Genomic DNA, 57,671 nt, shown 5'->3' with positions numbered 1-57,671 from the left:
AGCGGGCGCCGCATGGCCTGTGGGTCGAAGACCAGGCGATCGGAATCGCAGGAATAGCGCACGTCGCACCCCAGGGCAGCGCTGAACACTGCGGGGTCTGCGGGCGCGGGCCGTGTCAGCTCGACTCGGGTGACGAGGTTGTCGGGTGCCCCCGCGTCCTCCACGCCGTTCATTATCAATGCCAGATCACGCTCGACCAGGACGCGCCGGAGGTCAGCAGGCACCCGGCTGTGGTCGATGCGCACCCCGGACGGTTCCGGCAGGGTGCGGCAGAAGCCGTGAAAGTGCCTGCGATAGGCGGCGACGAACTCCAGCGCCGTCCGTGCGTCGGGGGCGCTGATCAGTCCTAGTCCCGCGATTCCGCAGGAGGACAGGTGGTAACGTCGCCCGAGCCGCAGGCCAAGCTCGGCGTCGGCGGGCAGTGAGTCGATCACGTTCCGGATGATCTGCAGTTCCTGCCATGACGGCAGTTCCGCGTCATCGTCGCCGACCAGTTGTCTCGGCTCCACCCCGGTCCCCCGTAAGCACAATGCGGCACTCATGCCGTGCTCGTCGGCGAAGGCCAGCAGAACCCGGGCGCTCGCCATACTGCGGAAGGTCTCTGTCGCCGCCACCGGCTCGCTCGTCACCTCGTTTCAGCCGGTGTGGCCGTAACTGTCAAACAGCTGGCCCGACATGTCATGGCAACCTTCCCCTTGTCGTTCGTACGCTCGCGTCACAGGGCACACCGCTGCCCTCGTCCTCTTAGGAGCCGCGAATGAAGATCCTGTTGAAAAGAACCGCAGCCATCTTGGCTGTGCTGTTCGTGACCGCCGTCGGTGTGTCCTCAGCGCCGGCCGCCGCCCACTCCGGACCCGCACTGCAAACCCCAGGCACGACGCTGCAACAAGCCCTGAGTTGCACCTCCGGGCTGAGCAAGGCCACCAAGACACCGATCCTGCTGGTGCACGGCACCTTCACCACCCCCTCCGAGACCTGGACCTGGGGCTATCAGCGGGCGCTTTCCGCCAAGGGCCACCCAGTGTGCACTGTCACCCTCCCGCAGCGCGCCACCATCGACATGCAGACCACAGTCGAATACGTCGTACACGCCATCCGAGAGATCAACGACGTCAGCGGACGTGAGGTCTCGATCATCGGGCACAGCCAGGGCGGGGTGCTGCCCACGTGGGCGCTGCGCTTCTGGCCGGACCTGCCCGACCGCGTGGACGACTTCGTGGCCCTGGCCGGCCCACAGAATGGAACCGGGTTCGCCGACGCTCTATGCGCGCCGTCACGGTGTCCGGACCTGATGCACCAAATGGTCACCGGCTCGAAGTGGATGACCGCGCTGCGCCGTCAATCCCTCGACAGCTCGGTCTCCTTCACCTCCATCGGCAGCAACTCGGACGAGGTTGTCTTTCCGGCTCCGATCGCGACGAACTTCCCCGGAGCCACCAACCTGCTGGTCCAGGACGTCTGTCCGGCACGCGTTGTGGGCCACATCGGCATGCTGTCCGACGCGGCAACCTTCGCCCTCGTCATAGATGCGCTGACCCATACCGGCCCAGCCAACGAAACCCGGGTCAGCCGCAGTGTGTGTCTCCATTCCGACTACCCAGGCATCGACTACGCCGGCCGGAGCAGCCTGCTGGCCACCGGCATCGCCGGGCTGACCGCGTTCGCGACGCTCCCGCACACCTCTCATGAGCCCGCCCTGCGCGACTATGCGGTGACTGGTTGACGCTTGCGGGCGGGGCGCCCTGGCGCCCCGCCCTTCAGCTCCTGTCCCTCTGAGCTGCAAGCGCGGCTGCTGGATGTCAGCCGACGATGGATTGTCAGCCGACGACGCGGTCGATCCAAGCGATCAACTCGCCGAACACCTCGTCGCGGTTGGTCTCGTTGAACAGCTCGTGGCGCGCCTCGGGGTACGTACGATATGTGACGTCGCGCAGCCCAGCGTCGCGGTAGCGCTGGACCAGCAGGTCGCTCAGGGCAAGGCCCGCGTTCACCGGATCGCGGTCACCGACCAGCACGTACAGCGGCAGATCCGCAGGCATGCCCACCGGCTCGGCGAGCCGGGGTGCTGCTGCGACCAGCGCACCCATCGACGCGTCCTGCAGCGCGAAGCCGCACAGGGGGTCCGCAATGTAGGCGTCCACCTGCGCCTCATCCCGGCTCAGCCAGTCGGCCGACGTACGCACGGGCTCGAACGACTTGTTGAGCGCCGCCATCATGTCGTCGCCGCTGCCGGCCAGCCCTGCGAAGAGCTGGTCCGGCGCGCTGGTGCCGCACAGGGCGATACCGTCCACCAGCTCCGCGTAGTCCAGCAGATACTGCTGCGACGCGAACGAGCCCATGCTGTGGCCGACCAGGACCAGCGGCAGACCCGGGTGCCGCTCGCGGGCCGTACGGGAGATGGCAGCCACGTCGGCCACCAGACGGTTCCAGCCGTCGTCGCCGAAGTCGCCAGGCGTGGTGTGGATACTCATGCCGTGGCCGCGGTGGTCCCCGGCGTAGACGGCGTAACCCGCCGCCACGAGTGCCTCGGCAAGCGGGGCGTAGCGGGCGGCGTGCTCACCCATACCGTGGGCGAGCTGGACGATGCCGCGCGGCGGCCCGTCCGGGGCCCACTCGTGGACGTGGATCCTGACATCGTCCTGGCTTGTGAAGACATACATGTTGCTGCTCCTAAAGGATAGATCGGAAGGTTGTCGGTTCAGCAGACCCGCTGTGCCAGCAGGTTTTCGACGCGGGCACGGACACCGGGGGTGTCGAGGCCGCGGACGGTCAGGGTGGTACGGCGGCGCAGGACATCGTCCGCCGTCTCCGCCCATTCGTGGTCACGGGCGTAGATGACCTGGGCCCAGATCTCGGGCCCATCGGGGTGGATGCGTTCGCCCAGCCCCGGGTCATCGTTTGCCAGCCGGGCGACGTCGAAGGCCAGCGAGCCGTAGTGGGTGGCGAGGTGACGGGCCGTCAGCGGGTCCATGCGGTGGCCCAGTTCGCGGTCGATCAGCAGCCGGTGCGCGACGGCGTTGGGGTTGGCGACGCCGGGCAAGGGGGTGCGGCGTACCAGGGATTTCATCGGTTCCATATCCTCCGCGAGGACAGCGCCGGAAGAGTTGGCGAGCTTGTTCATCACCTCCCGTCCGATGTGCCGGTAGGTGGTCCACTTGCCGCCCGCGACTGACAACATGCCTCCGCTGCCTTCGGTGACGACGGTCTCCCGCTTGGCCGTCTCCACACCGCCGGGACCGCTTGGGAGCACGCGCAGCCCGGCGAAAGCGTAGGTCATCAGCGATCGGTCGAGCTCGGCACCTCGCACCGAGAAGGCGGCCTCGTCGAGGATCTGGGTGACATCGGCTTCGGTGGCCGCCACGTCGGCCGGGTCGCCGTCGTAGGGCTCGTCGGTGGTGCCGAGCAGCAGTTGGTCCTCCCACGGCAGGGCGAAGGTAATGCGGTGCTTGTCAATTGGGGTGGCCATCGCGGCCTTCCAGGGCGACTTGCGCTTGAGCACCAGGTGCGCACCCTTGGACAGACGGATGGACGGAGCGGCTCCCGGGTTCTCCATCCGGCGCAGGTGATCGACCCACGGGCCAGCGGCGTTCAGGACCACCCGGGCGTTCACGCCGAACTCGGCGTGGTCCTGGCCGTCCCTGAGGTCCGCCCCCGTGACTCGGCCTCGGGTGGTGCGCAGTCCGGTGACCTCGGCGTGGTTGAGCACCACTGCGCCCGCTTCGACCGCCGCGCGCACCGTCATCACGGCCACCCGCGCGTCGTTCATCTGGTGGTCGTAGTAGACGGCGACGGCCTTAAGGTTCTCCGTACGCAGCGCTGGATTCACTGCCTGCGCCTTCGCCGGGGAGATCAGCTTGCCGATGCCGTCGCCGAAGGCGGACAGGGCCGAGTAGGCGAACACTCCCGCGCCGAGCTTCGCGGCGCCGACCGGTCCGCCCTTGTAGACCGGCAGATGGAAGGTGAGCGGGTTGACTAGGTGCGGGGCGACGTCGTTGGCCAGAATGCGGCGCTCGTGGTGGTTCTCGGCGACGAGCTTGACTGCGCCGGTCTGCAGATAGCGCAGACCGCCGTGCACGAGTTTCGAGGAGGCAGAGGACGTGGCGCCGGCGAAGTCGCCAGCGTCCACCATCGCCACCCGTAGCCCCGACTGCGCAGCGTGCCAGGCTACCGAGGTGCCCAGGATGCCGCCGCCGATCACCAGCAGGTCATAGGCGGCCCGCGACAGCAGCTCCCGGGTCTTGGCGCGCGAGGCATTGACGTTGGATGCGGGATATACGCCGAGTGATCCGATCGCGGCCGTGTGGGTAGTGCTCTGCGAGGTGGTCATCGCTCGTCTCCTGCTTCTCGGTGCTCGTCTTCCGCCCAGTCCAGGGTCCGTTGGACGGCCTTGAGCCAGTTCTTGTACTCGCGCTTGCGGGTGTCGTCGTCCATTTGGGGAGTCCACTCCGCGGCACGGCGCCAGTTGGCGCGCAGCGCGTCGGTGTTCGGCCAGAAGCCGACCGCGAGGCCGGCAGCGTAGGCTGCGCCCAGACAGGTTGTTTCGGCGACCAGCGGGCGCACCACGGGGGCGTCCAGGAAGTCCGAAAGGTTCTGCATCAGCAGGTTGTTGGAAGTCATGCCGCCGTCGACCCTGAGCGTGGCTAGCTCCACGCCCGAGTCCTTGGTCATCGCGTCGCAGATCTCACGCGTCTGCCAGGCGGTGGCCTCCAGCACGGCGCGGGCGATGTGCGCTTTGGTGACATAGCGGGTGAGGCCCGCGATCACACCCCGGGCATCGTCGCGCCAATAGGGTGCGAACAGGCCGGAGAAGGCTGGCACGAAGTACGCGCCGCCGTTGTCCTCGACGCTCAGCGCGAGGGACTCGATCTCCGCTGCGGTGGAGATCAGGCCCAACTGGTCACGCATCCACTGCACCAGCGAACCCGTGACTGCGATCGAGCCCTCCAGGGCGTAGACCGGGGCCTCGTCGCCGATCCGGTAGCCGACTGTGGTCAGTAGCCCATTGTATGAGTTGACGACCTTGTCACCTGTGTTCATCAGCAGAAAGGTGCCGGTGCCGTACGTGGACTTGGCCTCACCCTCGGCGTAGCAGGCCTGGCCAAACAACGCCGCCTGCTGGTCGCCGAGCGCCGAGGCGACCGGAACGCCCTGGAGGGAGCCGGTGGCGGCGTGACCGTAGACCTCGGCGGACGAACGGATCTCTGGCAGCACCGAACGCGGCACCCCGATGGAGTTCAACAGTTCGTCGTCCCAGTCCAGCGTGTGCAGGTTCATCAGTAGGGTGCGGGACGCGTTGGTCACGTCAGTGACGTGCACGCCTCCGTCTGGGCCGCCGGTCAGGTTCCAGATCACCCACGAGTCCATGGTGCCGAAGAGGATGTCGCCGGCCTCGGCGCGCTCACGCAGGCCATCGACGTTGTCCAGCAGCCAGCGGACCTTGGGACCGGCGAAGTATGAGGCCAGCGGCAGCCCGGTCTCGCGGCGGAAGCGGTCCTGGCCCACGTTTCGGCCCAGCTCGCGGCAGAGTTCGGCGGTGCGAGTATCTTGCCAGACCAAGGCGTTGTAGACCGGCTCGCCGGTGTTCTTGTCCCACAGGACTGTGGTCTCGCGTTGGTTGGTGATGCCGATGGCCTTCACGTCGGAGGACGTGATGGCCGCCATGGCGACGGCGCCGTCGACGACCTCCTGGACGTTGGCCCAGATCTCCGTGGCATTGTGCTCCACCCAGCCCGGCTCCGGGAAGATCTGCTCGTGTTCCTTCTGGTCGACCGCGATGATACGGCCGCCCTTGTCTGAGATGATGCAGCGGGAGGAGGTGGTGCCCTGGTCGATCGCGGCGATGAACGGGCCTGCGGTGTATGTGTCGATCACGGATGGCTTTCAGAATCAGGTGCGGTGGGGCGGACAGACGGCTAACGAGGCGGCACGAGCCCGGCCCATGGAGTTCACGGCCATCGCCGGACGCCCGCGTCCACCGACCACAGCATGGGTCCCTTGTTGCATTTCCATTGTGAGTGCTGAGACGGTCCACAGCATCTGTCACATGACCGGGTTGTCGTGGTCGCTTGGGATTCAACTCCCGAACACGGGTCAGGCTTCTTCGTCGCCCAGATCGATGTCGGCGAGCTGGCGGCGGTCGCTGACGCCCAGTTTCGGGAACAGGTTGTAGAGGTGGTAACCCACGGTGCGCGGCGAGATGTGCAGCTGCGCTGCGATCGCCCGGTTCGTCAGCCCGCGCGCGGCGCGCTTGGCGACCTGCAGTTCCTGCGCGGTGAGAGCCGCACGAGCACCAGCTTCCACTCTCTCCCCCGCTGCTCGCAGCTCACACTGCGCCCGGCCGGCGAACCCCCCGGCGCCCACGCTTGCCAGCACCTCGGCCGCCTCCCGCAGCGGGTCGCGGGCCTCGGCTGGGCGGCCTGTCCGGCGCAGCCACTCGCCGTACGACAGCAGCGCCCGGCCGCGGGCGTACAGGGAATGACCGGCGATGTCCGTCGCGGCCCGGAAGTGCCGCTCCACCGTGGCCGTGTCGGTCTGCTCAGCGGCGGCGCGCAGCGCCTCGCAGTGCTCGGCCGTGGTCAGTAGGTCCGGATCGATCGAGCCGGCGGCGGCACGTGCCACCACCTCCCGCAGGTGAGCGGTGTCGTCCGTACGGTCGCAGCGTAGGGCGGCCTCCACCACGTCGGCGGCGAACTGCAGGGCCAGCCCCGGATGCGCGGGCTGCGGCCCTGCCAGCGGGCGCAACCGCGCCCATGACTCCTCCCAGCGGCCATCCGCGGCGGCCAGCAGGCCCAGGGCAAGCCGGGCCTGCGCCGCGGCCAGCCTGTTCTCGCTGCCGGCCAGCTCGTGCACCCGTTGCACCTCGCGCCGGCACTCCGCCGCCCGACCGCCGATGCCGTGAGTGACGGCGGTGTGAGCGGCGGCCTGTCCCACCAGCCAGTCCTGCCCGATCCGGGCCGCGACCTGCTCGGTCTCGACGAGCAGGGCCGCCGCGATGTCACCGCGGCCGGTGAGCGCCGCGGCGGGGGCCGTCGCGGCCAGCAGGAACGGCAGCGAGCCGACAGCCTGCCCCCGGCGCAGCCGGGCCCCTGCCCGTTCCAGGCAGCGCAGCGCGTCGGCATGGGAGCCAAAGAGCACCAGATTGGGCTGCAGCAGCGGCCCCAGCTCGTCCGTCGGGCGCTCGCCCGACGCCTTGGTGAAGTGGTTCAGCACCTCCGCATACGGGTGGTCTGCCGCCGCTGGGCCGACGGCCGCCGCCAAGGCCCGGATTCGATCGAGCCCGGCCAGGAACCATGTCGGAAGGTCGGCGGCCCACGCGGCGTACACCGTACGCAGCAGATCGCCGAGCGGGACGACGACCGCATCCTGGTGGGCGTCCTGGGAGGCCGCCTCGTCCGGAGCCTGGACAGACGCGGACAGCAGATCTGCTGCCACGAGAAGGTGCTCGCAGGCGATACGCAGCTCGCCCCTGCCGAGCGCGATGAGACCGCGTAGTCTTGACACCCGAGCGCGCGCGACGGTATCGCGTTCATCCTGTGACCCGGCCCTGTCCAGCAGCACGGCGGCGCGGCCCGCGTGCCCGGCGCTCCACGCCGCCCCGGCTGCCAGCAGCAGACGCCGGTCGCGGTCCCGGATGTCTGGGCTGAGCTCAGCGGCTTCTTCCAACATCCGTGCTTTGGCCTTGGTACCCCCGCGTCGGACCGAACGCGCCGCCGATTGCTCCAGCAGCCGGGCGATGTGCTCGTCGGGTCCGGTGGCCGCCGCGGCGAGGTGTGCGGCGCGGCGGTCGGCCACGTCGCCGTGGACGAGCACGGCCGCAAGGGCGAGGTGGGCGCGACGGCGCCTATCGTAGGTGCTGCCGCGTAGCACCGCCGAACGCATCAGCGGCTTCCGAAATGCCACGGAGGTGCCCTTGACCACCACAAGTCCGGCGTCTTCCGCAGTAGCCAACGTGGCACGGCCGTGCCTTCCCATGGCCTGCGCGGCGGACAACAGGGTGCGCAGACCGACGGAGTCTTCAAGGGCCAAGAGGGTAACCAGGTCGCGACCTGCCGAGGTCAGCTGGTCGAGTTCGGCTTCGTAGGTGCTCTGCAGCCGAGCCCCCAGCGGCAAGGGATCCGGCAGCGGGTCGACCCCGGCACGCTGCCGCGTGGTCAGTTGCTTCGCTAGCTCGATGATCGCCAGCGGGCTGCCCCCCGCGACGGCCAGTACGCGATCGGCCGCCGTCGGCGACAGATCCGCGTGCCTCTGCTGGAGCAGGGCCCGTGCGGCGACGTCGTCCAACGGGTCCAGCGCAAGCTCCAATACATCGAGACCGCCTGGGAGCGTGCAGGCCGCACAGAGGATGGCGATTGGCTTGTCCCCGACCCGGCCCGCCGTAAACATGATTGCCTGCCGTGACGACCTGTCCAGCCGGTCGAGGTTGTCCACAACCACCAGCACAGGTTCATCGGCACTCACCCGGGTGAGGAGGTTCAGGAAGGCGATCCCCGTCACCAGCGGATCCGGGGGCCGGGACTCGGTGCCCCCTATCGACGAAAGAGCGGCGGCCTGCACTTCCGCCAGCCGCCCGACATGTCCCTCCATACCTCGCAGTAGGGTATGCAGGCCGGCGAACTCCAGATCGGTCTCCATAGCGGATCCGGCCAATCGCAGAACCCGCATCTTCGCTTCTGCGGAGACGCGCTCCAGGACAGCGGTCTTTCCCATCCCCGGCTCGCCGGTGACGAAAAGCGCCCCGCCGCCGCGCCCGGCACGGGCGGATGCCAAAATATCCGCGACGAGAGCGAACTCTTCCACGCGGCCCACCAGTGGCCACCCGGAATCGCGAGACTCACTCAATGATCACTCCAAACCCGGCCACATCGGACCACTGGGCTCGTCTGAGACATCATACACGGGCGGGCAGCGCGACTTTCGATGACTCGGCGGTCAAGTAGGTAGCGGTCATGGCTCGGTGACGACGGTGGGGAAAGGCGCCACGTACGCCTCGGAGCACCAGTTGACCGGACCCCTGGTGGCCGGGTTTGCTTTGCGCCGCGGTGCGGCCAGTGTGCGCCTTGGCCGCCACACGGTGCGCTGACGCGGCACTATGCACCCACGGCGCCTCGTTGTTCGGGATATGTATCCCTACCATATGCGCACGACAGCGGCCGCATTGAAGGGTGGGTGACGAGCGACTGGCTGCCCGTAGCGGATCGGATCGAGGAGAGCGCCTTGGTGCGGGAGGCCCAGGAGGTCATCGACTGGATCGTGGACTCACCGACGCGATGTGCGTGCATCTTGACGAACTCGTCGTGCGGATCGCGCCGGGCGCAGATTCTCGAGGATGTCCGCTACCAGCTCGCGGTCAACAGCCTGGTCACGGCGGACTCGATGGTCGGTAGGATCACCCACGGCACCTCACCCTGCCTGTGGTCGAGGTGCGTTGTTGACCCTGCTTCAACGTGTGACGGTCGCCGCATGGGTGACGAGCGGATTGTGACGTGCTGGTTTCATCGCTCGCCCGTCAATCGCTGCCCGGCTCAGGCCCGGGCGGGGTCGACTGGACTGAAGTCGACCTTCTCCCGGACTCCGCAGTCGGGGCAGCACCAGTCGTCGGGAACGTCGCTCCAGGCCGTGCCCGCCGCAAAGCCCTCCAGGTCGTTGCCGGAGGCGACCTCGTAAAGGTAATCGCAGCCGGGGCACTTGGCAGCAAGGACCTCGACCGCGGAGGTAGTCGCAATGGTGACGTCCTCGGACGTTGTGCAAGCGTGCTCCTTGGCGCCCCATCTGGCCAGAACTCGCCCGCGTTTCCGCGGGGAGATGTTCGCCAGTGTCAGGTCTCCGTCGTAATGTGCGGCGACTCGCTTGTCCATGATGTGCCAGAACAGCGGAGGGATGAGCGCCACCACGATCATGCCGGTATAGCCGGTCGGGAGCACCGGCGACTCCGGGAAGTCCCGCAGGGTCTGATAGCGCCGGGTCGGGTTGGCGTGATGATCGCTGTGGCGCTGCAGGTGGTAGAGTAAGACGTTGGTGGCGATGTTGTTGCTGTTCCAACTGTGTGAGGGATTGACGCGCTCGTAGCGCTGCCGACCGCCAGCACCGACTTTCTGGCGCAGCATCCCGTAGTGCTCCATGTAGTTCACCGCCTCCAGGAGGGAGAACCCGACGACGGCCTGGAGCAGCAGGTAGGGAAGGATGACGGGCCCGAGCCACAGGGCAAGGCCGCCCCACAGTGCCACCGACATGAGCCACGCGTTGAGGACGTCGTTCCCCAGGCGGAACGGGTGCTGCTTCTTGCGGGCGTAGCGCTTCTTCTCCAGGTGCCACGACGAGGCCAGCGAGCCGGCGACGGTGCGCGGCCAGGATCCGTAGAAGGTCTCGCCCATCTGGGCGGAGGCGGGGTCGTCCGGGGTGGCGACGCGGACGTGGTGGCCGCGATTGTGCTCGATGTAGAAATGGCCGTAGAACGTCTGGGCCAGTGCAATCTTAGAGAGCCAGCGTTCGGCGCCCTCGCGCTTGTGGCCGAGCTCGTGGGCGGTGTTGATGGCGACGCCTCCGACGATGCCGACTGAGACGGCGATCGCGATCCGGTCGACGGTGGACAGGTCATGCGATGCCAGGTACCACAGAGCGCCGACGAAGCCTGCGTATTGCACCGGGAGATAGAGGAAGGTCACCCAGCGGTAGTACTTGTCGTTCTCCAGCGCCTCGATGACCTCATCGGGCGGGTTGGTGTCGTCGTATCCCGAAAACAGATCCAAGAGTGGGATGACGACGAAGAACATCACTGGTGTGAGCCAAAACCATAGACTCGAACCGGTCGCCTCCATCAGCAGGACGCCGATGATCGGTAACAAGGGCACGGCGATGCCGAGCACCCAAAGGTAGCGCTTCTTGTCCTTCCACTTCGCGTGGGTGCGGTTGGACACCGCTGCTGCATTCATGACGGGCCTCCTCGGATTGTCCCAGGCCGCTGGTACAGCCCGGTGCCACGAGATTCGCAAGTGCGGCCCCCGTCCCGCTCGTGGCCTGGTTCAAGATCTATGCCGCCTTTTGTGTGCAGGGCCAGTCTGTTCGTCCATTCGCGATGCGACGCCTCCGAGACTGTGCCTAGGTCCAAGAGGCGACGCCGGATTGACACTCCGCCCCAAGCCGCGAGCAGTGGTGTGATGCGAGGGTGAGGCGGTCAGCAGAACGTCGTGAAAGGAACCTGACATGAGGATCGTGGTCGACCGGGACAGGTGCGAGGGGGCTTGGCATGTGTGAGGCGATGGCTACTTCGAGCTCGATGACGACGACACTATGGTGGTGCTCGAGGAGAACCCGCCCGAGAGTGAGCGCAGCGAGGTGCATGCGGCCGTGCAGGCTTGTCCGGTGCGTGCCCTGACGATCCAGGGCTGATCCGTGATCAGGGATGAATCGCTGCTCGTCGTCGGCGGTGGCCTTGCTGGACTGCGCGCCGTCGAGTCCGCTCGAGCGGCAGGGTGGGGAGGCCGAATCGGCTTGCCGGGACGGAGACGATCAAGCCGTACGACCGGCCCCATTGTCCGAGGACCATCTGGATGCCGCTGTCATCGCCAGGAAGGTCGTCCCGTTCCGCACCAGCCGTCAACTCGTCGACGATCTCGGCGTGGACGTGCTGCTCGGCTCCGCGGCGGTGAGCCTGGACACCGCCGAGCGGGTGGTGGGGTTCGAGCATGGGGGTGGGGTCGCGTACGACCGGCTCGTCATCGCCACGGGCCGCGGCGCCGATCGAGTTGCCCGGTCAGGCGGACATCGACGGTGCGTTCGGGCTGCGGACTGTTCAGGATGCGGATCGCATCCGGGAGGGTCTCGGCAGGGCGACTCATGTGATTGTCATCGGTACAGGTTCTATCGGCTCCGAAGTTGCTTCTGCCGCCGGCAAGCGTGGGATGGGCACGACGATTCTCGACAGCGAGTTGCTGCCGATGAAGCAGTCGGTCGGCCTGGCGGTGGTTTCGGAGTTGCTCGAGTTGCATCGCCATGCCGGCACCGCAGTGCGGCTCGGAGTGACGGTGTCCGGTTTCGAGGGCCATGACGGCCAGGTTTCAGCGGTCCTCCTCGAGGATGCCACCCGTGTCGAGGCCGACCTGGTTGTCGTCGGCATCGGGGCCCGCCCGGCGACCAGTTGGTTGGAGAACACCGGGATCCGGCTCCACGACCACGACCGAGGCCTCGTCTGCGGCGCAGACCTTCAGACCAGCGTGCCGGGCATCTGGGCCGCGGGCGACGTCGTCCACGCGCCCGATGCGGCACTCAACAGCACACTGGCCCGTACTGAGCACTGGACGAGCGCCGCCGAGAGCGGTGCGCAGGCTGGACGCAACGCAACCAGCGACGGCGCCGGGGAGCCGTTCCGGTCGCTCCCAAACCTCTGGTCGGACTGGTACGTCCACCGCATCCAGTTCGTGGGCAGCCATCGCGCCGACGCTGTCAGTGTCGCCGGCGAACCGGGACCGGGTGTCTTCGTTCTCTACCGTCGCGGCCGACAGGTTGTGGGCGCGCTGAGCATCGATCGCGGTGGCGACATCATGAAACTGTGCCGCCGCATCCTATATGGCGGTGACTGGGATGAGGCGATGGACTCGCACGCACGCGTTACGTCGAGCGCCCATCTGCACAGGTGTGAACGGGCCGTCGAAGCGGCCGGCTACTCAGCCTAGGTGCCGGGGGCGTGGAAGAGCTCCCAGTGCTGGATTGCCAGCCGAACCTCGTCACCGGTCTTGGTTATTGGCCGGTCCAGCAGTTCCTCGGCCCGACCGAGCCGATACCGGACGGTGTTGCGGTGTACGCAGAGCTGTTCGGCTGCCTCCTCCGCGTTCCCTCCGAGCGACAGGAATGCGAGAACGGTCTCGCGAATCCGCACGGTCGGCTCGTCCGGTGCCGCCAGTGGTCCCAACACACGGTCGACGAAGCGGTCGACCTCGGGACTGCAGCCAAGCAGGGAAAGGAGCTCCACCTGCTCGTAGCGCAAGACTGGTGTGGATGTGTCACCCCTTGCGGCGATCTGCAGGGTGCGTCGGGCATCTTCGTGGCTGCTGACGAAGCCTTCCCCGCCCGGTGCTGGTGCGCCGGCGTACAAGACGGCCCTGATGCTCGCCAGGTCGGGGATGAAGTCGTCGAGACGGTCCATCTCCGGCTGGTCACGTGTGCCGATCCAGGCCCACAGGTGGCGGCCCCCAGGGCGCACCACAAGAGGACTGCTGCCGCCGAGTCGGCGGGCGGCGTCGTGGGCAAGCCGGTCGAGCTCATCGATCGCGTCGGCGTTAGCGGCCTTGAGGATCAAGGCGGTGTGTTGCACCGACATCGGATAGCCGCCCAGAGCGGCCAAGGTGCGGCGAGGGTCAGTGGATTCTCGTGCCAAGAGGGCCTTTACGACCTCATACCGCTGTGTGGCTACGCCGTTGGTGTGACGGGAACTCTCGATGTGAAAGATCTCGGCGGACTCTGTTATCGACGCGTCGATCCACGAGCTCGCGCGTCCCCAGAAGAAAATCAGCAGCGCAGCATGGTCGATCTGGTAGCTAGGCAGTGCGTTGACGACGCCGGTTACGTAGCGCCACGACTCCTGCTGAGCGGCTCGGTAGATCTTGATCAGCAGTTCCAGTGGCAACTGGCGGTCAGCGACCTCACGAGCCATCCGACGGCCCGCTCCTGGCAGCTGGACACGGAACTCGGGTTGGACGAAGGCTGCCAGAAACGCAAGCCAGTGCTCTTTGACGGCATCATCCAGGATCGCGACGAAATCCGGCTCCAAGGCAAGTTCGGGCAGGTCACGCCGGATCGCGCTGCTCGTCCGGGTGACCCACTCGGCGACCATCTCTGGGCGCAGTTCATCGGAGACGAACTCGGGCAGCCAGGAGGCGAGCTCGGTGGGAAGTACATCGATAGTCAACTGAGATCCCTCCCGAACGGATAGACGCGCTGGCCTGCCAGGGTACTCCAGTCTGTGACCGTGCCCACATCGTGATCGCGCCAGGTTCACAGCCGCCGACAGGCCCGGCCGGGGCGCGATGCCGTTTGTCTGGGCGCACAATCCGCACCACGACTTTTGGGCCCAACCACTAGAGCCCGACGTTCGTCGGTTGATGAACTACGGCCGCCCGTTCGTGTGACGGGTAGCACATTTCGAACGAAGACAGGAGAACCCGGTGAACGCATCGCGCCCGGAACAGCCCTACGACGTAGTGGTGGTCGGCTCTGGCTTCGGTGGTTCGGTCGCCGCCCTACGACTGGTCGAGAAGGGTTATCGGGTACTGGTGCTGGAGGCTGGTCGCCGATTCCGAGACAAGGACTTCGCGGCGACGTCCTGGGACGCCCGGAAGTTCCTCTTCGCGCCACGAGTTGGCTGTTTCGGAATCCAGCGGATCCGTCTCCTTCGCGACGTGATTGTTCTGGCCGGCGCGGGGGTGGGCGGTGGCTCCCTGGTATATGCGAACACCCTCTACGAGCCTCGTTCAGATGCGTTCTACCGTGACCCTCAGTGGTCCCACATCACCGACTGGCGCGAGGAGTTGGCGCCGTACTACGACCAGGCGAAGCGGATGCTGGGCGTCCGCCCCAACCCGACCACGACCAGGTCCGACGAGATCATGGGCGAGGTCGCAGCCGAGCTTGGCGTGGCCGATTCCTACGGCCCTGCGCCGGTCGGGGTCTTCTTCGGTCGCGGTGACACGTTGGAGCCGGGCGTAACGGTCGCCGACCCGTACTTCGGCGGGGTCGGCCCCGACCGCACCGGTTGTCTGGAGTGCGGCGAGTGCATGACCGGATGTCGGCACAACGCGAAGAACACGCTGCTGAAGAACTACCTCCATCTCGCCGAGCGGGGTGGTGCCGAGGTGCGGGAGCTCACCACCGTCGACAGCATCACCCCGTACGACTGCGGCTACCGCATCGCGGTTCACGAGTCGGGCGGCTCGCGCCGCCGCACCGCGCACACGATCACGGCCGACCAGGTCATCATCGCTGCCGGCACCTGGGGTACGCAGGAGTTGCTGCACACCATGAAGCAGCGCGGGCTCCTACCCGGCCTCTCGGACCGGCTCGGTGAGCTGACCCGCACGAACTCCGAAGCGCTGTGCACCGCGAGCATGCGGCCCGGAGCCCGGATCGACGGCGACCTCAACCGCGGCGTCGCCATCACCAGCTCGATCCACCCCAACGACCACACCCACATCGAGCCGGTGCGCTACGGCGCCGGCTCCGGGTTCATGGGGTTGCTCACCACCGTCATGACCGACGGCGGCGGCCGGGTGCCCAGGGCGCTGAAGTGGATCGGCCAGATCCTGCGCCACCCCGTCCAGTTCCTCGGTCACTACCTGGGGATCCGCACCTGGGCGGAGCGTACGGTCATCGCCTTGGTCATGCAGACCAGCGACAACTCGATCACCGTCTTCGGCAAGAAGCGGCGCTTCGGTCGCGGGGCGCTGCGGCTGTCCTCGAAGCAGGGCCACGGCGAGCCGAACCCGACCTGGATCCCGGTCGCCAACCAGGCGATCCGCAGCATCAGCGAGAAGATCGACGGCCGGCCGTTCTCGAGCATCGGCGAGATCTTCAACATCCCGATGACGGCCCACTTCCTTGGTGGCTGCGTCATCGGGGACAGCGCGGAGAGCGGCGTCGTCGACCCCTACCACCGCGTCCACGGCCACCCTGGGCTGCACATCACCGACGGCTCGACGATCTCCGCCAACCTCGGCGTGAACCCGAGCCTGACCATCACCGCGCAGGCCGAGCGCGCCATGTCCTTGTGGCCGAACAAGGGCGAGACCGACCTGCGCCCGCCGCTCGGTGCCGCATACGAGCGGATCGCGCCGGTCGGCCCGAAGCAGCCGATGGTGCCGGCCGAGGCGCCGGCCGCGTTGCGGCTTCCGGTGGTCGAGATCAACGGTCGGGCCGCTTCATGACGGCCACCCAGACAGACCGGATGGAGCCGTCCGGTCCCCGCGGCATGACGCCCGAGCGTCAGCGGATCGCCGCCGAGGCGCTCCAGTCGAACGCCCTCTTCAAGGCGCTGGCGTCCTTCGGCGACTTCTACGCTTTCGTCGTCTCGGTCTTCCGCAAGGGGTTCACGCACAGCTTCCAGTTCCGCGAGTTCGTCTCCCAGGCCTGGTTCATCACGACCGTCTCGTTCTGGCCCGCGCTCCTGGTCGCGATCCCGTTCTGCGTCGTCATCATCTTCCAGGTCAACCAGCTCCTGATCGAGATCGGCGCGGTCGACCTCGCCGGGGCCGGGGCCGCCGTCGCCGTCGTCCGCGAGATCGGTCCGATCGTCAGCGTCCTGGTCGTCGCCGGTGCCGGGGCGACCGCGATCTGCGCGGACCTGGGCTCCCGCAAGATCCGCGAGGAGATCGACGCGATGACCACGCTCGGGATCGACCCGATCCACCGGCTCGTCGTGCCGCGCGTGGCCGCCTCGACCCTGGTGGGCATCGCCCTCAACGGACTGGTGACCGTCGTCGGCCTGGTCGGCGGCTACTTCTTCTCGGTGGTGCTGCAGGGCGCGACCCCAGGGCTCTACCTCAACGACCTCACCCTTCTCGTGGGCTTGTCAGACTTCATCGCAGCTGAGGCGAAAGCCGCGATCTTCGGACTGCTGGCCGGGTTGACTGCCTGCTACCTGGGCCTCAACGCCAAGGGCGGCCCCAAGGGCGTCGGGGAAGCGGTGAACCAGACAGTCGTGTTCGCGTTCATGCTTCTGTTCGCCGCCAACAGCGTGATCAGCACCCTGTTCCTCCAGTTCAAGTTGGGAGCCTGAGATGGCGGTCAACGCATCAGCACTCCGCGAGCTCGGCGAGCAGCTCGCCTTCCATGCACGCGCCTACTCCCACGTCCCTCATGCCTTCCACCGCTACCGCAAGGAAGTTGTCCGGCTCCTGGCCGAGGTCGCGATGGGAACCGGGGCCTTGGCACTGATCGGCGGGACCGTTCTCGTGATCGGGTTTCTCACCGCGGCGTCGGGCATCGAGGTCGGCCTGCAGGCGTACACCTCCTTCGACAACATCGGCGTCTCCGCGCTGTCGGGATTCTTCTCGGCGTACTTCAACACCCGCGAGGTGGCTCCGATCATCGCCGGGATCGCGCTCACCGCGACCGTCGGCGCGGGCTTCACCGCCCAGATCGGCGCGATGCGGGTCTCAGAAGAGATCGATGCGCTCGAGGTGATGGCGGTGCCGCCGGTGCCCTACCTGGTCACCACCCGGATCATGGCCGGGCTCATCGCGGTCATCCCGCTGTACGCCATCGCGGTGATGATGTGCTGGCTGGCGACCCGGCTCGTGGTGACCGTCGGCTACGACGAGGCACCGGGTACCTACCAGCACTACTTCGACACCTTCCTGATCCCCGGCGACCTGTTCCTGTCCATGTTGAAGGTCACGATCATGGCGCTGGTCGTGGTCTCGGTGTGCTGCTACCACGGATTCAAGGCCGCGGGCGGACCCGCCGGCGTCGGCCGTGCCGTCGGCCGCGCCGTGCGGTCGGCCCTCATCGCCATCATGTTCGTCGACCTGATCTTCGGCATCGCCATCTGGGGCGGTCCGTCGGTCCACATCGCGGGGTGATCGGGCATGGTTGATCGTCACGTCACGTACGGCCTCACCTTCATCGCGCTGATCCTCGCGCTGATCGTCGGCACCGTCGCCAGCTATAAGGGCGTCTTCCGCTCCACCGTCCCGCTCACCGTCTCCTCCGACCGGGCCGGTCTGACTTTGGCCCCGGGGGCAGCGGTCAAACTCCGAGGTGTGGTGATCGGCCGGGTCGGTTCGGTCGACCATGACGCCGGCGACGGGGTCTCGATCCAGCTCGAAATCGACCAGGACGAGCTCAATCAGATCTCCAGCGACACCACCGCCGAGATCGTCCCGCCGACAGCGTTCGGAGCAAAGTACATCCAGCTCAACCCCGGTGAGCCGGGCGCCGAGCGGATCCAGGCCGGGTCCACGATCGACGCCGACCGGGTCACGGTCGAGGTCGACGAGGCGTTCGAGAACCTCACTCAGGTACTGGACACTGCCAAGCCTGCCGAGGTCGCGGCCGCGCTCACCGCCGTCTCGCAGGCGGTCGACCAGCGCGGCGAGGACATCGGGCTCCTGATCACCCAGACCAACGGCTACCTCACCTCGTTCAACCCCTATCTGAGCACCCTCACCAGCGACATCAGGTCGGGCGCGAGCGTCGCTCAGACCTACGACACCGCGCGGCCCGACCTGGTGGCCCTGGCCGACAAGGCTGCGGTGACCAGCAGGACCCTGACCACCCAGCAGAAGTCGCTGCACGCCTTCGAGGTCAGCCTGTACTCCTTCGACAACAGCGCGAGCCAGCTGCTGGACAGCTCGGGTAGGCGGCTGACCACCACGTTGAAGCTGACCGCCCCGGTCGCTGACGTAGTCGAGCGCTACTCGCCGGAGCTCCCGTGCACGATCCTCGGCCTCGCCTCGGCCAACAAGCTCGCCGAGGCCGCCGTCGGCGGCACACATCCGGGAATCACCACGATCACCCGCATCGTCCCGGGTCGCGATCCATACACGTACGAGCGCAACCTGCCGAAGATCGGCGACACCAGGTCTCCCGAGTGCTACGGGCTTCCGTACGTCACCGAGGAGGAGGCACAGGCTGCGGTGCCGACCTTCGCAACCGGCGCCAACCCCTACGCGGGCAAGCAGCCCACGGTCCAGGAGAACACGCTCACCACGCTGCTCGGCCTGCTGGCCGGTGGCGCCAACGCCGCAGGAGGTAAACAGTGACCAGCAACAGTAAACTTCGGCGCCGGGAGCGTTCCGACCTGATCAAGTTCGGAATCTTCTTGGTGGTCGCGGCGCTGTTCACCTACTGGGTCGGTGTGGTGACGGCCGCGCATCGCCCCGGCGACCGGGTTACGTACGATGCCGTCTTCGCCAACGTGTCGGGTCTCCAAAAGGGCGACTCGGTCCGGATCGCCGGCGTGGACGTCGGCAAGGTCACGGCCCTGGCAGTCCAGCGCGACGCAACCGTGCGCGTCTCCTTTGACGTCCCGCGGGACCAGAAGCTCAACGCCTCGACCGAGGCCACGGTGCAGTACCGGAACCTCATCGGCGACCGGATCGTCCAACTCAGCCGGCCCGACCCGGACGCCAGACCGATCAAGGCCGGCGACACCATCCCAATATCCCAGACCAGGCCGGCCCTCGACCTCGACCTGCTGCTCAACGGGTTCAAGCCGCTCTTCGCGGGCCTTGCCCCGGCGCAGATCAACGCCTTCTCCGGTGACCTGATCAAGATCCTCCAAGGGCAGAGCTCCGCCATCTCCACGCTGGTGCAGCGGGCGGCCTCGCTCACCACGACGCTCGGGAACCGCCAGGAGCTGATCGGGGAGGTGATCCGCAACCTCAACACTGTCGTCGGCACCCTCGATGACAAGCGCGAGACCATCCAGGCGCTCATCGACCAGTTCAGCAAGCTTCTCGACGGTCTCGAGCAGCAGGACACCCAGATCCTCGATGCAGCGGCGCAGACCGACCGGTTCGCCCGTGACGCGGCGTCACTGGTCGAGGCGGGCAGGGAAGACCTGGCGGCCGACCTTACTCAGCTCACCAAGACGGCGAACGGCATCAACCAGGAGCAGGCCACTCTTCAGCAGGTCCTGCAGAAGCTGCCGAACCACTACGCGGCGATCCAGAACACCGCCTCGTACGGCAACTACTTCAACTTCTTCCTGTGTGGGGTCCGGATCCAGACCGAGGCCACCATCACGACTCCCTGGATCATGTCCGACACGCAGAGGTGCAAACGATGAGCGTCCGTACGCCCTCCCAGAACGCCGCCCGAGGCCTGATCGGCACCATGGCGATCGCCCTGGTGGTCACCGCCAGCCTCAACTACAACAAGCTCCCGCTCGTGGGCAACGGTGACATCATCCACGCCGCCTTCACCGAGGCCGGTGGCCTCAAAGGTGGAGATGCCGTGATGGTCTCCGGCGCCCAGGTGGGCAAGGTTCGTGACGTCCGTCTCGATGGCGACGAGGTCGTCGCCGACTTGGTCGTCACCGAAGGTGATGTCGACCTCGGCGGCAAGACCGAGGCACGCATCATCACGGTCACGCTCCTCGGCCGGGCCGCCGTCGAGCTCGTCCCCTCCGGCAGCGGGCGGCTGAGTGCCGGTGACACGATCCCGACCTCCCGGACGTCCTCGCCCTACAACCTCACCGCCACGCTGAACGAACTGACGACGACCACGGCGGACATCGACAAGGCACAGCTGGCCGGCGCGCTCGACCAGGCCAGCGCGGCTCTGAGCGGAACCCACGACGACGTCGGGCCCGCTCTGCGAGGTGTCACTGAGCTCACCGCCGCCGTCGAACAGAACGACGACCAACTTCGCGCCCTGCTCGCCCGCGCCTCACGGGTCTCGGGCGTCCTCGCCAGTCGCAACGAGCAGATCGAGACCCTACTTGTCTCCGGACAGTCGCTGCTCCAGCAGCTCAACGCTCGCCAGGCCGTCGTAGTGAGCCTGCTTAGCAGCGTGCAGGACCTCTCCACGCAGCTGCGTGGACTCGTCGACGACAACCGGGCCACCCTCGGCCCGGCACTGGACCAGCTCGATGCGGTGGTCACTCTGCTCAACCGGAACAAGGCGGCTCTCCAGGACGCCATCACCGGCCTACGCGGGTACGTCACCGGGTTCGGGGAGGCCATCTCGACCGGACCGTGGTTCGACGCGTACATCCAGAACCTCACCTCGCCAGGCACGCTGGTGCCGATCGTCTCGGGGGTCGTGAAATGACCAACTCCTCCAGTCTCCTGCTGCGCCGTGTCCTGATCGGGCTCGCGCTACTGCTCCTCGCCACGGGCGGCTACTACACGGTCAAGGACACCCGCTCGACGGTGCTGACCGCGGTCTTCAGCAACGCCGACGGGCTCTACGAGGGCGACGACGTCAAGGTCCTCGGCGTCGCCGTCGGCCGGGTCACCGAGGTCGATCCGCAAGACGACGGCGTACATGTGAGGATCGAGGTCGAGGGCGGGCAGCGGATTCCGGCCGAGGCCAACGCCGCGATCGTCTCCCCGAGCCTGGTCAGCGGACGGTTCGTCCAGCTCTCGCCGGCCTACACCGACGGCCCGGCGATGCCCGACGGTGGCCAGATCCAGCTGGACCGCACCGCGGTGCCGGTCTCGTTCGACGAGGTCAAGAAGCAGCTCACCGACCTCGCCACCGCGCTCGCTCCCGATGGCTCCGGCAAGCAGCCGCTCCGGACCGCCATCGAGACCCTGGACGCCAACCTCCGCAACGGCAACGCCGAGCAACTGAGCGAGGCAGTTGAGGGGCTCCGCAGCGCCACCGCGACCCTCTCGGACGGGCGCGCCGACATGTTCACGACCGTCTCCAACCTGAACAGCTTCACCAAGAACCTCGCTGTCAACGATGCCGCCGTGGCCGGGTTCACCGAGCAGCTCAGCGAGGTCTCCGCGGTGTTGGCCGCCAACCGGCGCGAGCTCACCAAGGCGATCGAGGAGCTCTCCGCGGCACTGGTGGCGACGGGTGAGCTCACCCACGACAACCGCGGCAGGATCAAGAACTCCGTACGCGACCTGAACCTGCTCAGCGCTGCCCTCGCGGACCGATCCAACCAGCTGGCGGCGATCCTGCACATGGCTCCGACGGCCTTGATCGATCTCTTCAACGTCATCGACAAGCAGGCAATCACCGGCCGGGCCTCACTGACCGGGCTCAACGACGCCGCCCAGCTCGTCTGCGGCGCCGTGCTCGGTGCCGGCGGCACGGCACAGCAGTGCCGTGATGCGCTCGCGCCGCTTGTCGACCTGATCAAGACCGCCCAGCAAGGCACGACCGGGCCAGGCGCGACGGGGCCAGGCACGGGGCAGCCAGAGATGGACCCACCGGCCGACCCGGGGCGACCGCCGACACCGCTCCCTGACCTGGGCTCGGGCCTCGACGGGGTACAACCCCTCTTGCCCGGCCTGCTCGGCACCGACCTCGGAGGCGACCGATGAAGACACAGATCCTGGCCACCATGGCCGCAATCGTGGTCGGCCTGACCGGCTGCACGAGCCTCCAGCCGAACGATCACACACTTCCCGGCCAGCCCGGCGTCGGCGGGGACGGCTACACCGTCACCGTCACCTTCGACGAGGTCGCGAACCTGGTGCCGAACTCCGCCGTGCAGATGGACAACGTCGTCATCGGCACCGTCGCCGGCATCAGCGTCTCGGACTGGCAGGCAAAGGTCCGGCTCCGGCTGATGAAATCTGCCCGCGTCCCGGCCGATGCCACCTTCGCGATCGGACAGAAGACCCTGCTCGGCGCCCAGTACATCGACGTCAGCGCGCCCGGGCCAGCCCCGACACCGAGCAGCGCCGACAGCATCGCGGCAGCGGCGGAGCGGACCGAGATACTGCAGCACGGCGCCCGGGTTCCGGTCACCCAGACCGGTACCTACCCGGCCACCGAGCAGGTCCTCGGCGCGGTGGCGCTACTGCTCAACAACGGCGGGTTGTCGCAGATCGAGACCATCACCTCCGAGCTGGCGACCGCGCTGGACGACCGGGTCCCCGACACCCGCAACCTGGTGCGACGGACCAACGAGCTGCTCGCGGTGCTCGACGATAACAAGAGTGAGATCGTGCAGGCGCTCGAGGCGCTCGACCGGCTCTCCGCCGGCCTCGCTAAGGACCGGACGGTCCTGGCGAACGCGATCGACGATATCGCTCCGGGGCTGCGTGCGCTCGAGGAGGAGCGGGAGAGCCTCGTCCGCGCTGTCACCCGGACCGGCGAGACCGGAGATCGGGCGACCAAGGTCATCCGGGCCAGCCGTACGGCTCTCCTCACGAACCTGGACGCCCTGCGGCCCATCCTGACCAGCCTCGGCAAGGTCGGCGACTCCATCCCCGAGGCGCTCAAGCTCGCTCTGACCATCCCGTTCCCCGCGATGACCACGACCAACGCGCTGCGTGGCGACTACGCCAACCTCTTCGCGACGCTCGACCTCCGCGGCTCGAGCCTCACCGAAACCTGGCTCACCGGATTCGGGCCGACCGGCCTGCCTCCCGTTGGCGCCGCCCCCACGTCGACACCCATCCCGAGCACGTCCGACGACAGCGGCTGCCTGATGGCGAACCTGGGGGGCTGCTGATGCTGCTGACGAGACTGGTGAAGCGGCAGTTGGGCGTCTTCGCCTGCCTGACGGCTCTCGCGCTCGGGCTGATGGTCTTCACCTATGCGAGAGTCCCGGCGATGCTCGGCATCGGGGTCTACCAGGTCACCGCCGAGTTCAAAGATGCCAGCGGGCTCTACGAGAGCGCCCTGGTCACCTATCGGGGCGTCAAGGTCGGGCAGGTGACCGACCTTGAGGTGACCCCGCGAGCAGCCGTCGCCACTCTTCGTCTCGATGATGGCACCAGGATCCCCGGCAACGTTGACGCTGAGCTCCACAGCACCTCCGCGGTGGGGGAGCAGTACGTCTCCCTGGTCTCGCCGTCGACCACCAAGGCGGCCTTGAGCGCCGGGGACGTGCTACCAACTTCACGCACCGTCGACATGCCCCAGATCGCGCCCGTCCTGGATGCCGTCAACCACCTGCTTGAGTCCGTGCCGCAGCGACAGACACGCAACGTACTGGATCAGGTCGACACCGGCCTCGGGTCGAGCAGCGAGGACGTCGGCCGGCTGATCGAGGAATCCAGCACGCTCTTGGACACAGCCCAGCAGGAGGTCACCTCGACGACCGAGCTGATCCGCGCCCTGGAGCCGGTGCTCGCCACCCAGCAGGAGATGGCGCCGCAGACCGTGTCGTCGATGTCGTCGCTCCGCGCGCTCACCAAGGAGCTCGCGGCGAACGACGCCGACCTGCGCTCGCTGCTCCGCGACGGGCGTACGGGTCTGGACAGCACCGCCGCGACAGTTGATGACCTCCAGACCACGCTGCCGATGCTCTTGGACAACTTGATGGTCAACGGCGAGGTGCTCAACACCTATCTTCCGCAGCTTCAGCAGACCCTGGTCGTGTACCCCGCCACGATCGGACGACTTCAACAGACGGTCAATCCGCGGGCGAAGGAGGGCGACGTGAAGCTGGACCTACGCGCAGGCGTCAACAATCCACCGTCATGCACGACGGGATACCTGTCCACCGACGATCGACGCAGCCCGTCCGAGGAGAACGTACGCAAGGTCGACTCGCTCGCTCACTGCCAGACCGCGCCCGACGACCCGTCCTCGGTGCGGGGCGCTCGTAACCAGCCGTGTCCGAACTCCAGTGCGCGGGGTCATCTGCCCTCCTCGTGCGGGCTGGAGTTCGGCAAGGGGCGCTGGCCCGAGGGCGACGATCCGAACGCGCCAAAGGCTCCGGCAGGTGAGCCGTCGTCGACGGGGACGACGGACGCATCTGAGGACAACTCCTGGAAGCAGTTGTTCCTCGAGCCGGTCGGGCTGTGGTGACGATGTCCAGACTCTCCACAAGGACCTTCGTTCTCCTGCTGGTGCTGGGCATCGGGCTGCTCGCGTTCGCCGGGCAGCGCGCTTGGTCCTGGCGCGAGGACGTAAGCGCGGAGCATCAGCGGGCAGAGGCCGTCTCGGCGGCTTCCACCGAGGTCACCCGACTGATCTCGGTCAGCGCAGAGGACTCGGAGGCGGCCTTCGAGTCCCTTCTCGACGGCGCGACCGCCTCCTTCCGCAGCGACCTGAAGCAGCAGGCAAGTGCGCTGCAGAAGGCGCTGAAGGCCAACAAGGTCGACGCCGAGGGCGAGGTCGTCTCGGCCGGTGTGGCGCGCTCGACCGACGAGCAGGCGACGGTGTACATCGCGGCGACCGGCACGGTGTCGAACTCGGGCACGAAGGCACCACAGCAACGTGGCTATCGGGTCAAGGTCGAGATGCGGAACGTCGAGGGCCGCTGGCTCGTCTCCGGACTGGAGTTCATCCCGTGACCATGGAGGAGATCGAGATGCCAACAGCCCTCTCAGAAGAGACCGAGGTGGACGAGCACGTGGACAAGTCGCGACCGCCCGAATCCGGTCGGCTCCGGCTCGACCTGGGGGGAAGACTGCTGCGCTGGGCGATCGTGCTGCTCGTGATCGTCGGACTGGCCGCGGCGATAACCTTCGCCGCGCTCGCCGGTCACGCCTCGGACCGCGCTCGGGACCGAACCGATGCGCTCGCCACGGCCAAGAGCCGGGTGCCCGTCCTGCTGAGCTACGACCACCGCACGCTCGAAGCAGACCTCGACCGGTCCAAGAACCAGACCACCGGCCGGTTTCGCACCGACTACACCAAGCTGCTCGAAGGCCCTGTCGCCAAGGCAGCGACCCAGAAACAGATCTCCACGAAGGCGACCCTCTCCGGGGCAGGCGTCGTCGAGGTCGCCGGGCCGCGGGTCACGGTCCTGGTCTTCATCACGCAGACCACGATCGCGCCTGGAGCCGAGCCCAGCGTCAGTGCATCGCGCGTCGAGGTGAAGATGCAAAGGGTCGGCAACGGCTGGAAGGTGGCTGGGCTCACGCCCCGCTGACCGGACGACAAACCGCGAGTGGAGGCATTGGTATGGGTGTAGACGTAAAGATCGAAGGGCTGACCAAGAGCTTTGGTAAGCAGCTCATCTGGAAGGATGTCACGCTGACGCTGCCTGCGGGCGAGATCAGCGTGATGCTCGGGCCGTCCGGCACAGGTAAGTCCGTGCTCCTCAAGACCTTGATCGGTCTGATCAAGCCCGACACGGGCTCTGTGGTCATCGAGGGCGTCGACATCGCCAGCTGTTCGGAGAGGGACCTCTACGAGGTTCGCAAGCTGTTCGGCGTGCTGTTCCAGGACGGCGCCATGTTCGGTTCGATGGACCTCTTCGACAACGTCGCGTTCCCGCTCCGTGAGCACACGAAGAAGAGCGAGTCGGAGATCCGCAACATCGTCATGGAGAAGATGGACCTGGTCGGTCTCATCGGCGCCGAGAACAAGCTTCCCGGTGAGATCTCCGGTGGTATGCGCAAGCGTGCCGGTCTGGCGCGTGCGCTGGTCCTCGACCCCGAGATCCTGCTGATCGACGAGCCCGACTCGGGCCTGGACCCGGTGCGTACGGCGTTCATCAACCAGCTCTTCATCGACCTGAACGCGCAGATCGACGCGACGTTCCTGATCGTGACCCACGACATCAACTCGACGCGTACGGTGCCGGACAACATCGGCCTGCTCTACCACAAGCACCTGGCCATGTACGGTCCCCGCGAGATGCTCCTCAGCTCCGAGGAGCCCGTCGTGCGGCAGTTCCTCAACGCTCAGACGATCGGCCCGATCGGTATGTCCGAGGAGAAGGACGCCGACGAGCTGGCTGCCGAGAAGGACATGGGTCTGCCGCCGCTGCCGCCGATCCCGATGCAGCTCGAGCCGTCCAACGGCATCCCGCGCAAGTACCAGCGTCCGCCGGGCGCCTGGTGCCGGGAGAACGGTGTCACCCCGCCGCCGGGGTCGTTCCAGCCCGACGAGACACAGGCCTTATCTGGCGCTCGTGTACTTCAGATGGAGTCGTCGCGACCGTCCGTAGCAGGGACGTCTGGCGAGTTGTTCACGTAGAAACGCTCGCCGCCGACGTTTCTAGCGGTTCTTGTCGCAGCGAGACCGGGTTGGACTGATCGCTCAGCTGTTGGCACAGTCGGCCATGGTTTCCGCTGCAGGCGGCATCTCATACTGCTGCTTCGCCCGAATCACATCGAGGCACGGCCACCATAGCCGCGATGGGCCACGACCATCCCGGTAGTCACATCGCTGCCTGAGACTGTCGGTCAGACCTCGGAACTCGCGTTCGCGGTTGGCGGAGCGAAACAGCAGGCGAAAGCATCGAGACCCTCGGCGGCTGCATCGAGCAGCGCGGGAATCGCATCGTCCTCGAAGTCATCGGTGCCCACGTGTTCGGCCAGCCGCTCACGCGCCCGATCCAGGATGGTCCGACACAGCTCTGCCTTGGAGTCGAAATGCCTGTAGAGCACGACGCGCGTGCCCCGTGCCTCATCGGCGACATCGCCCGGGCTTGTCTCGGCGAAACCTCGTGGCGCGCAGGGCCGCGTTGGACGCGGGACCGCTGTTGCCGGCGGGCACCTGAATTCGCAGAACCATCCCCGCCCGGTGTCGGCGCACCGCCGCTTTCGCCCCGCAAGTACTCGCACTTTTCACGCCAGCACCCGCTCGGTGGGCCAGCGCGCTCGCGCTGAGGCCGGATGCGTCGGGTTGCGTGGGTAGAACCGCGCGATGAACTCAACGTCTCCAGTGCTCATCGACTCCTATCCTCACCGCGGTACGCCGCTCACCGCGGAGGACGTCGAGCGGATCACTGCCGCGATCACCGCCACCCACGCTGCGACCACCCGAACCGTCTACGCCTCCGCCTGGCGCCGATGGGAACGCTGGTGCACGCACCGCGGCATCGCTCCGCTCGGCGAGGAGGGTCCCGGCGCCGGCCGTCGGGGCGCCGACCCGGTCGCGGTGTGCGCCTACCTCGCCGAGACAGCCGCTGACGGGCTCTCGGCCGCGACTGTCGACCTGGCTTGCTCCGCGATCGGCTACCACCACCGATGTCGCGACCTGACCGATCCCACCGCGACTGTAGCCGTTCGCCAGGTACGCCGCGGCCTGCACCGCATCCTTGGGACCGCGCCACGCCGCCCCGCCCATCCAGTCGGCCCCGAAGAGATCGGCCAGCTCCTCGCCGCCATCGACCGTGACAGCCCGGTTGGTGCGCGAGACGCCGCGGTCATCCTGCTCGGCTTCGCCGGCGCGCTGCGCCGCTCCGAGCTCGCGAACCTCACCCTCGCCGACCTCGAACCCAAGCCCGGTGGACTGTTGCTCCGCCTGCGTCGCTCGAAGACCGACCCCGATGCTCGCGGGCAGGTCGTCGGGATCGCACCGGGCCGCCACCGCGACACCGACCCGATCACGGCCCTCGACGCCTGGCTCGCCCATCGAGGACCCGGGCAGGGCCCGGTCTTCACCAGCTTCCGCAACGGCGCTCCGCCGCTCCAACCGATCTCCGGCAACGTCGTCACGAGTGTCGTCAGGCGCTATGCCGTCGCTGCCGGGCTGACCGGCCGCATCACGGCTCACTCACTGCGCGCAGGACACGCCACCACCGCAGCCATGGCCGGTGTCGGCATCGACCGGATCGCCGCCCAGACCCGCCACCGACGCATCGACATCCTCATCGACCGCTACATCCGACCCGCCCACGCACTCCACGCCACCTCCAGCAGCGCCCTCGGGCTGTAGCCCGTGCATGTTCGGGAGCCCGGCAATCACCGAACACCTCTCGGTAGGCCGGACCTTCTGGGGGCGGCGGGCCCGCGTGTGACACTGGATGAGAAGGGAGCCGGAGATGACCGCCGAAGAACATGGACCCCATTCGATCCCAGCAGACCAGAAGTGGTTCTGGATGCAGGCCTGGCAGAAGCGCGAGCAGGAGGTCGACGCCTACGTCGCAGCCGGCGAGTTGGACGTACATGACAACGCCGATGAGTTCCTTGCTCACCTCGGCGCGATCGACGCCCACCGCGTGGACGGGTCAGACTCCCGGCGCCGCGACGACCAACCCTGACGGACCCATCGTCGGGCCAGGGCATGCTGGATCAATGCCATACATGCGGGCGTCGAGAGTGAATGGAATCGATCCAGATGAAGCCAGCGACGCTGGCGGCACGGCGTGTGCGATCCGGTAGGGATTCGATTTCCTAAAACGTACGATATTGTCGTTTTTATGAAAACGTCGAGTCCGATGCTCCTGCCGCTGCTGCGCTCGCGGCTGCAGGGCGAGCTCCTGGCGTGGGTCTTGCTCCACCCTGACAATCCGTCGAGTCTGTCGGAGATCGCGGAAGCGGTGGGCACGACGGTCCCGACGGTCAAGCGTGAGGTGGATCGGCTGCAGGAGGCGGGTCTGGTGACCAGTAGCGTCCGGGGGCGCAACCGAGTGGTCACCCCCACCATGGATCATCCGCTCTATCGCCCTCTCGCCGAGGTCATGGCGCTCACGTTCGGCCCGGTGGGGCTCTTGCGGGAGGCATTGACGCCCGTGGACGGGATCGACGAGGCGTTCATCCATGGTTCCTGGGCTGCTCGATATCGGCAGCGACCAGGGGCCGTGCCAGACGACATCGACATGATCGTCATCGGCACCCCTGACCGCGACGAGTTGTACGCCGCGATCGAAGCCGTTGAGCGAACGCTGCGCCGCGAGGTGAACTACAGGGTGGTCTCGCCGCAGGTGTGGGACGCCGACGATGGTTCGTTCAAGACGACTGTCTCCTCCCGTCCGCAAGTCCACCTGATCGGAGGCAGCGATGACTGACCAGCCGGCCCACACGCCGGGCCATTGGCCACAAGGTGACGCCGAGATCGACACCATGCTCGAGCACGGAGACCTCGAGCGTGTCACGCCTTCAGCCGAGCATGCCAACCTGCTGATGAGCCACGCCGACGGGCATCTGGAAGCGGCCGAGCCGCTCATCGATGTCCACCCGACCTCGGCGTTCCCACTGATCTACGACGCCACCCGCAAGGCAATGACTGCAATTCTCGCCAAACAGGGACTCCGGCCGTACGCACGCTCCGAACTCGGCGCCCACAAGGCCGTGCAGCAGGCCATCCAGGCCCAGCTGGGCCGAGCCGCTGGTGTGGTGCGCCCGTTCGGGCCGATGCGGCTACGCCGCCACGACACCGAGTACCCGTCTCTGGATGATGTTCCGCTCACCAGCGGCGAAACGCGTCAAGCGTTCGACGATGCGACAAGCATCGTCGCCGCAATGAAGAAGCTTCTTCCCCGCCTCGGGCCGTTCTGAAGTCGACGACTGAACTCCGCGAATACTCCGCGAAAACCCCTTCGAGAGACCCCGAGATCGGGCGAGGCGACAAGGTATTGTGGGCTACAGATGCAAAGTCGATGATGGACGTTCGCCCAGGTCAAACGGTGGTTTCTCAGAAACGTGCCGAGAAACGCCGAGACATCCGGTGCCCGATGCAGGGCGCCAGGCACCAAGAGAAGGCCAGGGGTTCGAATCCCCTCAGCTCCACCACCAGAAACCCGGTTCTGACCAGCCACAACACGGCAGTCGGAATCGGGTTTCTTCGTTGTTACGACGAGGTCGGCAACACCACCCGGGTCACGACCCCGCGTGGTGCGCAGACTGCGAACGAGGACGACTTCGTCGCCCGCACGACCTATGATGAGCTAAACCGTCCGGTTCGTTCCTACCAGCCCTATGACCCGTCGGATGCGCGCTACAACGACGCGAACGTGTTCACCGAGACGACCTATGACGCTGCTGGTCGGGCGGTCAAGACCAGTCTGCCGCCCTCGGATGGTCAGACGGTCCGTAACGACACCACGGTCGACTACTTCGCCAACGGTTGGATCAAGTCCTCGACCGATGCGTGGGGGATCAAGACCCGCTACGAGTACGACGACCTCGGTGCTCAGACAGCCCGCACGCTGACCTCGGCCGACGGCTCCGCATCGCGGACGATGACGTGGGCCTACTACCCCGACGGGAAACTCAAGGCCAAGTCGGATGACGGTGTCCCGGTCGGTTCCCACTCGGTGGTCACCGACGACGACACCAACGGCCTGTACGCCGCGACCGGCACCTGGACCAAAACCTCCGCGACCGGCCAGCAGGGCACCAGCCACCGCACTCACACTGCGGCGACGGGCTCGACCGACAAGTTCACTTGGACCCTCGATGTCCCCGCCGACGGCACCTACACCCTCGCCGCCACCTGGCCCCAGGTCGCTGGCGCGGCCACGGATGCCAAGTTCACCCTGAACCACGGGGACGGTGCGGGCATGGACGTGAACTTCACAGCCAGCCAAGCCACTGGCGCGGCCGCGTGGAACACGCTGGGTCGGGTCACCCTCACCAAGGGAGAGAAGGTCACTGTCGCCCTGGCACCTTCGGCCGGTGGGACCGTGGTCGCCGACTCGGTCCGGCTGGTCCGTGACAACGCCGCCGACACCGACGCCGAGGACAAGGCGTTCGCCTATGCCTATGACCTCAACGGCAACCTGACCGACATCACCGACACCTCGCGCGGCACCGCGAAGAACGCCGATGCCTATGCGATGGCCTATGACGGGCTGAACCAGATCAAGTCGGTGCGCGAGGACCTCGCCGGCTCCCCTGCAGCGACCACGGCCTACACCTACAACAACCTGGGCAAGCCGCTCACGGTCACCCACCCGGACCAGGCCTCGGACTACGTCTACAACGACCCGAGGAACCTGCTCACCAAGGTCACCGTCGATGACCTGAACGACACCAAGGCCGCGAAGGTCACCAGCTACACCTACGACGTCCTGGGTCGTCAGGAAAGGATCACCAAGGGCAACGGGAACGTTATGACCAACGCGTTCCAGGCCGACGGAGCGCTCAAGAGCATGCGTGAGGAGACCTCTGCGGGTGCCCTGGTCGCCTCCCACGCCTACACCTACGACGCCAACGGCAACCAGCTCGAGGACGTCGCCTCCAAGCGAAACGCCGACGACGCGACCGCGACCCTGGACTCGACCACGAGATACGCCTACGACCCGGTCAACCGGCTGAAGGAGAAGGCCAAGACCGGTCACGGTGCCTCGACCGAGACCTATGTTCACGACGCGAACGCCAATGTGATCCAGCAGACCGTGGGCGGCACCTCGACGTCGTTCAATTACGACCGCAACCGGCTGCTGTCCTCCACGATCGATGGTCAGACCGCGTCCTACCGGTATGACCCGTTCGGTCGCCAGACCAGCGTCGTGGGCGGTGGGAAGACGATCTCCCGGACCACCTATGACGGGTTCGATCACATCAAGGTCGCCGAGCAGACCAACGAGGCCGGTGTCCTGGAGGCCACGCGCTACACCTACGACCCGCTGGACCGGACCGCATCGAAGACCACCTCAGGGACCGATGGAGAGACGACCGGCTACACCTACCTCGGCCTTTCTCCGGAGGTCCTGGGTGAAGAGGTTGCTGGAGAGTTGACCAAGTCCTACCAGTACTCCCCGTGGGGCCAGCGTCTCTCCCAAGTCACATACCAGGCCGACGCCGAGGCCGGTGTCGAAGCGGGCGAGACGGGCTACTACGGCTACAACGCCCACACCGACGTCGAGACGCTGACAGACGACACCGGCAAGACGGTCGCGACCTACGGCTATACGGCCTATGGCGAGAGCGACGCGGCAGAGTTCACAGGGATCGACAAGCCCGACGCGGCGAATCCGGAGAAGCCGTCCGATGAGCCGTTTAACGGCTCATCCCAATCGGGGGTGTAGGAGTTGGGGTCTGAAGCCGCCGGTCTCGAGCAGGCTTCGGGCGATGTAGTTGGTCAGGTTGCGGAACCCGAGTGCGGAGCCGCGCAGGTGTTCGAGCCGTCCGTTGAGCGCCTCGGTCGGCCCGTTGCTGGTGCCGGGTCGTTCGAAGTAGGCGAGCACGTCAGCGGCTCGCTTCTTCAGGGTCCGGCCCAGGGTGGTGAGCTCGGTGAGCACCTTGGGGACGCCGGCGCTGAGGTCGGTGATCAGCTTCTCCATGAGCTCGCGGCCACGTTGCCGGTCCTCGTGGCGATAGGCGGCGATCATGCGCTGGTAGACACCCCAGGTCGCCTCGACCTCGACGTGAGCGTCATCAACGAACAGCGCGCGTAGCCTCTCGCTCTGCTTGTCGGTGAGCAGGTCCGCGCCGGTGTGCAGCGTGCGCCGCGACTTGTAGAGCGGGTCGTCCCTGAACCCACGGTGCCCGTGGATCGCGAGTTGGACCCTGCGCCGGCACCTGTCGAGGGCGTCACCGGCCAGGCGCACGACGTGGAAGGGATCCATCACCGTGACCGCGTCCGGGATCTCCTCTGCAGCGGCGGTCTTGAACCCGGTGAAGCCGTCCATCGCGACCACCTCGACCGCGTCACGGAAGGCGTCGTCGCGGTCGGCGAGCCAGGTCTTGAACGCCGCCTTCGACCGGCCCTCGACCATGTCCAGCAGCCTTGCTGGGCCGGCGCCATCGCGGACCGGGGTGAGGTCGATGATCACGGTGACGTACTTGTCGCCACGCCTGGTGTGCCGCCAGACGTGCTCATCGACGCCAATGACCTTCACGCCCTCAAACCGCGTGGGGTCGTTGATCAGCAGCCGCTTGCCTTCAGCCAGGACCGCGTTGTTGGCGGTGTCCCACGCGACCCCGAGTCCCTCGGCGACACGGGCGACGGTGAGGTGTGCGACCACGATCCCTTCCAGCGCCCACCGCAGCCCGGTGCGCGAGAGCTTCGCGCGTGGCTCCGCCGCGGCGCTGGTGTCTTGGCGCCACACGTGTCCGCAGTCGGCACAGCGGTAGCGGCGCACTACAACTTCCAGCACGGTCGGTCGCCAGCCCAGCGGCTCGTGGGCCAACCGCCGGATCACGGTGTCACGAGCAGCGCCTTCGCTGCCGCACCGTCGGCACCACTGATCTGGTTCCACCACGCGGCACGCGAGGACCGCACGATCCGGTTCAAGTCGTTGTCCGGTCACGCTCAGACCGAGGCCGTCGAGTCGAGCGAAGGCGGTCAGGTCAGGGCGGCCGAAGCCGGCCGGCGGGGTAGCGTCGGACACGTCGAGGTCTTTCGGATGGATGGCGTAGGAACCTCCGTCGTCGGGAGACCTCGACGTCTATCTGCGGACCGACCCGCCCGGCCGACCTACACCGTCATCTGAGAAGACCCCTGAAACGTCTTCGACGACGGGACCGGCGAGGAGGAGGGCGCGGTGAGCTAAAGGAATAGAGCTTGCTCGGCTTCGACGCCGCCGCAAGCTCCGGTGAAACGGTCGGTACTGGTCGGTCGTCGTCGGTCACCACCGGATGGCGGCGTCCCCCCACGCTCGGCGTTTGCGCAGGTCAGCGGCTCGTTCGCCCAGTGAGCGCATCAAGCGATAGACGCAAAGCCGACGTGATTAGGTCGTCGGTTCGATTCCGACAGGCGGCTCCGGCGAACCGCCCCTGACCTGCGGAAACGCAGGGCAGGGGCGGTTCGGTTCTGGTGGTCGCGCGATGCGCTGGCCTCACGGCTCTGCCCGACACCGACGTCGCTCTCCTCTGCGACGGACCCCTCGCCGGCTGAGCGCTCGCGGCCGGCATCCTGTCCGTGTGCCGATAGGCCTCGCCCCGCTCGGCAACGCAGCGTGGCGTTGCGTCGCGATCTGGCGACGGCTCGGCGGGGCGCGATCGTCTCGTGCGTTGGCGGACTACGGGAGCTTGGACGCGAGGACGTCGGCCGCCAGGATCTCGGGTGCTGCGCCGAGGAGGTGCTGGTTGGCCATCAGGGCTGCGACGATGGCGCCGTTGGCGTGGGCGTCGCGAGCGGCCTCGTCGGGGAATGCATCGAAGATCCAGAAGGTGTCGGCGTGGGTCCTGACCGCGAACCAGACAATCGTTCCTACTTCTTCGTTGGCGAGCGCGACAGCGCCGGCGAGCAGATCGGCGAGCGCGTCGTGCTGTCCATCGGCCGCGACGATCTTGGCGACGAAGGCATACGGAAGTGATGCGGGTGTGGACATGAGGGGTTCTCCTAGGTGTCGAGGTTTCTTGGTGAATCGAGTTCAGCGTATGACGAGCAAGGGCACGTGAGAAGTGGCGTATACGGCAGTATTGCTATTGTTCGCGCCATGCGTATCGGACTGATCGCGATCGACGGCTGCTTCGGTTCGGCTGTCGCGTCGGTCATCGACATCGTGCGGGTGGCCGACGGAGCCCGCGGCGATGTCGACCCGCGGATCGACCCGATCGAACTCGCCATCCTCGGACCGAAACGGAGAGTGACCACGACGGCATCGATGACCCTGTCGGTGGACCACCCGCTGTCGGAGTCCGCAGAGTTCGACGTGGTCGTCGTCCCTGCGCTTGGAACCCTCACGGCCGCCGCTACCAACGACGCCCTCCAGAGCCGAGATGCTCGTTCGGTCATCGCCTCGCTCGGGCGCCTCGACGACGCGACCACCCGGATTGCCGCGGCGTGCACCGGCGTGTTCGCTGTCGCCGAGACCGGACGGATGCATCATCGGCGGGCGACGACCAGCTGGTTCCTGGGGCCGGAGTTCCTGAAGCGCTATCCGACCGTCGCCCTCGATCTCGACACCATGGTCGTGGTCGACGGGAACCTCGTCACCGCCGGCGCCGCGTTCGCCCACATCGACCTCGCGCTCTCACTCGTGCGATCGATCAGCCCCGACCTGGCCCAACATGTCGCCAAGCTCCTCATCATCGACGAGCGTCCGTCGCAGGCGGCCTTCGTCGCCTACGAACATCTCCGGCACGAGGACCCGATCGTCGTCGAGTTCGAACGCTTCGTGCGCGCCCGCATGGACGAACCGTTCAACGTCGCCTTCGTCGCGCAGTTGCTCGGCACCAGCCGGCGCACCCTCGAACGACGAGTCCGTGCGGCGCTCAACCTCACTCCGCTCGGCTTCGTCCAACGGCTTCGCATCGAACGAGCTCGGCACCTCTCAGCAACCACGGACCTTACCTCCGCCGAGATCGCGCGACGGGTCGGCTACGCGAACGCCGAGACTCTGCGCTCCCTCCTGCGTAGGGAGCAACGCCGTTCCTGACCTATCGCCATGCCTGTAGCCGGTGTCCTAGTGCTCGACTGGAACCACCTCTCAGCACGTCGCGTCGACGCTCCTGCGTCGCCCCTGGACGACCCACTCGACACGCCCGCAGCACAGGCCATGTGACGTGTCCCGGCTTCCCGGACGGTCGGGGTTGGGTGGCTGTGATGTCGCTGCGGCCTCGTCGAGGGGGTCAGCAGACTCGATCAGGGTCGATTGGGATGAGCCGCGAAGGCGGTCAGGTCAGGGCGGCCGAAGCCGGCCGGCGGGGTAGCGTCGGTCACGTCGAGGTCTTTCGGATGGATGGCGTAGGAACCTCCGTCGTCGGGAGACCTCGACGTCCATCTGCGGACCGACGCGCCCGGCCGACCTACACCCTCATCTGGGAAGAGCCCGTTTAACGCTTACCGGTTCAATGGGAAGCGCTGGGACGCCGGGTCGGCGACCTATGACATGGGATTCCGTGACTACGCACCGGGTTTGAACACCTTCACGACTCGCGACATGTACAACGGCGCTCTCGCTGACCTCGGGCTCGGGTCCGACCCATACACCGGAAGTCGGTACGCGTTCGCGGCGGGCAACCCGATCTCGCGTATTGAACTGGACGGCCACATGTATGCCGATGAAGGCCCTCGTGCAGTGGCGGTGGAGCCACCGACGGTCACGAACGGGGACCTTCAAAACATCATCAACGACACGTACGCGAAGCCTGGGTCTGTGCCTTACGTTGGAACCGGTAAAGCGGGTGAGGCGTTGATTAACGAACTTGACACCGGGGACAAGACCAAGGGTAAGTATCACATCCTTGATGTGGCGGAACTGTTCAACCGGTACTCGGAAATCTTGGAGGACGATCGAAAGGCGAGGGTGGCTGGCAATGCGCTCCTCACTGAGGCTGAAGTTAGGATCGCGACCGCCGAGGCAACTGAGATTTGGGACGCGTTGAACCATGAGGCTTCAGCGGATAATGCTGCCATCAAGGACATTAAGGACAGCCCTGGAAGAATTGCTGCACTCAAGGGGACGATGAAGAAGGCCACCGCGCGTTCTGCGGTTAAGGGGATCACCGGAAATACCTTCATTGATGTTCCCTACAAAGGGCCGCGTCTGAGTGGCGCTTCTAAACTTCCTAAGATCATGGGCGCGTTGGGTGTTGTTGGCGACGCCTTCATGATGGCCGACGGAGCGATGTTGAGTGGCGAGATCGCGACGGGGAGTCCTCGTGCGAGTCGAGCCTGCGGTGACTTCTGGGGCATTGAAGGGTTCTTTCAGAGGATTGGGATCTGTTCGTCGCCTCCGCCGGTCGCGTGAAGCTCCCCAAGGGCCCATTCTTCAATGCCATTAGATGCAATGGCTGGAGGTAAACTGTGAGGGGCTGTGGGGTGGCGTTGCAGATGGATTCTCCGCTCTCTCCTAGATGAGGTAAGATGAATTCTTATAGGTACGCTCGTGGAACGGATGCGCTGTGAGTGATTATCTCCTCGTGAAGAAATGCTTAGAGGGTGCGTTTCCTTGGGGAGCGGAACAGGTTGCCGCAAAAGAGAAGAAGTGGCGTGACGAAGCCGAGTACCTGGACATCGAGTATGACGAGTCAGGAAATGAATGGCTGCTCGTAAGTCAGGTATTTATTCCGCGGGTGTTTGGGGAATCCGATCCCTCTGAGAAGATGCTGTCTGAATCAAGTCGTTTCATAGAGTGTCTACTAAATCTTTCGCGAGACTCTATTGATGACCTTGTTCTGTCGAGAATTGTTGACAACCTGCTTGGTTATCCGGATAGATGGGTGGCTTTCGAGCCGTTTGCTGGTCCAAGGCTGCGGGCTCTTATCGAGCGCCAATCGCCGTACTACCGAACGTGATAGTCATTGGGGACATGGTGATTCGACGACCCGAATGGCACCAGGTCGAAAATGTCGCCTCCAAGCGCATCGCGCGACAGCGCGTCCGTGACGCTGGACTCGACCACCACCTACACCTAGGACCCGGTCGACCAGCAGATTTGCAGAGCTTGCCGCCACTTGGCCCAGGGCGACCCGACGATCGCGCCGGCGTTCGCAGCTCTGGCCGGAGAGCTGATCGATGCGACGGCGCCCGTTCTCGGCCCGTGAGTCCAACAAGAACTCAACACTTCAGATCAACCGAAACGCTTCGAGACGGGTCGGGGAAGCTAACATGGATGCGTGAAACACTGGACGATGCTGAACTTCATCGCTGGTCAGGGGCCGAATGAGCCCGAGGGGCACCCAGAAGCGCCGAACCGTCGACGTCGATGAGATGGGCTCGGTGCAATGAGAAGGCCAGGGGTTCGAATCCCCTCAGCTCCACCAATTAGGACCCCACTTGACCTGCGGAAAAGCAGAAGGTCAGGCGGGGTCCTTTGTGTCTAGGCTGCCGTTCCGGCGAAGATTCCCTCCGCATTCCCCCGAACGGTTCAGGTGGACAATCCGGCCTCGTCAGCGACGGTTCCAGGACTCCGCGGGGCGTCCAGACGAGGCGGAATCTAGGCTGTGCCCATGTCGGCACGTCAGTGGATGCTCGGGTTGGAGCGAGCGTGGGATGCAGCGAGGTTCCGTCGGGCAGGAGCACGGGTGCCGGCGGACTTCCGGATCGAGTGCTATGGCGGGCACGGGAGCGCCGAGGGGGTCGTCGTTCGCGGTCGGGTCGTCGACGATCCACCACCCTCGGAGGCCGTGGAGGGCGAGGGTGCGAGAGCCGCCGTACGCCGCATGATCCGCCACTTCGTGACCGACGAGCTGCCGGGTGTGCCGCTGCTGGTCACCGTGGGTGATGCCGTGGTGGAGGCGGTCACCGATGACGAGGGCTACTTCGTGGCACGGCTGCGGCCCGACCCGGAAACGCTGGAGGCTCCGTGGACGCGCGGCGCGGTCGAGCTGGCCGGCGAGTACCGCGGTCTGGCCGGCGACCACCGGGCGACGGTGGAGGTCCGTGTGCCCGTCGGAGAGGCGCGGTTCGGCGTGATCTCCGACATCGACGACACGATCCTCGAGACCGGGGTGCAGCGCGTCGGGCGGATGGTGCGTCAGACCCTCACCGGGTCGGCGCTCACGCGTACGCCGTTCCCTGGCGCGCCCGAGCTCTACCGCGACCTCGCCGCCCACGCGAACCCGGTGTTCTACATCTCCTCCAGCCCATGGAACCTGTATGCGTTCCTGAACGCCTTCGTGCGCCACCGCGACTTCCCGCGCGGGCCGCTGCTGCTGCGCGATCTGCTCGGCAGCGCCGGCGGCCGGGAGCCGAAGAGCGGGCGCATCGACGAGGTCCTCGCGCTCCACCCGAGCCTTCCGTTCGTCCTCCTGGGTGACTCCGGTGAGCACGATCCGGAGATCTACGCCGACGCCGTCCGCCGCCATCCTGGGCGGATTCTCGCGGTCTACATCCGCGAGGTGCGGCTCGATCCTCACGACGGCCGTGTCGAGCGCGTGTGGAGCTCCATGGGCGACGAGGTGCCGCTCGTGCTCGTCGCCGACAGCGAGGCGGTACGTCGCCACGCCACCGGTCTCGGCCTCCTCTGAGCACCAGACCGGGCGCTGCACCGGGCGTAGCATGGGCTAGCGCCGTGTGCGTCAACCGGGGGCGGCGCAGTCATCGGTGTAGACACCGGAGGGCCCTGTGAACAAGGCATTGCTGAATTCCCTGACCGAGAAGGAAGCAGCTCTCGTCCGTGAGGCGGATCCTGCTGCCCTGCGCGAGCTCGACGAGGACCAGCTGCTCGAGCTGCATGAGCGGGTGAGACGCGAGCGCAGCAAGCACCTGAAGGTCTACCGCCGCGGTGCCAGCACCGCGGTGGAGAGCGTCGGCGGACGCGGTAAGGCCTACGACCAGAACCAGCGTGCCAGGGCCAAGGCAGAGGTCTTCGAGTCCGTGTTGGCGCAGGTCAGTCGACAGGTCAGTGCGGCGGCGAGGAAGGCGTCGCAGGAGCTGCGGGCCGAACGGATCGCCGCGGCGCGAGCCGCCACCAGCGCAGCGCCACCTCGTGCCACGCCCGTGAACGACGGGGGCACACCTGTGCCCAGCGAGCGGCGGGACAAGACGCGGACGACCGGAGGCCTCAAGCGTGACGCGTCCTCTCGTGCGCAGGGTGCCCGTCGCCAAGGTGCGCGCGACGCGCGCTGAGCACCACTCTGCGTCCAGACGTGGCGCGCGGTCAGGTCGTTCCTGGCCAATGAGCGCTCGCATGCGCGAGCGCGGGCTTCTCGAGGGCGTCCACCAAGCGCTCGAACAGCGCGACCGCGGCGGGCGCGCTCCAGTCCGGGGCGAGCACGTCGTGGGGCAGGCCCGGGTCACGGAAGGGCAGCTTGCGCCACTGGCCGACGATGTCGAGATAGGTCACGAAGGCGTCCTGACCTGATGGGGTGGCGTCCTCCAGCCGGGCGGCGAGAGGGCTGTGGGCGGTGATGAAGTCGCGGTAGCTCTGGTCGATCGCGTCGAGGTCCCAGCTGCTGTAGAGCAGCTCGGTGAGGTCCTGGGTGCCGTGGTACCCGCCGACGAAGATCGCGGCGTACGACTCGAGTCCGAGCTCCGTGACCGCTCGCTCGGCCGCTTCGCGCATCCGCGCGGGCGCGATCCAGAGCGCGGTGCCGACGTTGCCGAAGCCCAGGTGCGAGAGGTGGGCGCGCAGCTGGTGCCGCTTGGCGCGCATCGACTCGGGTACGCCGAAGTGCACGATGCACCAGCCATCGGCCAGGTCGGCGGGCTTACGCGCATGCCAGATCACCTCGTCGCCGGCGGCGAGCGTGGTGAGCGCGGTCGGGGTCAGCCCGTATCCCCGGGTGCCGGAACGGGTCTCCGAGTCGAGCCAGCCGTTGCGCTTGAGCCGGTGGACCGCGGTGCGTACGGACGGCGCGTCGAGCCCGACCTGGGCGAGCAGATCGATCGCGCCCGCGATCGGCATCCAGTCACCGAGCGGTCGCACGACCGCGCCGAGGTAGGTCACCACCGTGGTGCGCGATCGTCGGTTCGCCTGTGTTGTCGGTGCAGCCCCCGTCACCTGCGGCATTCTGCCGGATTCTCCGTCGGTGTCCCGGGCGTCCACCGTAGGTGGACAGGGTCGCTCGTCCCGGCCCTCAGCAGCTGCAACCGAGGGGGGATCTTGTCGCTGCGCGACGTCGGCGGCTTGCGCCGCCCGGCCGCCCATGGGACCGGCCAGTCGGCACCGTCGCCGTCGTAGCCCTGCTCGGCAGCGGCGTGCAGCGTCCAGCTCGGATCGAACAGATGGGTGCGGCCGAGCGCACAGAGGTCGGCACGGCCTGCGAGCAGGATCGAGTTGACGTCGTCGTACGACGAGATGGCGCCGACCGCGATCACCTTGGCCCCGGCCGGCTCGGCGACAAGGTGTCGGATCTTGTCGGCGAACGGGGTCTGGTACGAGCGCCCGAAGGCGGGCTTCTCGTCCTTGCTCACCTGGCCCGAGGAGACGTCGATGGCGGCTGCGCCGTGCTCGATGAACGCGCGGGCGATCTCCACCGCGTCCTCGTCGGTGTTGCCGTCGGGCATCCAGTCGGTGGCCGAGATCCGCACGGTGACCGGGATGTGCGGCGGCACCGTGGCACGGACCGCGTCGAAGACCTCGAGCGGGAACCGGAGCCGGTTGGCCAGCGGCCCGCCGTACTCGTCGTCGCGATGGTTGGCGAGCGGAGACAGGAACGAGCTGAGCAGATAGCCGTGGGCGGCATGGATCTCGACCAGGTCGAAGCCGGCGTCGACGGCGCGCTGAGCCGCCGAGACGAAGTCCGCGACCACCTTGTCCAGGTCGGCGCGGCCGGCCTCGCGCGGGATGTGGCAGCCCGCGCCGTAGGGGAGCGGGGACGGGCCGATGACCTCCCAGTTGCCCTCGTCGAGCGGCTCGTCCATGCCGTCCCACATCAGCTTCGTCGAGCCCTTGCGTCCCGAGTGGCCGAGCTGCATGCCGATCTTGGCGGTGGAGTGGCGGTGCACGAATCCGGTGACGGCTCGCCACGCGTCGCGCTGCTCGTCGGTCCAGATGCCCGGACAGCCGAGCGTGATCCGGCCCTCGGGGGAGACACAGGTCATCTCGCTCATGACCAGGCCGGCGCCGCCGAGTGCCTTGGAGCCGAGATGGACCAGGTGGAACTCGTCGGGGACGCCGTCGGTCGCGGAGTACATGTCCATCGGCGAGAGCACGACCCGGTTCTTCAGCTCCAGCTCGCCGATCCGGATGGGCTGGAACATCGCCGGCGCCACCTCCTGGGCGCCTTGGTGGCGGGCGAACTCCGTCTCCATCAGGCGCGCGAAGTCGGCGTCGCGCTCCTCGAGGTTCTCGAAGGTGATCCGGCGCGAGCGGGTCAGCAGGTTGAAGACGAACTGCGCGGGATCCTGGTCGGCGTACATCTCGATGTTCTCGAACCACTCCAGCGACGCTTGGGCGGCCCGCTGGGTCGACTCCACCACCGGCTTCCGCTCGGTCTGGTACGCCTCCAGCGCCTCCAGAGAAGGGTGCTCGTGGAGGCAGGCTGCCAGGGCGAGGGCGTCCTCCATCGCCAGCTTGGTGCCCGATCCGATCGAGAAGTGAGCGGTGTGGGCGGCATCGCCGAGGAGCACGACGTTGCCGTCGTACCAGCGCTCGTTGCGGACGGTCTGGAAGCTGATCCACCTGGAGTTGTTGGTCAGGATCGCGTGGCCGCGGAGCTCGTCCCTGAAGATCTCCGCGACCCTGTCGACGGCGTGCTCGTCGGAGGCGCCAGGTCCGAGCACCTGGTGCTCGGTGCTGTCCAGGCCGGCACGGCGCCACACGTCCTCGTGCATCTCCACGATGAACGTCGAGCCGCGGTCGGAGTAGGGGTAGCCGTGGATCTGCATCGTGCCCCACTCCGTCTGCTTGACGAAGAACTGGAACGCCTCGAAGACCAGGTCCGTGCCGAACCAGATGTACTTGTTCCGCCGCCGGTCCAGGCTCGGCCCGAACCGGTCGGCGTACTTGGTCCGAACGGACGAGTTGACCCCGTCCGCGGCCAGCACCAGGTCGTACGTCGCCCGCAGCTCGTCCGGGTCGGGAGCCGCGGTCCGGAAGTGGACGGTCACGCCCAGCTCGGCGACGCGTTCCTGCAGGATCTGCAGCAGGTCCTTGCGCGACATCGCGGCGAAGCCCTGCCCGCCGACGGTGAACGCGTGGCTCCGGCCGTCCCTGTCGGTCATCGCGACGTCGATGTCGGTCCAGCGGGCGAACAGCTCCTCCATCCGGTCGTGCACGATCTGGTCGGCACCCTCGATGCTGCCGAGGGTCTCGTCGGAGAAGACGACGCCGAAGCCGAACGTGTCGTCGGGGGCGTTGCGCTCCCAGACCGTGATCTCGTGGCTCCGGTCGAGGGTCTTCATCAACGTGGCGAAGTAGAGCCCGCCGGGTCCGCCCCCGACGACCGCGATCTTCATGTCCCGCCCTCCGCCGCGATCATCTGGCGCAGCTTGAAGTGCTGCAGCTTGCCGCTGGTGTTGCGCGGCAGGGATGCGACGAAGCGGACGTCGCGCGGGTACTTGTACGGAGCCAGCCGGCCCTTGACGTACTGCTGGATCTCCTCGGCCTTCGCAGCGTCGCCGTCGACGCCCTCGCGGAGCACCACGAACGCGCAGACGATGGCACCGCGGTCGTCGTCGGGCCCGCCGACGACACCCGCCTCGACCACGTCCGGGTGGGTGCCCAACGCCTCCTCCACCTCGGGTCCGGCGATGTTGTAGCCCGAGGAGACGATCATGTTGTCGGTCCGCGAGCGGTACCAGTAGTAGCCGTCGTCGTCCCGGACGAAGGTGTCGCCGGTGACGTTCCAGCCGTTCACGACGTACCCGCGCTGGCGCGCGTCATCGAGGTAGCGGCAGCCGACCGGGCCGATCACGGCGAGCCGCCCCTCGACGCCCGCGCCGACCTCGTTGCCCTCGGCGTCCAGGATGGCGGCGCGGTAGCCCGGCACCGGCTTGCCGGTCGCCCCGGGCCGGATCTCGTCGCCGGCCGCGGAGATGAAGATGTGCAGCATCTCGGTCGCGCCGATGCCGTCGATGACCCGCAGCTCCAGCTCGCGCTCGAGCTCCTCCCAGGTCGCCTGCGGCATGTGCTCGCCGGCGGTGACGGCGACACGCAGCCCCTTGAGCTGGTCGATCGCGCCGGACTTGAGGATCTGCTTGTACGCCGTCGGTGCGGTCGCGAGAGCGGAGACGCCGTGCTCCGCGATCAGGTCGGCGAGCTGGACCGGCGAGGCGGCCTCGGTGAGCAGGGCACAGGCCCCGGCTCGCAGGGTGAAGACGACCAGCATGCCCAGTCCGAAGGTGAACGCGAACGGTGCCGTGCACGCCACGATGTCGGTCGGCTGCAGCTGCAGGGTCTGCCGGCCGAAGGTGTTGTCGATCGACATGATGTCGCGGTGGAAGTGCGTGGTGATCTTCGGTACGCCGGTCGTGCCCGAGGTCGGCCCGAACAGGGCGACGTCGTCGGCGGCGGTGTCGACCGCTGCGAAGTCGCTGGGCTTGGCCAGGATCCGGTGGGTCAGGTCGTCCTCGGCCTCGCCGCCGTAGGCGACCACGGTGAGGTCGGGCGCGACGGCTTCTCGGACGGCGTGGACATCCTCGACGAATCGGTGATCGACGAGGGCGACCGCGGGTCGGGTCTTCTCCACGATCGGCCCGAGCTCGGTCGCCCGGAGCGCGGCCATGGTCGTCACGACGATGCCGCCGGCCTTGAGCACGCCGAGCCAGACCGCAACCGTCCACGGGTTGTTCGGGGAGCGCAGCAGCACCCGGTTGCCGCTGACGAGACCCAGGTCGTCGACCAGGACGTGAGCGATCTGGTTCGCACGGGTGAGCAGCTCTCCGTACGTCCACACCGTGCCGTCGGGGGTGCGGAGGGCGGGACGGTCCGGGCCGTGCGCCGCGACGGTCGCGTCGATCAGCTCCGTCGCTGCGTTGAGGCGCTCGGGATAGTCCAGGAGCGGCGTGGTGAACTCCAGCGTCGGCCACAGGTCGGCCGGCGGCAGATGGTCGCGGGCGAACGTGTCGGCGTAGCCGGACGCACCCAAGGTGCTCATGACGAGACCCCCGCGGCGCGGATCATGCCCTCTTGGACGACGGTGGCGACCAGCACACCGTCGGTGGTGAAGAAGCGGCCGAGGCCGGTGCCGCGGCCGTCCTCGACGGACACGGCCTCCTGGGCGTAGAGCAGCCAGTCGTCCATCTCGACGGGTCGGTGGAACCACATCGCATGATCGAGGCTGGCGGTCACGAGCCCGTCGTCGGCCCACGCCAGCCCGAGTACCCGCAGGGCCGGCTCGAGGATCGTGTAGTCGCAGACGTAGGCGAGGGCCGCGCTGTCGCGCTGCTCGTCGGTCAGCCCCTCGACCGGGCGGAGGGTGTCGTACGGCTTGACCCAGATGGCCTGGTGCGGCGACCGCTCGCCCTCGACGGTCAGGTAGACCGGCCCCGGCACGTGTCGCATGTCGAAGCCGCGCCCGCCGGACCAGTACGCCTTGGAGGCCTCGGTCATCGTGCCGCCGGTGCGGTCGGCGAGGTAGGCCGCGGACGTCGGCAACGTCTCGGGCGCGGGGATGCCGGCCGGCATCGTGGTCTGGAAGCTGCCGCTCGGCTCGCCGGCGGCGAAGCTCGCCATGCACACGTAGACCGGCTTCCCGTTCTGGAAACCGCGGACCTGGCGGGTGCTGTAGCCGCGGCCGTCGCGCAGCACCTCGACCTCGTAGCGGACCTCGGCGCCGATGTCGACGGGGCGCATGAAGTAGGAGTGCATCGAGTGCATCGCCTTGCCGCCCGGGCCGGATGAAGGAACGGTCCGGGACGCGGCGACGAGCGCCTGGGCCACCATGTCGCCGCCGTACGCCTTCGGCCACGGGCACGGCTGGGTGGTGGCGGTGAAGGCGATGTCGAAGACCTCCGCCTCGCACTCCTTGAGGGTGACGGCGTCCGTGAACACCGTGCTCGTCTCCGGGCTCGAGGTCATGGCCGGTCCACCCAGTCGCGGAGGTCGGCGTCGTCGACCTGTGGAAGGTTGACCACGATGTTGTCCGGCGTGCGGGTGGTCATCCAGGTCAGCGGGTGGTTGCGGTCGAGGTTGCACTCGACGTGCGGCATGAACGGCGGCACGAACACCCAGTCGCCTTCGGACATGTCGAGGTAGTCCTCGAACCTCTCGCCGAAGTAGATCCGGGCCCGGCCCGACAGCACGTAGCCGCCGGTCTCGGCCTCGCCGTGATGATGGGGGACGGATCGGAAGCCGGCGAGGTTGTGCACCTTGCCGAACCAGAGCCTGGTCGCGGGCGTGTGCTGGATGCTCACGCCGCTGATCCGGGTGGCGCCTTCGCTCTGCCCGGTCAGATCGGGCTCGAAGCCGGCGCGGGTTACGACCGGGACGACGAGACCGGAGGTGTCGGAGATGGGGTCCATGTGGGGTCCTGTCCGTTCGATTCAGGATATGTTTCATTTTCTGCACGAACGTTGTAGGCATGTCAATAGATGCCCTACGGTCGAATCATGAACACGGACCTGACGCCCGTACCGGTGAATCCCGCGGCGTTGCCGGCGCCGCGCGGCTACTCGCACGGCACGCTCAGTGGCAACACGCTCCATCTCGGCGGCCAGACCGCGCTGGACGAGCACATGCAGATCGTCCCCGGAGGCATCGTCGAGCAGTTCCGGCAGGCGTTCGGCAACGTACTGACGACGCTGCGGGAGGCGGGCGGCATCGCCGAGGATCTGGTGTCGATCACGATCTACCTGACCGACATCCCCGACTACCAGGCGCACGGCAAGGAGATCGGCGCCGTCTGGCGCGAGCTGGCCGGACCGGTCTACCCGGCCATGGCCGGGATCGGGACCACTGCGCTGTGGCAGCCGGAGGCGATGATCGAGATCCTCGGCGTCGCCGTCATCCCCGACGAGCGGCTGGTGCGGCCGGGAGGTCGCGTATGAACGGTGTCGCCCGGAAAGGGGGTCAAGCCTCGATTTGTCGTCTGCCGGGTCAGGCACCGAACAGCAGATAGAGGCCCATGTATGTGTAGAGCACCATCGCGATGAGCAGCGGCAGCTGACCGGCGACCTGGTGACGCCGCGGGAGGATCTCCAGGGCACGGTCGTGCGCTGCGATGACTCCCAGGACGTGCCCGGTCACGATGGCGACCACCTTGGTCGTGGCCAGGAAGGTGGCATGCTCGGAGAACCAGTAGTTGACCTCCCAGTCCCGGGTCCCGAACAGATTCGCCCCGGTGCCGCCGGGGTCGCTGATCTGGATCAGAGTCTGTGAGCCGACCTGTACGAAGAAGTTCAGGTAGTGGGCCACCATGTAGCCGACGACGATCGGGACGATGGAGTGAGCGAGGCGACGCGGGATCTGCCGGCGATCGACGCTCTCATCGGCCCTCGTCGCCATCGACGCCGCCACGAAGACGACTCCGACCACGGTGACCGTCGTCAGGAGCCCGGCCGTTCCCAACACGATCGAATCGACGCCGCTGGACTGGACGAACCGGATCCAGGTCGCGCTCTCGCGCCAGCTGTCGTACGCGGTGCTTCCGAGGAGGACCGCGACCGTGGCCACCAGTCCTGCTTCGCCCGGCACACGGGCAAGGTGGCGCAATGGACTGATCCAGACGAGGTCGCCTTCCTCGTTTCGGGCCCACGGTGAGAGGTGGGCCAGAAGGGTGGAGTAGACCTCGAACGGGTCGGCCCGCTCGAGCCATCGTTCACCGAAGATCGCGCCGCCGAGCAACATCGCTGCCAGGTAGCACGCGAACCACGCGCGAACCGAGCCGAGGTAGGTCGCCTGGGGTGAGACGAGCTCGAGCCAGACGAAGGCGAACAGACCGATTGCTGCGGGCCAGTACCCCAGGCGAGCCGGATATCGGCGGATGCCTTCCTCGGGTGGTCGCCCCGCGACCTTCGCGAGGATCACGTGGAAGGTGCGGGCCGGGCTGACAGCACGGTAGAAGCGGCCGAGCAGCAGCGAAGCCGGGACGATGCCGACCCAGAGCCAGACGTAGACCACGCCGAAGGTGGGGTTGCTCAGCAGGTCCGGCCCGAACAGCGCGGGCCAGAGCATGAAGCAGAAGAACGTCATCCCGAGTACGCGGACGCTCATGGTCCAGCCGCGACCGTCCAGGAATGCTGCGAGACCCGCGTGGACAGCTCGTTCGCCGCCGGTCGTCGCGAACCGAGGCGTACGCCACGCCAGGAGCAGAACGACGAATGACAGCACGAGGGCGGCCGTGCCGCCCGCGATCGCGACAGGGGCAGGGATGGGCAGGTCGGCGCCCCCGCCCAAGCCATGCATGGGCAGCATCAGGGCGAACAAGTCAGCGCACCTCGATGAGGGCGACGACGGCGCCGGTGTCGTGGTCCTCGACCTCGACGGTGCCAGGAGTGCTCACCACGATCTCGCTGTTCGTGGTCCCCTCGGCGTACTCGATGGACTGCTCCGGAGTGGAGTGGACGTGCAGCTCGCCGGCCCGGTCGGAGTCGATCTCCACGGCGAGCTTCTCGCCGGTGCTGAGCTCGATCTCCTCCGCATTGGGCGAGACCTCCTCTCCGTCGATCGTGACCGTGAGAAGCGGACCGAGATCGGGTGACTCGGTCGTGGCAGCCGAGGGGATCACGGAGGACGGCGCGGCCGGCTCGGCCGATGGGACAGTGTCTTCGTCGTCGTTTCCGCACGCGGCGGGCGCGAGGACGAGCGTCAAGGTCACACCGATGGTGGCGCTGAATCGCCAGAGAAGGCGGCGGTACGTAGGCATGGGTATCCCTCAAGCCCTAACCGAGGAGGTCCGAACCGGGTAGCGCTGCGAGCGCCACGACGATGGCCGAGGCTGAGACCGCGGCCACCTCCCGCAGCCGGCGGCGAGCGGGCTTGTCCCGCCGGTCGTCGCTCTGCTCGGGGTGGGATCTGCGGCGCCGCTCCTGGAGCAGGAGTGCCACCCCCGTGCCGACGATCACCACCGCCAGCACGCCGTACGCCGCCAGCTGCCAGCCGCCGGTCGTGGTCGCCGCGAGCAGCACGACCGCACCGCCCTCCACCATGATCCGGGCAAGCAGCCGCGCGGCGGGCGCCGCCTGTCCACCGGCTCGACGTAGGACCGTCCACCGCATCACCGCGGCGCCGACGGCGACAGCAGCCGCCAGTAGGAGCGCGATGCTCGCGGCCACGCTGAGCGGCCCCGGTCCCGCCGGTGCGTGCGGGCGGGCGAAGATCCAGGTCGCTGCCAATGCCGAGGCGGCACCGAGCACCGTCACCGCTGTCATCCAGCGCTCGACCGAAGTCCGGGCGGGCGCGCTCCGCAGGAGCTGCCAGAAACCGAGTGTGAGCGGCAGCATGATGAGCAGTCTGGCCATGAGCGCCGCCCCGATGTCCGACTCGACCGTCCCGGCGAGGAGCGCCGGGTCGAACGCGTCGCCGAGCGAGGTCCGGGCGGCGTAACCGCCGAACGAGAGCAGGGACACGAGCGTCGCCAGCACCATGGTCGCCCAGGTGCACTTGAGCAGACGGCGCGACCCTGGACGGCGGGTGCCCTCGGGCCAGGCGACTCCGAGCACGAACACGGTCCCGACGCCGAGCACCAGGGCGGCCGTCGCGAGGGTTTCCGCCACCGTGTACACCGCGACGACGACCGGGTCGCGGTCGACGACGAGGCCGGGGACCGCGGTGAACCTCTGCGCGGAGTACACCGAGAAGGTCGACGACCCGATCATCGGCTCGAGGGTGCTGGACGGCACCGACCAGACGACGGTGTAGATCCCCTCGTAGCGGGCTTCCGGCATGGGCACGGCAATCGCGTCGTCGGCCCCCGGCGGGTTGTACGGCCGGGTCGACACGATGCGTTCGCCCGCGGGATCAGTCATCTGGATCGTCGTGAGCTCCGCGGGTACAGGCCGGTCGAACGTGATCCGGACCTCGTCGGGGGACCTGACCGTCTCGCCGTCCTGAGGGCTCACGGAGACCAGCACAGGGTCACCGGATGTCGACGGCAGCACCGTGAGCAACACTCCCCAGCAGGCCGCGACCAACACGACCAGCCCGATCACGCGCCGACGGATCCTGGGGCGGGGTGGGCTTGTCACAGCCCGTGGGCGAATATCCTGCGCCGTCATCGGCCGGCCTCCTGCGTGATCGGGAACTCGTGGGAAATTTCGGGTCTGGCAGAGACGGTCCGGGGCTGTGCAGCGCAGCCCAGCCCCGGACCGTCGGTGGTGTCAGATGCTGATGCTGATCAGCAGGCCGACTCGTCGATCGGGTTGATCTGCTCGCAGGTCAGACCCTTTCGCCAGGCCGCCGGGATCTCCTGCGACCAGCCGTTGTAGACCAGCGGGAGGGCCAGGACGCCCTGTCCACCTACACCCGGGTGGGCGACGAGCTCGTCGTCCATCTTGGTGTCCGCCGTCGGCCCCAGCGTCAGCTGGCCGGCGATTGCGGCATCCGAGATGTCGCCATCGTTGTTCGGGTCGACGTCGATGACCTGCATGGCGTTGGAGAACTTGTTGGAGACGTAGGCGTAGTAGCCGCCACCCTCCTTGGCGCCGAAGTTGGCGCCGTGGCAACCGGCGTTGCACGGCAGATCCTTGATCAACTTGTGTGTGTCCGGGTCGATCACGTTGACCGTCTGGGACAGGGTGTTGACCGCCAGCAGCGCCTTGCCGTCCGGGCTCACCGGGAGCTGGATGGTCAGTCCGCCCCACGACTTGCCCTTCTCAGGACCGGTCTGCGAGTCGTAGTTCTGCCACAGGTCGATCGTGGAGTTCTTGGCCACACCGCCGTCGGGGGTCGCACACGCGTCCTCCTTCAGCGACACGCACGAGACGCTCATGCCCAGGAAGTTGGACAGGTACGCCTTCTTCGAGTCCGGCGTCATCGACGTGGCGATCGGGAACGCCCCGACGGGCTCGTGCCTGACCTTCCCCGTGTCCATGTCGGCGATGACGGCCTCCTCGGTCATCGTGTTCGGCGCGACGACCGTCTTGCCGTCATGGCTGGTCCAGTGCGCGTGCGGGTGCGGGGTCATGCCGCTGTCCGGGTCGGCGTGGATGCGCTTGACGATCTTCGTGGCGCCCGGTGCCGCCTCGACGATGTCCGTCCCGGCGTTGATGCCGATCGTGAGGTTGTCGTTGCCCGGACGGGTCATCACGTGCGCCGGGTTGGGCCCGACCTCGAGGCTCCGTACGAACTTGCCGGTCTCCCGGTCGAACACGTCGGTCTCGTTGTCGAACCACTCGTTCCCGTACACGTACTTGTAGTCCTTGTCCGACCACATGTTGTGCACGTTGTTCATGTTGATCTCGGGGGCTGCGATCTTCCGATCGATCGTCCAGTCCTCGGCGTTGATCTTCGTGATGGAGCCGTGCTTCTTCTTCCCTGCGAAGTCCTCCATCTGGGTGGCCATCCAGACCTCACCCACGCCCGGGGTGGTCGGCTTCTTCAGCGCCGGCAGCTTCCTCGGGTACTCGAACTTCTGGTCGTAGTACGCGTCCAGGTTCGGGATCAGCACGGGCTTGCCGTCTGCGTCGTACTGCAGGATCGGGGCGGGCGGCTGGACCGGGTTCCAGGACACCTCCTTGGAGTCGCTGAACTGCTGCCAGTTGTTCGGGTTGGTGATGGTGAAGAAGGCGTTCACCAGCCGCTGGATGATGTCGGCGTTCGACGGGACGGCCTCGGGCTTCCCGTTGACCACCAGCTTCTCGCCGAAGTCGAGACCCAACGTGAGCGGGTCGTCGACCACGACCGCGCCGAGCATGTACGGCGCGACCGAGTCGGTGAAGGCGTACAGCCCCGGCTCGGTGAGCTGGATCGTCTTCTCGCCGAAGAAGGCGCCCTTGGAATCCATGTACGGGAACTCGTCCGCCCCCTCGGGAGCGATCAGCCCGATCGGGTTGCGGATTCCCTGCGACTTGGCCGGGTCCACGTTGAACGTGACGGTGACAGGGGGCCCCTCGACCGCGAACTCCTGGAGGGACTCCAGGACACCCGCCAGGTCCACGCCGACCGGCAGCGAGGTCAGGTCGACCGGCTCGCCCGCCGGCATGTCGGCGACAGTCGCCTCGAGCTCGCCGATCAGATCCTCGGCCTCGGCGGCCTTGTCAGCCGCCTCCGGCGAGGACTTCGCGATGCCCTGCACGGTGGCCAGGGTCGAGTCGAGGGCGAGCGGGTCGGTTGCGCTCGCGCCGCCGGGGGTGCCGAGCCCGCCGATGATGTTCTCGACCAACGACCCGTCCGCCGGCAGCAGCGGGCCGCCGACAGAGGGCACGCCGCCAGCAGGTACGGCGACCCGGGGGAGCACGCCTACCGCGAGGGACTTGCTGCCGAAGAGGTTGAGGCCGGAGTCGAACCATCCTCCGTTCTCGTCGGTCAGGTCGAAGGTGATGGGGAGCGGGCCCACCCCGACCGGCTGCTGGCCTACCGCCGGCATGGTGGTCAGACTCGCCGCCGTGATCGCCGAGGCCGCCGCCACGGCCACCGCGCCGAGTCGTCGTCGTCGATTCCTGGGCCCCAAGAAGCCTTGGGGAGCTGATACAGACATGAAGAATGCCTCTCTTTTCTAGCGCATTTGATTCGATCTCCAAGGTGAAAATTCGGGGAATCCCGAGGAGTGGTGATCACTCAATACTGCCCTCATTAAGAGCCCTCAACCCTGGGTGAAATCTCATCGTTAATGGGACCTCACGGCCTCACGAGGCATTCATTTCGGGGAGGAGATTCGACGGCTGGCGTCGAGTTTTGCGCTCAGCATATACCCCCGGGAGCTTAAATACCCCTCGGAGTTTAAATACCCCCGGGCGTTTATGAAATCGCTGCAGCCGAGGACGCAATTCGAGGCACGTTGCGCTTTTTACTGGCGCGTTACGTCGCGGCGACGAGTCGGTCATGGCTGATCGGCCTACTGGCTATCTGACCCCGGATTGTCTATCTGGGAACCCCTGAAACATCCACAACATGCCTCTGAAACATCCAAGGTAACTGGATATAAGGAGGGGAAGAGTAAAGAAGGAGAACCATGCCCAATTTCACCTGCGTTCACCAGGCCGGCTCCGGAAGGACGGTCCAGCTGCTTGCCGATATCGACGTGAGCAGGGCCGTCGAAGCGATGGAGCTGGCATGACCACGATCCCCGCTGACCCCTCCCGGCCCCGGGCTGGTGCCGGTACGGCCGATCGAAGGCGATCCAGCGCCGAGTTGTGGTTGCTCGCTCGGCGCGTGCACTTCATGGCCGGCCTTCTGGTCGCACCGTTCCTCGCGGTGCTGGCGTTGACCGGCCTGGCCTATGCCTTCACTCCCCAGATCAACGATGTGCTGTACGGCGACGAACTGCACGTCGAGGCGCAGACAGGGGACCCGCGACCGCTCTCGGAGCAGGTCGCGGCCGCACTCGCCGTCCATCCCGACGCACACGTCACCTCGGTCATTCCCGCGGAGGACCCGGACCGAACCACCCGTGTGGTGCTCATGGGTATTGACGGCCTGCACCAGACCGGGAGCCACTTCTCCTCGGAGTCGCTGACCGTGTACGTCGATCCGTATACCGGCGGCGTGACTGGTGAGCTGGTCACGGTGGCCGACCGGCCACCCGCGCAGGTGTGGCTGCGCGAGCTCCACGGCAACCTGCACCTGGGCGACCTCGGTCGGATCTATTCCGAGTTCGTTGCCAGCTGGCTGCCCTTCATCGTGCTCGGAGGCCTGGTGCTGTGGCTCAGCAAGCGGGCCCGTGGCCGGTCCCTGCGGGCCGTGCTGGTTCCGTCCTTCACCGCGAAGGGACGTGCACGCAACCGGTCCTGGCACGGGGTGCTGGGTCTCTGGCTGGCGGTCGGGCTACTCGGCATCAGCATCACCGGCCTGACGTGGTCGACGTATGCCGGTGGCCGCGTCGACGCCGCGATCACTGCCGTGAACGGCAAGACTCCGTCGCTTTCCCCGTCGGAGGTCGCGGCAGTGGGCAGTGCTGAGCCGATCGGTTTCGACCGTGCTGTCGAGGTGGCCAGGTCGGAAGGCCTGCAGGGTGAACTCACTCTCGCGCCGCCGCACGCCGCCAAGGAGCCGTTCATCGTCGAGGAGTCGTCCGAAGGGCTGCCGATCCGCAAGACCGCCGTCGCCATCGATCCCTACACCGAGCAGGTCACTGCCCGCCAGGGCTGGGAGGACTACCCCCTGATGGCCAAGCTCACCAGCATCGGTGTCGATGCCCACAGCGGCACCCTGTTCGGTCTGGCCAACCAGCTCCTGCTGGCACTGCTGGCCCTGGGATCGCTCGTGCTCCTGGGGCTGGGGTATCGGATGTGGTGGCAGCGCCGGCCCGCTCGGTCCGGGCGTTCCTCCCCGCCACCGGTGTGGCGCAACCTGTCGGTGCCGATGCTGGTGGTGGTGCTTCTCGCGGCGGGCGCACTGGGCTGGGCGATGCCGGTCTTCGGCGTCACCCTCGTCGCATTCGTCCTCCTCGACGGCACCGTGAACGCACTGAGGCGGCGTCGCGCACGCGTGAGCGCCGTCTGAGGCGTCCCGCCACGACCGGCCGGCGGGATCTGGTTGGTCGTGGCGGGACCAGCGAGCTAGAGCGGACGCCCGAGCGCCGTGGCCAGCGAGACCGCGATCGCCATCACGACGAGCTCGAGCCCGGCCCACGCGCTGAGTGGCGTGGGCTGCTGGCGCGCCACCCGATCGACGACGGCAGTACGGATGTACGCCCCCGAGCAGCCCAGCAGGACCATGCAGGCGAGCTTGCCCATGACCAGCCAGCCGGCACCGGTCTGTGTCAGTGCGTCGACCACGTCTCCCAAGGGCGGCGTCACGTCGCCGGTCAGCCGGGTCGCGGCCAACAACAGGCCGCTGACCGCCACCAGCGCGAAGCTCGCCTCGGCGACCCGCGAGAACCGGGGAAGAACGACGGACAACGTCTGCCGGTCGGCGCTGACGATCAGAAAGGTGATGGCCAGTCCACCCACCCAGAGTGCCGCTCCGGTCACGTGGAGGGCGCTGGCCATCATCAGCAGCAACGGCGGCTCGCTCTGCGAAGCGTGCCCGCTCATCGACACGGCCGTCAGGCCCGACAGCGCGATCAGAAAGCCCACGTCCGGCGGCAATGACGGCCGCCGCAAGCGGGCAACCGAATAGGCGGTCAACGCTCCCGCCGACCCGGCGCTGATCAGCAGTGCGAGACCCAGGCTGACGCTTCCGCCGTAGCCGAGCACACCGCCGACCGGCACCCGTAGCTGGCGGAGAGAGATCTCCGCCGCGTTGAACCAGAGACCCAGCAGCGCCGCGACCGCCCAGACCGCTGCGGCCCACACCGCCGCCGTTGACGTACGTCGGGCCAGGGCGGGAGCACGGTCGCGGCCGGCCTCACCCAGAAGCACCAGCACCAGCACGGAGCCCACGGCACCGATCGCGCACACGTTCGCGATCCAGCGGAGCAGCGGGATCCCGGTGCGCACCACCACCGACGGCTCGGGAATGCCGACGACCGGCTTGGGCAGCGTGGCCAGGATCCCGAAGGCAAGCGCGATGAGGCTCACGCCGACAAGCGCCGAGACCTGCAGGAGCCGGGCACGGTCGTTCATGTCGCATCCGTTCGGCGTACGGTCTGGCGACCGATGGCCCCGACGCACGCCGCGATCGCGGCCAGCAGCGCGATCCACAGCCACGTGGGCAGCGCTGCCAGGCCCCGCGGCCGATCCACGTCGAACGCCGTCATCGCGGTGGCAGCGGACGCGGTGGAAGCAATGGACGTGGCGGAGGTGGCGGACGCGGTGGATGCGGTCGACGCCGACTGCCGGATGTTGATCGGCACTGACCCGATGATCGGGTGGCCGTCCGCTCCGAGCACCCGGTAGTCGATCCGGTAGCGGCCAGGAGCCCCCAGCTCACTCATCGAGGCGGTCAAGGTGTTCCCGTCGATGCGAGCACGACCACACGCCCAGTGGCTGCTCTGTGGCCCGGTCACCACTATGCCGTTTGCGCCGGGAAAGGCTTGGATCGGCTGGTCGAACGTGAGCACCACCTCCGACGGGCTGGCGGCGAGCACGGCGCCGGCATGTGGAAAGCTCGTGACCAAGTGGGCGTGCGCGGACGCCGGCGCTGCTGTGAATAGTGTGGGGGTTAAGAACGAAAGCGCGAAGATCGTTGCTGCGAACGCCGTGGCGAGGCGCTGCGATCCGCGTGTTGAAGCATTCGACATTGCTTCCACCTAGTGAGTTTCGAGAGTCATCGAACGAGGGGTGGTCCATGGCTCAGCCGACACCGGGCCCTGCGCAGGAGAGCGCAGGACCACGTGTCGCGTGCCTTCTTTGGGCTCAGTGCCCGTGAGTCGGCTCGGGGTTCTTCTCGCCGTCCGTGTCGGTGCCGACGCGGGAGTGGCTGTGATCGCCGTGGTTCGGGCGGTGACGACGGACGGAACGGGGATGTCGGTGGTGCTGCAAGAAGTTTCCTTCTTCATGGCGAATACCCATTCTGTGTTCGCGAACGCGCACCACGATGTGCGCGGGGCCAGCCTCGAAAGTCGGCACCTAAAGTTGAACTCAGACGGGTTGCGCCGCAGTTACGTATCGCGCATAGCGCTAGTAACAAATAAAAGCGCTGAGTGAAATGGCCTTAACGCTGGCGTTCAGGGAATCGGGGTGGCAGCAACACCCCCGTAACGCCTGGCTGTCGATCAGCCTTTTCAGGCGTTCATGTGAGCGCGTTGTGAACTGAGAATACCCATACGGGTTGGGGGATCAATTGATTCAGGGAGCAATTCTTACCCATGCGCCTTGGAACGTGGAGGAGCGTCTGACGCCCTCGCAAAGGTGGACGTGGATAACCTCTATGCGTACGTCTTCAGAATCACTTTGGGCGCGTGCCATCGAAGTGCTCGTCGGGGAGATCCACGACGCCGTCGCCGGTGGCATCTGCGGCCTCGATGGGGCGCCGGGACCAGTAGCTCGCCAGGATCGAGCCGGAGACGTTGTGCCACACCGAGAAGATCGCGGCAGGCAGCGCTGCGGCCGGTGAGAAGTGGACGGTGGCGAGCGCGGCGGCCAGCCCCGAGTTCTGCATGCCCACCTCGATGCTGATGGCGCGCCGGCTCGAGATCGGCATGCCGCAGACTCGCCCGACCGCGTACCCGAGGGCCAGGCCGGCGACGTTGTGCAGGACGACGGCGAGCACGACCAGGAGGCCCACCGAGAGCAGCGTGTCGGCACTTCCGGCGACGACGGCGAGCACGACTCCGGTGATGCCGGCGACCGAGATCAGCGGAAGCACATCGATGACCTTCTCGATGAGACGCGGCAGCAGCAGCCGGAGCACCAGGCCGAGCAGGACCGGGACGAGCACGATCTCCACGATCGAGACGAACAGGTCGCCCGCGGAGACGGGCAGGTCCTCCCCGATCAGGAAGAGGACCAGCAGGGGCGTCAGTACGGGCGCGAGCAGGGTCGACACGGAGGTCATCGCCACCGACAGCGCGGTGTCGCCACGGGCCAGGAACACCATGACGTTGGAGGCGGTGCCGCCGGGTGCGCAGCCGACCAGGATCATGCCCGCGGTGAGCACGGCGGAGAGGCTGAGCGCGTTCGCGATGCCCCAGCCGAGCAACGGCATCACGGTGAACTGGGTGGCGACGCCCAGCAGCAGCGCCCACGGCCGCCGACCGATGATCGCGAAGTCGGCGGGCCGCAGCGTCATCCCCATCCCGAGCATGATGATCTGGAGCAGCAGCGGCACCTGGGCCGCCCACCCGTCGAAGGTGCTGGGGGTGGCCAGTGCGATGGCGCCGGCGACCAGGACGATCAGGGCGAACCAACGCCCCACGAAGGCGCTGACCTGTCGGACTGTGTTCATGCTGTTCCTTCCGAGAGTGCGGGGCCGCCGCGAGGGGGACGGTGACACTTGTCACACTAGTGACGCACTTGTCATACGTCTATGCCCTTGAGGTGGTGAACCGAGAAGAAGCCAGGTCCCGGCTGGCCGCCGGAACCTGGCTTCCTCGCGTGGGTTCTTGGGTGAGTCAGGCCTTCTTGGTGGCCCAGAAGATCTCGGCGATCTCGTCGATCTTGGCCAGGAGCTTGTCGGCGACCTCGAGGTCGAGGGTGCCCTTGGTGCCGGAGGCGCCGGCGAG

49 protein-coding genes and 1 pseudogene (1 of these 50 running past the window's edge) are annotated in these 57,671 nt (G+C 67.2%); 27 read left to right on the top strand and 23 right to left on the bottom strand.

Annotated features, from left to right (window positions below; translation table 11 throughout):
• On the bottom strand, nt 1-614 hold the 5' portion of the coding sequence (locus ABT304_RS02795) for an AraC family transcriptional regulator (protein WP_350713241.1). It extends 403 nt beyond the left edge of the window; only the first 614 of its 1,017 coding nucleotides appear in the window; its start codon is at nt 612-614; the stop codon falls past the left edge of the window.
• Nucleotides 615-757: 143 nt separating this feature from the next.
• Between ABT304_RS02795 and ABT304_RS02790 the strand changes: the two genes are divergently transcribed.
• Nucleotides 758-1,723, top strand: a complete 966-nt coding sequence (locus ABT304_RS02790) for an esterase/lipase family protein (RefSeq protein WP_350713240.1) — start codon at nt 758-760, stop codon at nt 1,721-1,723.
• 94 nt (nt 1,724-1,817) lie between these two features.
• On the opposite strand, the gene ABT304_RS02785 is transcribed toward ABT304_RS02790, so the two are convergent.
• The 5 genes from ABT304_RS02785 to ABT304_RS02765 form a co-directional block, all read right to left on the bottom strand.
• Nucleotides 1,818-2,660: an alpha/beta hydrolase gene (locus ABT304_RS02785; RefSeq protein ID WP_350713239.1), complete on the bottom strand. Its 843-nt coding sequence runs from the start codon at nt 2,658-2,660 to the stop codon at nt 1,818-1,820.
• 38 nt (nt 2,661-2,698) lie between these two features.
• Complete coding sequence (locus tag ABT304_RS02780; RefSeq protein WP_350713238.1) at nt 2,699-4,327, bottom strand: glycerol-3-phosphate dehydrogenase/oxidase; 1,629 nt, start codon at nt 4,325-4,327, stop codon at nt 2,699-2,701.
• Nucleotides 4,324-5,871 (bottom strand): glycerol kinase GlpK, encoded by a 1,548-nt coding sequence (glpK, locus tag ABT304_RS02775; RefSeq protein ID WP_350713237.1) that lies wholly within the window; start codon nt 5,869-5,871, stop codon nt 4,324-4,326. The genes ABT304_RS02780 and glpK overlap by 4 nt, the downstream gene beginning before the upstream one ends.
• Nucleotides 5,872-6,090: 219 nt before the next feature.
• Entirely contained in the window at nt 6,091-8,805 is a 2,715-nt protein-coding gene (locus tag ABT304_RS02770; protein ID WP_350713236.1) for a helix-turn-helix transcriptional regulator, read from the bottom strand.
• 716 nt (nt 8,806-9,521) lie between these two features.
• Entirely contained in the window at nt 9,522-10,928 is a 1,407-nt protein-coding gene (locus ABT304_RS02765; protein WP_350713235.1) for a fatty acid desaturase, read from the bottom strand.
• Nucleotides 10,929-11,268: 340 nt separating this feature from the next.
• Here ABT304_RS02765 and ABT304_RS02760 point away from each other — a divergent pair.
• A pseudogene (locus tag ABT304_RS02760) lies at nt 11,269-11,385 on the top strand (ferredoxin); the annotation flags it as partial.
• 7 nt (nt 11,386-11,392) lie between these two features.
• Here the strand turns inward: ABT304_RS02760 and ABT304_RS02755 are convergent.
• Complete coding sequence (locus tag ABT304_RS02755) at nt 11,393-11,683, bottom strand: hypothetical protein (protein WP_350713234.1); 291 nt, start codon at nt 11,681-11,683, stop codon at nt 11,393-11,395.
• Between ABT304_RS02755 and ABT304_RS02750 the strand changes: the two genes are divergently transcribed.
• Nucleotides 11,682-12,668 carry an FAD-dependent oxidoreductase gene (locus ABT304_RS02750; RefSeq protein WP_350713233.1) on the top strand — a complete coding sequence of 329 codons (987 nt, stop codon included), beginning with the start codon at nt 11,682-11,684 and terminating at the stop codon, nt 12,666-12,668. The genes ABT304_RS02755 and ABT304_RS02750 overlap by 2 nt on opposite strands.
• Here the strand turns inward: ABT304_RS02750 and ABT304_RS02745 are convergent.
• The gene (locus ABT304_RS02745; protein WP_350713232.1) at nt 12,665-13,900 is read right to left on the bottom strand and encodes a PucR family transcriptional regulator; all 1,236 of its coding nucleotides are present in this window, start codon (nt 13,898-13,900) and stop codon (nt 12,665-12,667) included. The genes ABT304_RS02750 and ABT304_RS02745 overlap by 4 nt on opposite strands.
• A 256-nt stretch (nt 13,901-14,156) precedes the next feature.
• Between ABT304_RS02745 and ABT304_RS02740 the strand changes: the two genes are divergently transcribed.
• From ABT304_RS02740 to ABT304_RS02685, 12 genes are read left to right on the top strand one after another with little or no spacing between them, the layout of a single operon-like run.
• Nucleotides 14,157-15,911 (top strand): FAD-dependent oxidoreductase, encoded by a 1,755-nt coding sequence (locus ABT304_RS02740; protein WP_350713231.1) that lies wholly within the window; start codon nt 14,157-14,159, stop codon nt 15,909-15,911.
• Nucleotides 15,908-16,762 carry an MlaE family ABC transporter permease gene (locus tag ABT304_RS02735; RefSeq protein ID WP_008362696.1) on the top strand — a complete coding sequence of 285 codons (855 nt, stop codon included), beginning with the start codon at nt 15,908-15,910 and terminating at the stop codon, nt 16,760-16,762. Before ABT304_RS02740 ends, ABT304_RS02735 begins: the two co-directional genes overlap by 4 nt.
• Nucleotide 16,763: 1 nt before the next feature.
• The gene (locus ABT304_RS02730; RefSeq protein ID WP_008362695.1) at nt 16,764-17,567 is read left to right on the top strand and encodes an MlaE family ABC transporter permease; all 804 of its coding nucleotides are present in this window, start codon (nt 16,764-16,766) and stop codon (nt 17,565-17,567) included.
• 6 nt (nt 17,568-17,573) lie between these two features.
• Complete coding sequence (locus ABT304_RS02725) at nt 17,574-18,749, top strand: MCE family protein (RefSeq protein WP_179661061.1); 1,176 nt, start codon at nt 17,574-17,576, stop codon at nt 18,747-18,749.
• Nucleotides 18,746-19,777 carry an MCE family protein gene (locus ABT304_RS02720; RefSeq protein WP_008362693.1) on the top strand — a complete coding sequence of 344 codons (1,032 nt, stop codon included), beginning with the start codon at nt 18,746-18,748 and terminating at the stop codon, nt 19,775-19,777. Before ABT304_RS02725 ends, ABT304_RS02720 begins: the two co-directional genes overlap by 4 nt.
• On the top strand, nt 19,774-20,763 hold the full coding sequence (locus ABT304_RS02715; protein WP_008362692.1) for an MCE family protein: 990 nt from the start codon (nt 19,774-19,776) through the stop codon (nt 20,761-20,763). The genes ABT304_RS02720 and ABT304_RS02715 overlap by 4 nt, the downstream gene beginning before the upstream one ends.
• Nucleotides 20,760-21,992: an MCE family protein gene (locus ABT304_RS02710; RefSeq protein ID WP_008362691.1), complete on the top strand. Its 1,233-nt coding sequence runs from the start codon at nt 20,760-20,762 to the stop codon at nt 21,990-21,992. Before ABT304_RS02715 ends, ABT304_RS02710 begins: the two co-directional genes overlap by 4 nt.
• Nucleotides 21,989-23,131, top strand: coding sequence for an MCE family protein (locus ABT304_RS02705; RefSeq protein WP_008362689.1), 1,143 nt, complete (start codon nt 21,989-21,991; stop codon nt 23,129-23,131). The genes ABT304_RS02710 and ABT304_RS02705 overlap by 4 nt, the downstream gene beginning before the upstream one ends.
• A complete protein-coding gene (locus ABT304_RS02700; RefSeq protein ID WP_350713230.1) occupies nt 23,131-24,435 on the top strand; it encodes an MCE family protein in 1,305 nt (434 codons plus the stop codon). Before ABT304_RS02705 ends, ABT304_RS02700 begins: the two co-directional genes overlap by 1 nt.
• Nucleotides 24,436-24,437: 2 nt before the next feature.
• Entirely contained in the window at nt 24,438-24,923 is a 486-nt protein-coding gene (locus tag ABT304_RS02695) for an Rv1363c family protein (protein WP_350713229.1), read from the top strand.
• A 17-nt stretch (nt 24,924-24,940) separates the two neighbouring features.
• Entirely contained in the window at nt 24,941-25,504 is a 564-nt protein-coding gene (locus tag ABT304_RS02690) for an Rv1363c family protein (protein WP_350713228.1), read from the top strand.
• A gap of 32 nt (nt 25,505-25,536) precedes the next feature.
• On the top strand, nt 25,537-26,556 hold the full coding sequence (locus ABT304_RS02685) for an ABC transporter ATP-binding protein (protein WP_008362680.1): 1,020 nt from the start codon (nt 25,537-25,539) through the stop codon (nt 26,554-26,556).
• Between the two features lie 209 nt (nt 26,557-26,765).
• Here ABT304_RS02685 and ABT304_RS02680 read toward each other — a convergent pair whose 3' ends face one another.
• Nucleotides 26,766-27,146, bottom strand: a complete 381-nt coding sequence (locus tag ABT304_RS02680; protein ID WP_179661068.1) for a TetR/AcrR family transcriptional regulator — start codon at nt 27,144-27,146, stop codon at nt 26,766-26,768.
• A gap of 82 nt (nt 27,147-27,228) precedes the next feature.
• Between ABT304_RS02680 and ABT304_RS02675 the strand changes: the two genes are divergently transcribed.
• The 5 genes from ABT304_RS02675 to ABT304_RS02655 all read left to right on the top strand — a co-directional run bounded on the left by ABT304_RS02675 (nt 27,229) and on the right by ABT304_RS02655 (nt 32,278).
• Nucleotides 27,229-28,242 (top strand): tyrosine-type recombinase/integrase, encoded by a 1,014-nt coding sequence (locus tag ABT304_RS02675; protein ID WP_350713227.1) that lies wholly within the window; start codon nt 27,229-27,231, stop codon nt 28,240-28,242.
• Nucleotides 28,243-28,348: 106 nt separating this feature from the next.
• Entirely contained in the window at nt 28,349-28,567 is a 219-nt protein-coding gene (locus ABT304_RS02670; RefSeq protein WP_350713226.1) for a hypothetical protein, read from the top strand.
• A gap of 177 nt (nt 28,568-28,744) precedes the next feature.
• Entirely contained in the window at nt 28,745-29,314 is a 570-nt protein-coding gene (locus tag ABT304_RS02665; RefSeq protein WP_350713225.1) for a helix-turn-helix domain-containing protein, read from the top strand.
• A complete protein-coding gene (locus tag ABT304_RS02660) occupies nt 29,307-29,804 on the top strand; it encodes a hypothetical protein (RefSeq protein ID WP_350713224.1) in 498 nt (165 codons plus the stop codon). Before ABT304_RS02665 ends, ABT304_RS02660 begins: the two co-directional genes overlap by 8 nt.
• Nucleotides 29,805-30,259: 455 nt before the next feature.
• Nucleotides 30,260-32,278 carry a golvesin C-terminal-like domain-containing protein gene (locus ABT304_RS02655; RefSeq protein ID WP_350713223.1) on the top strand — a complete coding sequence of 673 codons (2,019 nt, stop codon included), beginning with the start codon at nt 30,260-30,262 and terminating at the stop codon, nt 32,276-32,278.
• Here the strand turns inward: ABT304_RS02655 and ABT304_RS02650 are convergent.
• Complete coding sequence (locus ABT304_RS02650; protein ID WP_350713222.1) at nt 32,258-33,583, bottom strand: ISL3-like element ISPfr2 family transposase; 1,326 nt, start codon at nt 33,581-33,583, stop codon at nt 32,258-32,260. The genes ABT304_RS02655 and ABT304_RS02650 overlap by 21 nt on opposite strands.
• Nucleotides 33,584-34,213: 630 nt before the next feature.
• Entirely contained in the window at nt 34,214-34,525 is a 312-nt protein-coding gene (locus tag ABT304_RS02645; RefSeq protein WP_003941073.1) for a putative quinol monooxygenase, read from the bottom strand.
• 108 nt (nt 34,526-34,633) lie between these two features.
• Here ABT304_RS02645 and ABT304_RS02640 point away from each other — a divergent pair, with 108 nt between their 5' ends.
• The 5 genes from ABT304_RS02640 (at nt 34,634) to ABT304_RS02620 (ending at nt 39,711) form a co-directional block, all read left to right on the top strand.
• Nucleotides 34,634-35,575, top strand: a complete 942-nt coding sequence (locus tag ABT304_RS02640) for a GlxA family transcriptional regulator (RefSeq protein ID WP_350713221.1) — start codon at nt 34,634-34,636, stop codon at nt 35,573-35,575.
• 345 nt (nt 35,576-35,920) lie between these two features.
• Nucleotides 35,921-36,889 carry an RHS repeat-associated core domain-containing protein gene (locus ABT304_RS02635; RefSeq protein ID WP_350713532.1) on the top strand — a complete coding sequence of 323 codons (969 nt, stop codon included), beginning with the start codon at nt 35,921-35,923 and terminating at the stop codon, nt 36,887-36,889.
• 154 nt (nt 36,890-37,043) lie between these two features.
• Nucleotides 37,044-37,436, top strand: coding sequence for a hypothetical protein (locus ABT304_RS02630; RefSeq protein WP_350713220.1), 393 nt, complete (start codon nt 37,044-37,046; stop codon nt 37,434-37,436).
• 654 nt (nt 37,437-38,090) lie between these two features.
• Complete coding sequence (locus ABT304_RS02625; RefSeq protein WP_350713219.1) at nt 38,091-39,110, top strand: App1 family protein phosphatidate phosphatase; 1,020 nt, start codon at nt 38,091-38,093, stop codon at nt 39,108-39,110.
• Between the two features lie 97 nt (nt 39,111-39,207).
• The gene (locus tag ABT304_RS02620) at nt 39,208-39,711 is read left to right on the top strand and encodes a hypothetical protein (RefSeq protein WP_350713218.1); all 504 of its coding nucleotides are present in this window, start codon (nt 39,208-39,210) and stop codon (nt 39,709-39,711) included.
• Nucleotides 39,712-39,742: 31 nt separating this feature from the next.
• Here ABT304_RS02620 and ABT304_RS02615 read toward each other — a convergent pair whose 3' ends face one another.
• The 5 genes from ABT304_RS02615 to ABT304_RS02595 are packed head-to-tail and all read right to left on the bottom strand — an operon-like array spanning nt 39,743 to nt 45,990.
• Nucleotides 39,743-40,585, bottom strand: coding sequence for a PaaX family transcriptional regulator (locus tag ABT304_RS02615; protein ID WP_350713217.1), 843 nt, complete (start codon nt 40,583-40,585; stop codon nt 39,743-39,745).
• Nucleotides 40,582-42,984 (bottom strand): bifunctional salicylyl-CoA 5-hydroxylase/oxidoreductase, encoded by a 2,403-nt coding sequence (locus tag ABT304_RS02610; protein ID WP_350713216.1) that lies wholly within the window; start codon nt 42,982-42,984, stop codon nt 40,582-40,584. Before ABT304_RS02610 ends, ABT304_RS02615 begins: the two co-directional genes overlap by 4 nt.
• On the bottom strand, nt 42,981-44,624 hold the full coding sequence (locus tag ABT304_RS02605) for an AMP-binding protein (protein WP_350713215.1): 1,644 nt from the start codon (nt 44,622-44,624) through the stop codon (nt 42,981-42,983). The genes ABT304_RS02610 and ABT304_RS02605 overlap by 4 nt, the downstream gene beginning before the upstream one ends.
• Nucleotides 44,621-45,547, bottom strand: a complete 927-nt coding sequence (locus tag ABT304_RS02600) for an acyl-CoA thioesterase (protein ID WP_350713214.1) — start codon at nt 45,545-45,547, stop codon at nt 44,621-44,623. The genes ABT304_RS02605 and ABT304_RS02600 overlap by 4 nt, the downstream gene beginning before the upstream one ends.
• A complete protein-coding gene (locus tag ABT304_RS02595) occupies nt 45,544-45,990 on the bottom strand; it encodes a cupin domain-containing protein (protein WP_350713213.1) in 447 nt (148 codons plus the stop codon). Before ABT304_RS02595 ends, ABT304_RS02600 begins: the two co-directional genes overlap by 4 nt.
• An 87-nt stretch (nt 45,991-46,077) precedes the next feature.
• On the opposite strand from ABT304_RS02595, the gene ABT304_RS02590 reads away from it, so the two are divergent.
• The gene (locus ABT304_RS02590; protein WP_350713212.1) at nt 46,078-46,515 is read left to right on the top strand and encodes a RidA family protein; all 438 of its coding nucleotides are present in this window, start codon (nt 46,078-46,080) and stop codon (nt 46,513-46,515) included.
• A gap of 49 nt (nt 46,516-46,564) precedes the next feature.
• Here the strand turns inward: ABT304_RS02590 and ABT304_RS02585 are convergent, their stop codons facing one another.
• The 4 genes from ABT304_RS02585 to ABT304_RS02570 all read right to left on the bottom strand — a co-directional run bounded on the left by ABT304_RS02585 (nt 46,565) and on the right by ABT304_RS02570 (nt 52,103).
• Entirely contained in the window at nt 46,565-47,893 is a 1,329-nt protein-coding gene (locus ABT304_RS02585) for a hypothetical protein (protein ID WP_350713211.1), read from the bottom strand.
• A gap of 1 nt (nt 47,894) precedes the next feature.
• On the bottom strand, nt 47,895-48,332 hold the full coding sequence (locus ABT304_RS02580; protein ID WP_350713210.1) for a hypothetical protein: 438 nt from the start codon (nt 48,330-48,332) through the stop codon (nt 47,895-47,897).
• Nucleotides 48,333-48,348: 16 nt separating this feature from the next.
• Nucleotides 48,349-49,617, bottom strand: a complete 1,269-nt coding sequence (locus tag ABT304_RS02575) for a copper resistance CopC family protein (RefSeq protein WP_350713209.1) — start codon at nt 49,615-49,617, stop codon at nt 48,349-48,351.
• Nucleotides 49,618-49,802: 185 nt separating this feature from the next.
• Complete coding sequence (locus tag ABT304_RS02570) at nt 49,803-52,103, bottom strand: YncE family protein (protein ID WP_350713208.1); 2,301 nt, start codon at nt 52,101-52,103, stop codon at nt 49,803-49,805.
• A gap of 575 nt (nt 52,104-52,678) precedes the next feature.
• On the opposite strand from ABT304_RS02570, the gene ABT304_RS02565 reads away from it, so the two are divergent.
• Nucleotides 52,679-54,067 (top strand): PepSY-associated TM helix domain-containing protein, encoded by a 1,389-nt coding sequence (locus ABT304_RS02565; RefSeq protein ID WP_350713207.1) that lies wholly within the window; start codon nt 52,679-52,681, stop codon nt 54,065-54,067.
• A 56-nt stretch (nt 54,068-54,123) separates the two neighbouring features.
• On the opposite strand, the gene ABT304_RS02560 is transcribed toward ABT304_RS02565, so the two are convergent.
• The 3 genes from ABT304_RS02560 to ABT304_RS02550 all read right to left on the bottom strand — a co-directional run bounded on the left by ABT304_RS02560 (nt 54,124) and on the right by ABT304_RS02550 (nt 57,394).
• Nucleotides 54,124-55,131, bottom strand: coding sequence for a CopD family protein (locus ABT304_RS02560; protein WP_350713206.1), 1,008 nt, complete (start codon nt 55,129-55,131; stop codon nt 54,124-54,126).
• Complete coding sequence (locus tag ABT304_RS02555) at nt 55,128-55,748, bottom strand: copper resistance CopC family protein (protein WP_350713205.1); 621 nt, start codon at nt 55,746-55,748, stop codon at nt 55,128-55,130. Before ABT304_RS02555 ends, ABT304_RS02560 begins: the two co-directional genes overlap by 4 nt.
• 647 nt (nt 55,749-56,395) lie before the next feature.
• Nucleotides 56,396-57,394: a bile acid:sodium symporter family protein gene (locus tag ABT304_RS02550; RefSeq protein ID WP_350713204.1), complete on the bottom strand. Its 999-nt coding sequence runs from the start codon at nt 57,392-57,394 to the stop codon at nt 56,396-56,398.
• Nucleotides 57,395-57,671 lie beyond the last annotated feature (277 nt).

It is taken from the genome of Nocardioides sp. NPDC000445 (genome assembly GCF_040300245.1).
In the GTDB taxonomy this organism is placed as follows: Bacteria; Actinomycetota; Actinomycetes; order Propionibacteriales; family Nocardioidaceae; genus Nocardioides.
The sequence above is the reverse complement of the archived record's forward strand: the minus strand, read 5'-3'. Positions and strand labels throughout refer to the sequence as shown.

What these genes read in the sequence shown, in the direction of transcription:
- ABT304_RS02790 (WP_350713240.1), top strand. Translation starts at nt 758, where the DNA reads ATGAAGATCCTGTTGAAAAGAACCGCAGCCATCTTGGCTGTGCTGTTC.
- ABT304_RS02785 (WP_350713239.1), bottom strand. Translation starts at nt 2,660, where the DNA reads ATGTATGTCTTCACAAGCCAGGACGATGTCAGGATCCACGTCCACGAG.
- ABT304_RS02780 (WP_350713238.1), bottom strand. Translation starts at nt 4,327, where the DNA reads ATGACCACCTCGCAGAGCACTACCCACACGGCCGCGATCGGATCACTC.
- ABT304_RS02765 (WP_350713235.1), bottom strand. Translation starts at nt 10,928, where the DNA reads ATGAATGCAGCAGCGGTGTCCAACCGCACCCACGCGAAGTGGAAGGAC.
- ABT304_RS02750 (WP_350713233.1), top strand. Translation starts at nt 11,682, where the DNA reads ATGGGGGTGGGGTCGCGTACGACCGGCTCGTCATCGCCACGGGCCGCG.
- ABT304_RS02755 (WP_350713234.1), bottom strand. Translation starts at nt 11,683, where the DNA reads ATGCTCGAACCCCACCACCCGCTCGGCGGTGTCCAGGCTCACCGCCGC.
- ABT304_RS02735 (WP_008362696.1), top strand. Translation starts at nt 15,908, where the DNA reads ATGACGGCCACCCAGACAGACCGGATGGAGCCGTCCGGTCCCCGCGGC.
- ABT304_RS02730 (WP_008362695.1), top strand. Translation starts at nt 16,764, where the DNA reads ATGGCGGTCAACGCATCAGCACTCCGCGAGCTCGGCGAGCAGCTCGCC.
- ABT304_RS02725 (WP_179661061.1), top strand. Translation starts at nt 17,574, where the DNA reads ATGGTTGATCGTCACGTCACGTACGGCCTCACCTTCATCGCGCTGATC.
- ABT304_RS02715 (WP_008362692.1), top strand. Translation starts at nt 19,774, where the DNA reads ATGAGCGTCCGTACGCCCTCCCAGAACGCCGCCCGAGGCCTGATCGGC.
- ABT304_RS02710 (WP_008362691.1), top strand. Translation starts at nt 20,760, where the DNA reads ATGACCAACTCCTCCAGTCTCCTGCTGCGCCGTGTCCTGATCGGGCTC.
- ABT304_RS02705 (WP_008362689.1), top strand. Translation starts at nt 21,989, where the DNA reads ATGAAGACACAGATCCTGGCCACCATGGCCGCAATCGTGGTCGGCCTG.
- ABT304_RS02700 (WP_350713230.1), top strand. Translation starts at nt 23,131, where the DNA reads ATGCTGCTGACGAGACTGGTGAAGCGGCAGTTGGGCGTCTTCGCCTGC.
- ABT304_RS02695 (WP_350713229.1), top strand. Translation starts at nt 24,438, where the DNA reads ATGTCCAGACTCTCCACAAGGACCTTCGTTCTCCTGCTGGTGCTGGGC.
- ABT304_RS02690 (WP_350713228.1), top strand. Translation starts at nt 24,941, where the DNA reads ATGCCAACAGCCCTCTCAGAAGAGACCGAGGTGGACGAGCACGTGGAC.
- ABT304_RS02685 (WP_008362680.1), top strand. Translation starts at nt 25,537, where the DNA reads ATGGGTGTAGACGTAAAGATCGAAGGGCTGACCAAGAGCTTTGGTAAG.
- ABT304_RS02675 (WP_350713227.1), top strand. Translation starts at nt 27,229, where the DNA reads ATGAACTCAACGTCTCCAGTGCTCATCGACTCCTATCCTCACCGCGGT.
- ABT304_RS02670 (WP_350713226.1), top strand. Translation starts at nt 28,349, where the DNA reads ATGACCGCCGAAGAACATGGACCCCATTCGATCCCAGCAGACCAGAAG.
- ABT304_RS02665 (WP_350713225.1), top strand. Translation starts at nt 28,745, where the DNA reads ATGCTCCTGCCGCTGCTGCGCTCGCGGCTGCAGGGCGAGCTCCTGGCG.
- ABT304_RS02660 (WP_350713224.1), top strand. Translation starts at nt 29,307, where the DNA reads ATGACTGACCAGCCGGCCCACACGCCGGGCCATTGGCCACAAGGTGAC.
- ABT304_RS02645 (WP_003941073.1), bottom strand. Translation starts at nt 34,525, where the DNA reads ATGTCCACACCCGCATCACTTCCGTATGCCTTCGTCGCCAAGATCGTC.
- ABT304_RS02640 (WP_350713221.1), top strand. Translation starts at nt 34,634, where the DNA reads ATGCGTATCGGACTGATCGCGATCGACGGCTGCTTCGGTTCGGCTGTC.
- ABT304_RS02625 (WP_350713219.1), top strand. Translation starts at nt 38,091, where the DNA reads ATGTCGGCACGTCAGTGGATGCTCGGGTTGGAGCGAGCGTGGGATGCA.
- ABT304_RS02610 (WP_350713216.1), bottom strand. Translation starts at nt 42,984, where the DNA reads ATGAAGATCGCGGTCGTCGGGGGCGGACCCGGCGGGCTCTACTTCGCC.
- ABT304_RS02605 (WP_350713215.1), bottom strand. Translation starts at nt 44,624, where the DNA reads ATGAGCACCTTGGGTGCGTCCGGCTACGCCGACACGTTCGCCCGCGAC.
- ABT304_RS02600 (WP_350713214.1), bottom strand. Translation starts at nt 45,547, where the DNA reads ATGACCTCGAGCCCGGAGACGAGCACGGTGTTCACGGACGCCGTCACC.
- ABT304_RS02595 (WP_350713213.1), bottom strand. Translation starts at nt 45,990, where the DNA reads ATGGACCCCATCTCCGACACCTCCGGTCTCGTCGTCCCGGTCGTAACC.
- ABT304_RS02590 (WP_350713212.1), top strand. Translation starts at nt 46,078, where the DNA reads ATGAACACGGACCTGACGCCCGTACCGGTGAATCCCGCGGCGTTGCCG.
- ABT304_RS02580 (WP_350713210.1), bottom strand. Translation starts at nt 48,332, where the DNA reads ATGCCTACGTACCGCCGCCTTCTCTGGCGATTCAGCGCCACCATCGGT.
- ABT304_RS02570 (WP_350713208.1), bottom strand. Translation starts at nt 52,103, where the DNA reads ATGTCTGTATCAGCTCCCCAAGGCTTCTTGGGGCCCAGGAATCGACGA.
- ABT304_RS02565 (WP_350713207.1), top strand. Translation starts at nt 52,679, where the DNA reads ATGACCACGATCCCCGCTGACCCCTCCCGGCCCCGGGCTGGTGCCGGT.
- ABT304_RS02560 (WP_350713206.1), bottom strand. Translation starts at nt 55,131, where the DNA reads ATGAACGACCGTGCCCGGCTCCTGCAGGTCTCGGCGCTTGTCGGCGTG.
- ABT304_RS02555 (WP_350713205.1), bottom strand. Translation starts at nt 55,748, where the DNA reads ATGTCGAATGCTTCAACACGCGGATCGCAGCGCCTCGCCACGGCGTTC.
- ABT304_RS02550 (WP_350713204.1), bottom strand. Translation starts at nt 57,394, where the DNA reads ATGAACACAGTCCGACAGGTCAGCGCCTTCGTGGGGCGTTGGTTCGCC.